This is a genomic window from Actinacidiphila guanduensis, assembly GCF_900103985.1.
Classification (GTDB): domain Bacteria; phylum Actinomycetota; class Actinomycetes; order Streptomycetales; family Streptomycetaceae; genus Actinacidiphila; species Actinacidiphila guanduensis.
The window spans coordinates 1-57,671 of record NZ_FNIE01000007.1 but is presented as its reverse complement, the minus strand read 5'-3'; the positions used below and the strand labels follow the sequence as shown (position 1 = coordinate 57,671).

40 protein-coding genes, 2 rRNA genes and 1 other RNA gene (1 of these 43 running past the window's edge) are annotated in these 57,671 nt (G+C 73.0%); 10 read left to right on the top strand and 33 right to left on the bottom strand.

The window, feature by feature from the left end:
- From BLR33_RS16565 to BLR33_RS16550, 4 genes are all read right to left on the bottom strand, one after another.
- On the bottom strand, positions 1-286 hold the beginning of the coding sequence (locus tag BLR33_RS16565) for a beta-N-acetylhexosaminidase (protein ID WP_245771461.1). It extends 1,385 nt beyond the left edge of the window; the window shows 286 of its 1,671 coding nt (coding positions 1-286); its start codon is at positions 284-286; its stop codon lies off the left edge, out of view.
- Positions 287-645: 359 nt separating this feature from the next.
- Entirely contained in the window at positions 646-1,836 is a 1,191-nt protein-coding gene (locus tag BLR33_RS16560; RefSeq protein WP_093785262.1) for a tetratricopeptide repeat protein, read from the bottom strand.
- A 58-nt stretch (positions 1,837-1,894) separates the two neighbouring features.
- A complete protein-coding gene (locus tag BLR33_RS16555; protein WP_093785261.1) occupies positions 1,895-2,197 on the bottom strand; it encodes a DUF3039 domain-containing protein in 303 nt (100 codons plus the stop codon).
- Positions 2,198-2,224: 27 nt separating this feature from the next.
- The gene (locus tag BLR33_RS16550; RefSeq protein ID WP_093785541.1) at positions 2,225-2,809 is read right to left on the bottom strand and encodes a YqgE/AlgH family protein; all 585 of its coding nucleotides are present in this window, start codon (positions 2,807-2,809) and stop codon (positions 2,225-2,227) included.
- Between the two features lie 155 nt (positions 2,810-2,964).
- Here BLR33_RS16550 and murA point away from each other — a divergent pair, with 155 nt between their 5' ends.
- Positions 2,965-4,341: a UDP-N-acetylglucosamine 1-carboxyvinyltransferase gene (gene murA / locus BLR33_RS16545; RefSeq protein WP_093785260.1), complete on the top strand. Its 1,377-nt coding sequence runs from the start codon at positions 2,965-2,967 to the stop codon at positions 4,339-4,341.
- A 198-nt stretch (positions 4,342-4,539) separates the two neighbouring features.
- On the opposite strand, the gene BLR33_RS16540 is transcribed toward murA, so the two are convergent.
- The 10 genes from BLR33_RS16540 to ftsE all read right to left on the bottom strand — a co-directional run bounded on the left by BLR33_RS16540 (position 4,540) and on the right by ftsE (position 16,870).
- Complete coding sequence (locus BLR33_RS16540) at positions 4,540-4,821, bottom strand: HU family DNA-binding protein (protein ID WP_093785259.1); 282 nt, start codon at positions 4,819-4,821, stop codon at positions 4,540-4,542.
- Positions 4,822-5,035: 214 nt separating this feature from the next.
- The gene (locus BLR33_RS16535; RefSeq protein ID WP_093785258.1) at positions 5,036-6,478 is read right to left on the bottom strand and encodes an NAD-dependent malic enzyme; all 1,443 of its coding nucleotides are present in this window, start codon (positions 6,476-6,478) and stop codon (positions 5,036-5,038) included.
- Between the two features lie 367 nt (positions 6,479-6,845).
- Positions 6,846-9,116, bottom strand: a complete 2,271-nt coding sequence (locus tag BLR33_RS16530) for a HelD family protein (RefSeq protein ID WP_093785257.1) — start codon at positions 9,114-9,116, stop codon at positions 6,846-6,848.
- A gap of 538 nt (positions 9,117-9,654) precedes the next feature.
- Positions 9,655-10,821, bottom strand: coding sequence for a uroporphyrinogen-III synthase (locus BLR33_RS16525; protein ID WP_093785256.1), 1,167 nt, complete (start codon positions 10,819-10,821; stop codon positions 9,655-9,657).
- 245 nt (positions 10,822-11,066) lie between these two features.
- Positions 11,067-12,419: a nitrate/nitrite transporter gene (locus tag BLR33_RS16520; protein WP_093785255.1), complete on the bottom strand. Its 1,353-nt coding sequence runs from the start codon at positions 12,417-12,419 to the stop codon at positions 11,067-11,069.
- 390 nt (positions 12,420-12,809) lie between these two features.
- Positions 12,810-13,196, bottom strand: a transfer-messenger RNA (tmRNA) gene (gene ssrA, locus BLR33_RS16515).
- A 128-nt stretch (positions 13,197-13,324) separates the two neighbouring features.
- Positions 13,325-13,804, bottom strand: coding sequence for an SsrA-binding protein SmpB (smpB, locus tag BLR33_RS16510; RefSeq protein ID WP_093785254.1), 480 nt, complete (start codon positions 13,802-13,804; stop codon positions 13,325-13,327).
- Between the two features lie 18 nt (positions 13,805-13,822).
- A complete protein-coding gene (locus BLR33_RS16505) occupies positions 13,823-15,061 on the bottom strand; it encodes a S41 family peptidase (RefSeq protein WP_093785253.1) in 1,239 nt (412 codons plus the stop codon).
- Between the two features lie 150 nt (positions 15,062-15,211).
- Positions 15,212-16,129, bottom strand: a complete 918-nt coding sequence (gene ftsX / locus BLR33_RS16500; protein WP_093785252.1) for a permease-like cell division protein FtsX — start codon at positions 16,127-16,129, stop codon at positions 15,212-15,214.
- Positions 16,130-16,180: 51 nt separating this feature from the next.
- Positions 16,181-16,870 (bottom strand): cell division ATP-binding protein FtsE, encoded by a 690-nt coding sequence (gene ftsE / locus BLR33_RS16495; RefSeq protein WP_093785251.1) that lies wholly within the window; start codon positions 16,868-16,870, stop codon positions 16,181-16,183.
- 378 nt (positions 16,871-17,248) lie between these two features.
- Between ftsE and BLR33_RS16490 the strand changes: the two genes are divergently transcribed.
- Positions 17,249-17,440, top strand: a complete 192-nt coding sequence (locus BLR33_RS16490) for a hypothetical protein (protein ID WP_093785540.1) — start codon at positions 17,249-17,251, stop codon at positions 17,438-17,440.
- A 122-nt stretch (positions 17,441-17,562) separates the two neighbouring features.
- Here BLR33_RS16490 and BLR33_RS16485 read toward each other — a convergent pair whose 3' ends face one another.
- From BLR33_RS16485 to BLR33_RS16460, 6 genes are all read right to left on the bottom strand, one after another.
- A complete protein-coding gene (locus tag BLR33_RS16485; RefSeq protein ID WP_093785250.1) occupies positions 17,563-18,030 on the bottom strand; it encodes a hypothetical protein in 468 nt (155 codons plus the stop codon).
- Positions 18,027-19,799 carry a hypothetical protein gene (locus tag BLR33_RS16480; RefSeq protein WP_093785249.1) on the bottom strand — a complete coding sequence of 591 codons (1,773 nt, stop codon included), beginning with the start codon at positions 19,797-19,799 and terminating at the stop codon, positions 18,027-18,029. The genes BLR33_RS16485 and BLR33_RS16480 overlap by 4 nt, the downstream gene beginning before the upstream one ends.
- A gap of 226 nt (positions 19,800-20,025) precedes the next feature.
- Positions 20,026-20,907 (bottom strand): hypothetical protein, encoded by an 882-nt coding sequence (locus BLR33_RS16475; protein ID WP_093785248.1) that lies wholly within the window; start codon positions 20,905-20,907, stop codon positions 20,026-20,028.
- 274 nt (positions 20,908-21,181) lie between these two features.
- On the bottom strand, positions 21,182-22,297 hold the full coding sequence (prfB, locus tag BLR33_RS16470) for a peptide chain release factor 2 (protein ID WP_093785247.1): 1,116 nt from the start codon (positions 22,295-22,297) through the stop codon (positions 21,182-21,184).
- A gap of 170 nt (positions 22,298-22,467) precedes the next feature.
- Entirely contained in the window at positions 22,468-24,711 is a 2,244-nt protein-coding gene (locus tag BLR33_RS37150; protein WP_093785246.1) for a protein kinase domain-containing protein, read from the bottom strand.
- 269 nt (positions 24,712-24,980) lie between these two features.
- Positions 24,981-26,666: a serine/threonine-protein kinase gene (locus BLR33_RS16460; protein WP_093785539.1), complete on the bottom strand. Its 1,686-nt coding sequence runs from the start codon at positions 26,664-26,666 to the stop codon at positions 24,981-24,983.
- 656 nt (positions 26,667-27,322) lie between these two features.
- Between BLR33_RS16460 and BLR33_RS16455 the strand changes: the two genes are divergently transcribed.
- From BLR33_RS16455 to BLR33_RS16440, 4 genes are all read left to right on the top strand, one after another.
- Positions 27,323-30,505, top strand: a complete 3,183-nt coding sequence (locus BLR33_RS16455; RefSeq protein ID WP_093785245.1) for an FtsK/SpoIIIE domain-containing protein — start codon at positions 27,323-27,325, stop codon at positions 30,503-30,505.
- A 307-nt stretch (positions 30,506-30,812) separates the two neighbouring features.
- Positions 30,813-32,219 (top strand): ABC transporter substrate-binding protein, encoded by a 1,407-nt coding sequence (locus BLR33_RS16450; RefSeq protein ID WP_093785244.1) that lies wholly within the window; start codon positions 30,813-30,815, stop codon positions 32,217-32,219.
- A 225-nt stretch (positions 32,220-32,444) separates the two neighbouring features.
- Entirely contained in the window at positions 32,445-33,692 is a 1,248-nt protein-coding gene (locus BLR33_RS16445) for a carbohydrate ABC transporter permease (protein WP_245771480.1), read from the top strand.
- The gene (locus BLR33_RS16440; RefSeq protein WP_093785242.1) at positions 33,689-34,618 is read left to right on the top strand and encodes a carbohydrate ABC transporter permease; all 930 of its coding nucleotides are present in this window, start codon (positions 33,689-33,691) and stop codon (positions 34,616-34,618) included. The genes BLR33_RS16445 and BLR33_RS16440 overlap by 4 nt, the downstream gene beginning before the upstream one ends.
- Before the next feature lie 141 nt (positions 34,619-34,759).
- Here BLR33_RS16440 and BLR33_RS16435 read toward each other — a convergent pair whose 3' ends face one another.
- From BLR33_RS16435 to BLR33_RS16425, 3 genes are all read right to left on the bottom strand, one after another.
- Positions 34,760-39,757, bottom strand: coding sequence for an NAD-glutamate dehydrogenase (locus BLR33_RS16435; protein ID WP_093785241.1), 4,998 nt, complete (start codon positions 39,755-39,757; stop codon positions 34,760-34,762).
- A gap of 267 nt (positions 39,758-40,024) precedes the next feature.
- Positions 40,025-40,678, bottom strand: a complete 654-nt coding sequence (locus BLR33_RS16430) for an HAD family hydrolase (protein WP_176930288.1) — start codon at positions 40,676-40,678, stop codon at positions 40,025-40,027.
- Positions 40,679-40,743: 65 nt separating this feature from the next.
- Positions 40,744-41,250 carry a DUF6912 family protein gene (locus BLR33_RS16425; protein WP_093785537.1) on the bottom strand — a complete coding sequence of 169 codons (507 nt, stop codon included), beginning with the start codon at positions 41,248-41,250 and terminating at the stop codon, positions 40,744-40,746.
- Positions 41,251-41,393: 143 nt separating this feature from the next.
- On the opposite strand from BLR33_RS16425, the gene BLR33_RS36745 reads away from it, so the two are divergent.
- A complete protein-coding gene (locus BLR33_RS36745; protein WP_093785240.1) occupies positions 41,394-42,107 on the top strand; it encodes an Rv3235 family protein in 714 nt (237 codons plus the stop codon).
- Between the two features lie 145 nt (positions 42,108-42,252).
- Here the strand turns inward: BLR33_RS36745 and secA are convergent, their stop codons facing one another.
- Entirely contained in the window at positions 42,253-45,060 is a 2,808-nt protein-coding gene (secA, locus tag BLR33_RS16415; RefSeq protein ID WP_093785239.1) for a preprotein translocase subunit SecA, read from the bottom strand.
- A 272-nt stretch (positions 45,061-45,332) separates the two neighbouring features.
- Between secA and BLR33_RS16410 the strand changes: the two genes are divergently transcribed.
- Positions 45,333-45,920: a GNAT family N-acetyltransferase gene (locus BLR33_RS16410; RefSeq protein ID WP_093785238.1), complete on the top strand. Its 588-nt coding sequence runs from the start codon at positions 45,333-45,335 to the stop codon at positions 45,918-45,920.
- Positions 45,921-45,984: 64 nt separating this feature from the next.
- Complete coding sequence (locus tag BLR33_RS16405; RefSeq protein ID WP_093785237.1) at positions 45,985-47,172, top strand: winged helix-turn-helix domain-containing protein; 1,188 nt, start codon at positions 45,985-45,987, stop codon at positions 47,170-47,172.
- Between the two features lie 97 nt (positions 47,173-47,269).
- On the opposite strand, the gene BLR33_RS16400 is transcribed toward BLR33_RS16405, so the two are convergent.
- The 7 genes from BLR33_RS16400 to mtnA form a co-directional block, all read right to left on the bottom strand.
- Positions 47,270-48,007 carry a response regulator gene (locus tag BLR33_RS16400; RefSeq protein WP_093785236.1) on the bottom strand — a complete coding sequence of 246 codons (738 nt, stop codon included), beginning with the start codon at positions 48,005-48,007 and terminating at the stop codon, positions 47,270-47,272.
- A 134-nt stretch (positions 48,008-48,141) separates the two neighbouring features.
- Positions 48,142-48,834: a ribosome hibernation-promoting factor, HPF/YfiA family gene (gene hpf, locus BLR33_RS16395; protein WP_407639688.1), complete on the bottom strand. Its 693-nt coding sequence runs from the start codon at positions 48,832-48,834 to the stop codon at positions 48,142-48,144.
- A 304-nt stretch (positions 48,835-49,138) separates the two neighbouring features.
- On the bottom strand, positions 49,139-49,909 hold the full coding sequence (locus BLR33_RS16390; protein WP_093785235.1) for a ComF family protein: 771 nt from the start codon (positions 49,907-49,909) through the stop codon (positions 49,139-49,141).
- A gap of 89 nt (positions 49,910-49,998) precedes the next feature.
- Complete coding sequence (locus tag BLR33_RS16385; RefSeq protein WP_245771458.1) at positions 49,999-51,786, bottom strand: LpqB family beta-propeller domain-containing protein; 1,788 nt, start codon at positions 51,784-51,786, stop codon at positions 49,999-50,001.
- A gap of 62 nt (positions 51,787-51,848) precedes the next feature.
- Positions 51,849-53,813 (bottom strand): MtrAB system histidine kinase MtrB, encoded by a 1,965-nt coding sequence (mtrB, locus tag BLR33_RS16380; protein WP_093785234.1) that lies wholly within the window; start codon positions 53,811-53,813, stop codon positions 51,849-51,851.
- 1 nt (position 53,814) lies between these two features.
- Positions 53,815-54,504, bottom strand: coding sequence for an MtrAB system response regulator MtrA (mtrA, locus tag BLR33_RS16375; protein WP_218136667.1), 690 nt, complete (start codon positions 54,502-54,504; stop codon positions 53,815-53,817).
- Between the two features lie 272 nt (positions 54,505-54,776).
- On the bottom strand, positions 54,777-55,826 hold the full coding sequence (gene mtnA / locus BLR33_RS16370) for an S-methyl-5-thioribose-1-phosphate isomerase (protein ID WP_093785232.1): 1,050 nt from the start codon (positions 55,824-55,826) through the stop codon (positions 54,777-54,779).
- Positions 55,827-56,233: 407 nt separating this feature from the next.
- Here mtnA and BLR33_RS16365 point away from each other — a divergent pair, with 407 nt between their 5' ends.
- Positions 56,234-57,241 (top strand): hypothetical protein, encoded by a 1,008-nt coding sequence (locus BLR33_RS16365; protein WP_245771457.1) that lies wholly within the window; start codon positions 56,234-56,236, stop codon positions 57,239-57,241.
- Between the two features lie 104 nt (positions 57,242-57,345).
- On the opposite strand, the gene rrf is transcribed toward BLR33_RS16365, so the two are convergent.
- A 5S ribosomal RNA gene (gene rrf / locus BLR33_RS16360) occupies positions 57,346-57,462 on the bottom strand.
- 98 nt (positions 57,463-57,560) lie between these two features.
- Positions 57,561-57,671, bottom strand: a 23S ribosomal RNA gene (locus tag BLR33_RS16355); the annotation flags it as partial.

Genomic DNA, 57,671 nt, shown 5'->3' with positions numbered 1-57,671 from the left:
AGGCGGGATCGACAGTGAGGCGGTAGCCCTCCGGGCCGCCGCTGACCGTCTCGTCCACGGCGAGCCGCACCGTGCCGCCCGCGGCGCGCTCGGGGGCGCCCGCGCCTTTCGTACTCGGGGGACTCGGCGGGAAGGGCAGCCCCGTGGCGGCGCCGAGGTACGTGCGCAGCCAGCGCTCGGCACGCGCGGTGCCGGGCCCGGCGTCCAGGGCGGTCGCCTCGGTGAGCGTGAAGCTCGCTTCCGCGGAGTACGGGGCGGTGTGGCTCGGGGTGGGGATGAGGTCCATGGGGTTCATCTTCTCCCGCGCGGCGCAATTGGCATAGACCAATACGGCCGCATTCTACGGGGGCAACCCGCCGCCGGGGTTCGCCGCCGTTGCCGCCTGCGGCCCGCAGGATGGCTGGTCGCGCAGTTCCTCCCCCAGAGCTCCGCCTGGCAGGTGCCCCCAGCGCCCCTTGGTTGTACGGCCTCGCCGTGCGCGCGAAGGGCAAGGTTTTCAGGGGCGCGGGGAACTGCGCGACAAGCCACATTCGAGCGGCAGGCGGCGGCGTACGGGAACCCCCGCGGCGAGAAGCCGCCCCGTAGCCGAATCGCCGCGGCAGGCGGCGACGAGACAGGAACCCCAACGGCGAGTAGCCGCCCCGTTCAAAGAGCGCGGCGGCGGTGGGACTGGAGGCGCGCGGAGAGCGCGGTGGCGGCGAGCCAGCCGCCGACGGTCCAGGTGAGGTGCGCCGCGGCGACCGACGCCCATGTGTCGGTCGTCGTCGCCCGCCCCCGCACGGCCAGCGCCAGCGTCGTGCCGACCAGCAGCCCCACCGCGGTGAGCTGGATCCGGAACAGCCCCCCGTAGCGGGCGATCCGGCGGGCGAACATCCCGCCGTACCACCACGGCACCGCCAGGACGATCGCGCAGACGCCGGCCAGGGCGAGCCCGGCCATCAGCGCCGCCGCCCACAGCGGCCACGGGTGGCCGTGCCAGGCGCGCGCGGCGATCAACCCGGTGGTCACCAGCACCGGCAGCGGCATCACCGCGGCCACGTGCACCGCGGCGATCCGCCACAGCCACTCGTCGCCCACCATCTCGGTGCGGGTGGTGGCGCGGATGCCGCGCAGCCGGCTGCGGGCGCTGATGCCGGTGCGCCGGGCGCTGATGTTGACCAAGGTGGCCACGAGCGCGAAGGTCGCGGCCAGGACCACCCCGCCGGCCAGCAGCTCCCAGGTGCCACCGGTCTCGATGCGGTAGAGCTGCACGCCGAGGAAGAGCACGAACCCCATGCCGCCCAGCAGCGCCCCGCCGCGGGGGGCTACGAGCTGCCCGGGCACGGCGCCGAGCGCGAGCGCGCGCTCGACGGCGGCGCGGTGCTCGGCCCGGTGGGCGCGCGGTATGCGGCCCAGCGGGCTGCGGCCCGCCGACAGCGAGCGGGCGAGGGCGACCTGCGCCTCCGGCTCGTCGGGCGCGAGGGCCGCGGCCCTGCGGGCGGCGGCCACGGCGTCGGGCACCCGGCCGAGCCGCCGGTAGACGTCGGACAGGAGCACGGAGGGCTCCCAGCCGTCGGGGTCGGCGCCGGTGGCCCGCAGCGCCACCGTCAGCGCGGCATGGGCCTCGTCCAGCGACAGCAGGACCACACCGGCGAGCACGAAGACGTCGCCCGCCTCACCGGGTCCGGCGATCGCCAGCGCCCAGTCGACCGCGTCGCGCGCCTCGGCCGGGCGCTGCTCCTGGGCGAGCACCCAGGCCCGCAGCAGGTAGCCGGCGCTGCCGTTGCGCTCCACGAAGGCGTCGCTGACCACGGCGTGCGCCTCGGCGAACCGGCCCTGCCCGACCAGCGCGTGCACGCGCTCGCCGCTGTCGGCGTCGTCGTCCGGCGCGTCCGGCGGGCCGAACGCGTCGCCCTCAGCCGTTGCCGCCCCTTCCGGAGGACCCGGAACCGGAGCGGTCGCCGCCGCCGGCCGGCATGCCGTCGTAGATCTCCTTGCACATCGGGCAGACCGGGTACTTCTTCGGGTCCCGTCCCGGTACCCAGACCTTCCCGCACAGTGCGACGACGGGCGTGCCCTCCAGCGCGCTCGCCATGATCTTGTCCTTCTGGACGTAGTGCGCGTAGCGCTCGTGGTCGCCGTCACCGTGGGAGACCTGAGGAGTCGGCTCGACCAGGGTGCCGGTGCCCGTCCCGCGCTCGGGCTCAAGAGTGCTCATGCCGTCCAGCGTAGTTGAGGAGCCGACCTAATTGAGAGTCGGATCGTCGGGATACGTGGCGACCATCGCCAGCTCGCTGCGCTGGCGGCGCAGTACCGCCCGCCACAGCTTCTCCGGATCGGGCGCCGAGACGTCGCCGGGCTCGGACTCCACCACGTACCAGGCGCCGTCCACCAGTTCCTTCTCCAGCTGCCCCGGGCCCCAGCCGGAGTAGCCGGCGAAGATCCGCAGGGCGCCCAGCTCCGCGGCCAGCAGCTCCGGCGGCGCCTCCAGGTCGACCAGGCCGATGGCGCCGTGCACCCGCCGCCAGCCCAGCAGCTCGGCGCCGCCGTCGGCGGGCTCACCGGGTATGACGGCCAGGCCCAGCGCGGAGTCCAGCGAGACCGGGCCGCCCTGGAAGACCACCTGGGGCGGGACCGCGAGCGCGGCCCAGGGCTCCAGCACATCCCCGACACCCACCGGTGTGGGCCGGTTGAGGACGACGCCGAGCGACCCCTCCGCGTCGTGGTCCAGGAGGAGCACCACCGCCCGGTCGAAGTTGGGGTCCGCGAGCTTCGGCGTGGCCACCAGCAGTCGCCCGGTGAGCGAGGACACCTCGGTCATGGTCCACATGATCCCCCAACCGGCGGCCGCGCGGAGGGTCAACGGCTGGGCCGGAGCGGGCAGCAGGCGCATTACCATCTCTTCTTGGTTCCCGCGCGGCCGCGTCAACCCGGCGGCCGCGCGACGCGCCTGCCCGAATGAACCCTGCGACGATCGCGAGATCCATGACCGACATCGCCGATGTGCTGCTCGTCCACGGTGGGACCCCTCTGGAAGGCGAGATCCGGGTAAGAGGTGCGAAGAACCTCGTGCCGAAGGCCATGGTGGCCGCGCTGCTGGGCAGCGGCCCCAGCCGGCTGCGCAACGTGCCGGAGATCCGCGACGTGCGGGTGGTGCGCGGCCTGCTGCAGCTGCACGGGGTCACGGTGGAGAGCGGGGACGAGCCCGGCGAGCTGGTGCTCGACCCCACCAAGGTGGAGAGCGCCAACGTCGCCGACATCGACGCGCACGCCGGCTCCTCGCGGATCCCGATCCTCTTCTGCGGCCCGCTGCTGCACCGGCTGGGCCACGCCTTCATCCCGGGCCTGGGCGGCTGCGACATCGGCGGCCGGCCGATCGACTTCCACTTCGACGTGCTGCGCAAGTTCGGCGCCACGATCGACAAGCGGGCCGACGGCCAGTACCTGGAGGCGCCGCAGCGGCTGCGTGGCTGCAAGATCCGGCTGCCCTACCCGTCGGTGGGCTCCACCGAGCAGGTGCTGCTGACCGCGGTGCTCGCCGAGGGCGTGACGGAACTCACCAACGCCGCGGTGGAGCCGGAGATCGAGGACCTCATCTGCGTGCTGCAGAAAATGGGCGCGATCATCTCCATGGACACCGACCGCACCATCCGGATCACCGGCGTGGACCGCCTCGACGGCTACACCCACCGGGCGCTGCCCGACCGCCTGGAGGCGGCCTCGTGGGCGAGCGCGGCGCTGGCCACCGAGGGGAACATCTACGTCCGCGGGGCGCAGCAGCGCTCGATGATGACGTTCCTGAACACCTTCCGCCGGGTCGGCGGCGCCTTCGAGATCGACGACGACGGCATCCGCTTCTTCCACCCGGGCGGCCCGCTGAAGGCCATCGCGCTGGAGACGGACGTGCATCCGGGCTTCCAGACCGACTGGCAGCAGCCGCTGGTGGTCGCGCTCACCCAGGCGTCGGGGCTGTCCATCGTCCACGAGACGGTCTACGAGTCGCGGCTGGGCTTCACCGAGGCGCTCAACCAGATGGGCGCCCACATCCAGCTCTACCGCGAGTGCCTGGGCGGCAGCGCCTGCCGGTTCGGGCAGCGCAACTTCCTGCACTCGGCGGTGGTGTCGGGCCCGACCAAGCTGCAGGGCGCCGACCTGGTCATCCCCGACCTGCGCGGCGGCTTCTCGTACCTGATCGCGGCGCTGGCCGCGCAGGGCACCTCGCGGGTGCACGGCATCAGCCTGATCAACCGCGGCTACGAGAACTTCCTCACCAAGCTGACCGACCTCGGCGGCGACATCGAGCTGCCCAAGCCCGCGCTGGGCGCCCAGGGCGGCCCCGGCCACACCACCGCGGTGGCCTGAGGCCCCTGGGGGCGCCGAGGGCGCTCCCCGTGCGACCGCGGCCTCCAAGGGCGCCGAGGACGCCGAGGACAGCGCCTACCGCGTGCAGAGGGCGGCCGCCCCACCCGTCAGGGTCGGGGCGGCCGCCCTCTGCTGTACTGCTGCTGTGGTGCTGCCGAGATGCTGCGCGGCCGGCGCGGTGGCGCGGCCGCGCGGGGCTCACTTGCCCTTGGCCGCTTCCTTCAGCTTGGAGCCGGCCGAGACCTTCACGCTGTAGCCGGCCGGGATCTCGATCGGCTCGCCGGTCTGCGGGTTGCGGGCGGTGCGCGCCTGGCGGTGGGTGCGCTCGAAGGTCAGGAAGCCGGGGATGGTGACCTTCTCGTCACCCTTGGCCACGATCTCACCGACGGTCTCGGCGAACGCGGCCAGCACGGCGTCGGCGTCCTTGCGGGTCACCTCGGCGCGGTCGGCCAGGGCGGCCACCAGCTCACTGCGGTTCATATCTGTACTCCCGTGTTCTTTCTGCCAGGGGGCGCGAGCTCGAAGCTGTTGCTGTGTGCCTCACCGCCCAGGTCTGCATCCTGCCCCCATATATGGGGGGAAAGCCAATCGCCTGTCCGCGCGAGTCGCGGAAAAACCGCTGCAAGAGGCCGTGCGGGGGCCGCCGGACCCCCGTTCCGGCGGCGGCGCGGGCCCGGCGGCGGCCCGGCGGGCGTCAGGCGCCCTGCGCCGGGAAGGGGGCCTGGCGGGCCGGGTCCTGGGCCTGGGCGGCCTCCCGGACGGCGCCGGCGACGGCGCCCGCGACGCGGTCGTTGAAGACGCTGGGCACGATGTAGTTGGGGTTCAGCTCGTCGTCGCCGACCACGCTCGCCAGCGCCCGCGCGGCCGCCAGCATCATCTCGGTGTTCACCGTGCGGGACTGGGCGTCCAGCAGGCCGCGGAAGACTCCCGGGAAGACCAGCACGTTGTTGATCTGGTTGGGGAAGTCGCTGCGGCCGGTCGCGACCACCGCGGCACTCTCGCGGGCCGCGGCCGGGTCCACCTCCGGGTCGGGGTTGGCCAGCGCGAAGACGATGGCGCCGTCGGCCATCCGGGCGATGTCGGAGCCGTCCAGCACGTTGGGCGCCGAGACGCCGATGAAGACGTCGGCGCCGACCACGGCCTCCTTCAGCGTGCCCGTGACGTTCTCCGGGTTGGTGTTGTCGGCGATCCAGCGCAGCGCGGAGCCGGGGTCGCCGTCCACCAGGTCGGAGCGCCCGGCGTGCACCACGCCCTGGATGTCGGCGACCACCGCGTGCTTGACGCCCGCGGCCAGCAGCAGCTTCAGGATCGCGGTGCCGGCCGCGCCCGCGCCCGACATCACCACCCGCAGGTCGCCGATCTCCTTGCCGACGCAGCGCAGCGCGTTGGTGAGCGCGGCCAGCACCACGATCGCGGTGCCGTGCTGGTCGTCGTGGAAGACGGGGATGTCCAGCGCCTCGCGCAGCCGCGCCTCGATCTCGAAGCAGCGCGGGGCGGAGATGTCCTCCAGGTTGATGCCGGCGAAGCCGGGGGCGATCGCCTTCACGATCGCCACGATCTCGTCGGTGTCCTGGGTGTCCAGGCACAGCGGCCAGGCGTCGATCCCGGCGAACCGCTTGAACAGCGCGGCCTTGCCCTCCATCACCGGCAGGGCGGCCTTCGGCCCGATGTTGCCCAGGCCCAGCACCGCCGAGCCGTCGGTGACCACGGCCACCGAGTTGCGCTTGATGGTCAGCCGGCGGGCGTCCTCGGGGTTCTCCGCGATCGCCATGCACACCCGCGCCACGCCCGGCGTGTAGACCATCGACAGGTCGTCGCGGTTGCGGATCGGGTGCTTGGAGGCCATCTCGATCTTGCCGCCCAGGTGCATCAGGAACGTACGGTCGGAGACCTTCCCGATGACGACGCCCTCGATGGAGCGCAGCTTGCTGACGATCTCGTCGGCGTGCGCGGTCGAGGTGGCGGCGATCGTGACGTCGATGCGCAGCCGCTCGTGGCCGGAGGCGGTGACGTCAAGACCGGTGACGGAGCCGCCCGACGACTCGACCGCGGTGGTGAGCCGCCCGACCGCGCCCCCGCTGGCGGGGACCTCCAGCCGTACGGTGATCGAGTACGAGACGCTCGGCGCCGTTGCCATGACGACCTTCTTCCACGTTCCTGTCGGGCCCTGCGGTGCGATCGTTCCACCTACCTGTGAGTAAGCGTGAACGGGGGTCGCGCCGCCGCCACCGGAAGGCTTGCGGGGGAACGCGCGCACAACAGAAGAAAAACACAGCAGAACACAGAAGAACACAGAAGAACGGGGCCCCCTCACTCGGAGGGGACCCCGTCCACGCTGCGACACCGACCCGCCATGCTCGCCTCGCGGCAAGTGGGCGCTCGAAGCGCCTAAGGTTGGGCCCGGGGGCTTGGATCGGGCCGGTGCCTCACCTAGGCTAACAAACCCTGCCCCCGGACACTTCCCGCCGATCGTAAATTTCCGCCGAACGCCCCGCGCGGGTCCCTCAGTCGGCCTTCAGCAGGTCCGGGACGCCGTGCTCGTCGGGCAGGTCGCGGGAGGTGGAGAGCACCGAGAGGCGCTGGGTCGCCCGGGTGAGCGCCACATAGAGGACGCGCAGGCCGGCCGGCGACTCCTCGGCGATCTCCGCCGGGGAGACCACGAGCGTGGCGTCGTATTCCAGGCCCTTGGCCTCAAGGCTGCCCAGCGCGACGACGCGGTCGCCGAGCCCTTCGAGCCAGCCGCGCGCCTCGGCCCTGCGGTGCATCGCCGTGACGACGCCGACCGTGCCGTCCACCTCGGCGAGCAGCCGCTGGGCCGCGGCCCGGACATCGGCGGCCAGATCGTCGCCCGCGGCGTCGTAGCGCGGCTGGACACCGGTGGAGCGCACCGCGCTGGGCGGGCGGGTGCCCGGCATGGCAAGGCGCAGGACCACGTTGGCGGCCTCGGCGATCTCGGCGGGGTTGCGGTAGTTGACGGTGAGGGTGAAGCGGCGGCGCGGGCGGGTGCCCAGCGCCTCGTCGCGGGCCCGGTCGGCCTCCTCGACGTCCGTCCAGGAACTCTGCGCGGGGTCGCCGACGATCGTCCAGGTGGCGGTGCGCCCGCGCCGGCCGACCATCCGCCACTGCATCGGCGTGAGGTCCTGCGCCTCGTCGACGATCACATGCGCGTACTCGGTGCGCTCCCTGGCCAGCCGCTCGGCCCGCTCCCGCTCGCTCTCCTCGCGGGCCTGCGGCATCAGCTCGTCCAGGCCGGTGAGCTGGTCCAGCGGGTCGATCTCGCGCTTGCGCTCGCGCGGCGGGGCGCCCAGCAGCATGTCCAGCTCGTCCAGCAGCGCCACGTCGTGCACCGAGGTGCCCTCCCGGCGCAGCGAGCGGGCCACCCGGCGCACCTCGGCCCCGGTGAGCACCCGGCGGGCCCAGCGGGACAGCTGCCGGTCGTCGGCGAGCGCGGCCAGCACCCGGCGCGGCTGCAGCACCGGCCACCAGGCGTCCAGGAAGGCGGTGAACTCCGGCTCGGTGCTGACGTCCTCGTCGAAGCCCTGCCGCTCCTCGGCGGCGAGTTCGGCGTCGTCGAAGCGGCGCCCGGTCCTGCGCCACAGCGCGTCCAGCAGCAGCCGGCGGGCCCGCGGGCGCAGCACGTTCACCGGGGCGGTGCCGCTCAGCGCCTGGCGGCGGACCTCGGCGAGCTCCTCCCCGGAGAGTTCCAGGCGGCGGCCGAAGGCGACCACCCGCAGCCGGGTGGGCACGCCCGGCCCGCCGGGTTCGGGCAGCTCCAGGCAGCCGCGGGCGGCGTTGCGCAGCACCTTCTGCATCCGCAGCGAGCCCTTGACCCGGGCCGTGGCGGGCTCGTCGTAGAGGTCGGCGGTCACGCCCTCGACCAGCGAGCCGACCGCGCGGATCGCCACCTGGCCCTCCTCGCCGAGCGAGGGCAGCACGCCCTCGGTGTAGGCGACGAGCAGCGGGGTGGGGCTCACGCACAGGATGCCGCCGGCGTAGCGGCGCCGGTCCTGGTAGAGCAGGTAGGCCGCCCGGTGCAGGGCGACGGCGGTCTTGCCCGTGCCGGGGCCGCCGGTGACCTCGGTCACGGAGGCGGCGGGCGCGCGGATCACCATGTCCTGCTCGGCCTGGATGCTGGCCACGATGTCGCGCATGGAGTGCGTGCGGGCCTGGCCGAGCGCGGCCATCAGGGCGCCGTCGCCGACCACCGGCAGGCCGGTGTCCAGCTCGGGGCGGAGCAGGTCGTCCTCGATGCCGAGCACCCGGCGCCCCTTGGAGCGGATCACCCGGCGGCGCACGACCCGGCCGGGGGCGACGGGAGTGGAGCGGTAGAACGGTGCCGCGGCCGGCGCGCGCCAGTCGATCACCAGGGGGGCGTAGTCCGCGTCGAGGACGCCGATCCGGCCGATGTGCAAGGTCTCGGCGATCCGGGCGGTGGCGTCGGGGCCGATCGCGTCGTCGGCGGGCTCCACGGAGGTGTAGGCGCCGTCCGGGCCCTTCTTGCCGTCCTTGCCGCGCAGCAGGTCGATCCGGCCGAAGAGGAAGTCCTCGTACTCGTTGTTGAGCCGGTTCAGGTGGATGCCCGCGCGGAAGACCTGGGCGTCGCGCTCGGCGAGCGCCCCCGGAGTGCCCACGTGCCCCCGCTGGGCGGCGTCGCTCACCAGGAACTCCGCCTCGTGGATCTTCTCCTCCAAACGGCGGTACACCAGGTCCAGGTGCGCCTGCTCGGCGGCGATCTCCTGGTCCCTGACCCCGGTTGCTGCGGTCTGCGCGGCCACGCAGAACCCCCTTCTGCCATTCCTCGCCCCGACCGACGGAGCAGCCTGCAACCGTACGCGACACCCCCACCCCCTGCCCACCCGAACACCCCCTGCCCGGCCTGCGCCCGGGACCGGCGCGCGAGGGGCAGACGGGAACCCGAGGGGCGCTGGGGGAGGAACCGCGCGCAACAAGGGGCCGGCCGGCGGCCGGAAACGGCGGGGACGGGGCAGACGCGTACCCAAAAGGGGCGCTGGGGGTACCTCCCAGCCGAAGCCCTGGGGGAGGAACTGCGCGAGAAGAGGCCACCAGCCTTCGGCCGGGAACCGACAGGCAGGGGCAGAAGGGTTGCCGCTCTTGGGGGCGCGGGGAACTGCGCGCACAAGCAAGGACCGGCCTGCGGCCGGGAACGGCGGGAACCCCTACGGCGGGCAGCCGTACCACCCACCGGCCTGCGGCCGGGAACGGCGGGAACCCCTGCGGCGGGCAGCCGCACCCCCGTACCCCCACCGGCCTGCGGCCGGGAACGGCGAGGAGCCCAACGGCGAATAGCCCCCGTCAAATAGAGGCGGCGTACTTGGACTCCGCGTGCGGGTCCAGCGACAGCCGGTACCCCCGCTTCACCACCGTCTGCACCAGCTTCGGTGCCCCCAGGGCGCTCCTCAGCCGCGCCATCGCCGTCTCGACGGCGTGCTCGTCCCGCCCCGCCCCCGGCAGGGCCCGCAGCAGGTCGGCCCGGGCCACCACCCAGCCGGGCCGCCGCGCGAGCGCCCGCAGCAGCGCCATCCCGGCCGGCGGCACCGGCCGCAGCTCCCCGTCCACGACGACCGCCTGCCCGCGGATCTCCAGCCGGTGACCGGCCACCGGCAGCGGCCGCACCCGCCCGGGCAGCTCGCGAGCGATCAGCTGCACCAGCGGCCCGAGCCGGAACCGCTCGGGCTGCACCGTCGGCACGTCCCTGGCCTGCAGCGGCAGCGCGGTGAAGGGCCCGACGCACGCGGCGAGCACACCGCCGCGGAAGGCGTCGAGCAGCTCGTCGAGCCGGCCGCGCTCCTCGGCGCGGGAGAGCAGCGAGGCGGCGGCGGGCGCGGAGGTGAAGCTCACGGCGTCGAGCGCGCCGGCGGAGACGGCGTCGAGCAGCCGGTCCATCGGGGCCACGTCCTCCGGCGGCATCCACCGGTACACCGGCACGGCGACCACCCGCGCGCCGGCCACCCGCAGCGCCTCGCTGAAGCCGGGCAGCGGCTCGCCGTGCAGCTGCACGGCCACGCACCGCCCCTCGACGCCCTCCTCCAGCAGCCGTTCCAGCACCTCGGCTATCGACTCCGAGGCCGGCGACCAGGTCTCCTTGAGCCCGGCCGCGCGCAGGGCGCCGGTCACCTTGGGCCCGCGGGCGAGCAGTTCGGCCTCGCCGAGGCGGCGCAGCAGTTCCTCACCCAGGCCCCAGCCGTCGGCGGCCTCGATCCAGCCGCGGAAGCCGATCGCGGTGGTGGCGACCACCACGTCCGGCGGCCGGTGGAGCAGCTGCTCGGTCGTGGCGAGCAGCTCGGCGTCGTCGGAGAGGGGCACGATCCGCAGCGAGGGGGCCCGCAGCACGCTCGCGCCCCGCCGCTCCAGCAGGGCCGCCAGCTCGTCGGCCCGCCGTGCGGCGGTCACCCCCACGGTGAACCCGGCGAGCGGGGGCACGCCGTCGTACGCCGTCCTGCCGGGAAATTCCGCTGCCATCGCCCAGTCCCGCCTCGTTGCCGTACCGCCGTACCTGCCGAACCCCGCCGAACCCGCCGGAGCGGCGCGCCCGCCGTCATGCCCCTGCCCACCGTCGAACCGGCCGTACGCCGGGCCGCCGGGGCGCTCCCGTACGCCGCCGTACCACCCGCCGGAGACCGCCCCCGACCGGCTCACCTTCCCAAGCGGCCGTGTCGGGTGCGGTTCGTCCGCATGTCCCGGGTGTTACGCGCGCCGGGCCCGGCTCAGACCTCCGCGTAGGCGGTAGCCGCCGTGGTGGCGGCCATCCCCGTCGCGGCCGCCGTCCGTACGGCGGGCCGCAGGTATACGGCCCAGGTGACCGCGAAGCACACCGCGTAGAAGGCGAGGAAGGCGACGAACGCGGGGGTGCCGCTGCCGCCGTGCAGGAACGCCTCGCGGAAGGCGAGGTTGATCGCGACGCCGCCGAGCGCCCCGACCGCGCCGATCAGCCCCATGGACGCGCCCGACAGCCGCCGCCCGTGGGCCGCGGCGGCCTCGCCGGTCAGCCCCCGCGCCTCGGCCTTGCGCTGGAAGATGCCGGGGATCATCTTGTACGACGACCCGTTGCCGAGCCCGCTCAGCGCGAACAGCGCGATGAAGCCGACGAGGAAGGCGGCCAGCGACTTCGCCTGCGAGGCCGCGACGACCACGCCGGTGGCCGCCGCCATCGCCAGGAAGTTCCACCAGGTGATCCGGCCGCCGCCGAACCGGTCGGCCAGCCGCCCGCCGACCGGGCGGGCCATCGAGCCGAGCAGCGGCCCGATGAAGGTCAGGTCGGCGGCCTGCAGCGGGGTGCGGCCGAACTGGTTCTGCAGCACCAGCCCGAAGGCGAAGCTGTAGCCGATGAACGAGCCGAAGGTGCCGACGTACAGCAGCGCCATGATCCAGGTGTGCGGGTCGCGCGCGGCGTCCACGGCGGCCCCGGTGTCGTTGCGCACCGGGGCGAGGTTGTCCATGAACAGCGCGGCGAGCACGGCGGCCACCACGATCAGGGGGATGTAGACGGCGAGCACCAGCCGCGGGTGGGCGGCGCCCGCGGTGCCGATGACCAGCAGGCCGACGAGCTGGATCGCGGCCACCCCGACGTTGCCGCCGCCGGCGTTCAGGCCCAGCGCCCAGCCCTTCTCGCGCAGCGGGTAGAAGGCGTTGATGTTCGTCATCGAGGAGGCGAAGTTGCCGCCGCCGACGCCGGTGAGCGCGGCGACCACCATCAACTCCCCGTAGGAGACGCCCGGTTTGACGACGAAGGCGGCGGTGACGGTGGGCACCAGGAGCAGCAGCGCGCTGACCACGGTCCAGTTGCGGCCGCCGAAGAGGGCGACGGCGAAGGTGTAGGGGACCCGGAGCAGGCCGCCGACCAGGGTCGGCATGGCGACGAGGAAGAACTTGTCAGCCGCGTCGAGCCCGTAGGCCGGGCCCATGAACAGCACCATCACCGACCACAGGCTCCACACCGAGAAGCCGATGTGCTCGCTCAGCACGGAGAAGGCGAGGTTGCGGGCCGCGACCCGGCGCCCGCCGCCCTCGTTCCAGAAGCTCTCGTCCTCGGGTTCCCACCGCTCGATCCACCGGCCCATCGCGTCCGCCTCCTGGCTCCGCCCGACATCGGACCCGAACCTAGGAAGCTTTCATTTCGCCGCGGGACCCCCACCCGTGAACCAAGCGCAACCCTTCACTCACGAGCGCGGCTTCTCTCCTGTGAGGGCGGCTCCCCGCCGCAGGGGTCCACCCCGGCACCCTCCACAAGCGCACCACAGCACGGGAACAGCACCGTGCCCCAGCGCTCAAGGGCACCCTTGTACAGGCCAGCACCGTGCCCGCCCGCAGAAGGGTGCCCTTGAGCGGGGAGGGTTGTGCCGGGGGGTGCGGGTGGGCGGGAGCCCCCCGCCCAGCGCGGCGCAGCCGCGCAAAAAACGACGAAGGCGAGGCGGCCCACGCAGTCCGTGGGCACACCTCGCCTATCGCATTCGTGGAGATGGCGGGAATCGAACCCGCGTCCTGTGGTGCGGAACCAGGGCTTCTCCGAGCGCAGTCCGCTGTGCTTTTCTCGGCCCCGGCGGTCACGCGGACAAGCCGCCGACGGGCCCAGCCACTGTGAGGTTTCCCGCTGCGCCCCGTGGCCGGGCGCGGCGGTTGAGTTCCCTAGCTGATGCCAGGATCCGGGTCGGGAACAGCCCCGGGCTGACACTCCGCGGAGTCTTCGCTAGCTGCTAATCAGGCAGCGAGAGCGAAGGCGGAGGAATCGCGCTTGGAATTGGCGATTATTGGTTTCGGCATATGGTTAACGAGATCATTGCCGCTTCCTCGGCTCGCTTCCCCTGCTTCGACATCCCCAGTCGAAACCGATCATCCCCATGTGGTGTTTTCAAGGTGCACGCCGGGCGAACCCGCGGTGCTGTGACCATCGTAAGGGATCAGCGCCCGCGGGGGCCACCGTATTCCCGCCGGGTGCGGCGGGCGGAGCGGCGCCCGCGCGGGCGGCTCAGCCGCGCTGCTTGCGGCGGGCGGCGGACATGGCGCGGTCGGCCTCGCGCCGGTCCTGCTTCTCCCGCAGCGTCTGCCGCTTGTCGTACTCCTTCTTGCCCTTGGCCAGCGCGATCTCGACCTTCACCCGGCCGTCCTTGAAGTACAGCGCGAGCGGGACCACGGTGTGGCCGCTCTCCTGGGACTTCTGGTCCAGCTTGTCGATCTCGGCCCGGTGCAGCAGCAGCTTGCGCTTGCGGCGGGCCGCGTGGTTGGTCCAGGTGCCCTGGGTGTACTCGGGGATGTGGATGTTGTGGAGGTACGCCTCCCCGCCGTCGAGCTGGGCGAAGCCGTCGACGAGCGACGCGCGGCCCAGGCGCAGCGACTTCACCTCGGTGCCGGTCAGCACCAGCCCCGCCTCGTAGGTGTCGAGGATGTGGTAATCGTGCCGCGCCTTCTTGTTCTGCGCGATCATCTTGCGACCCGTGTCTTTAGCCATAGCCGATCCATTGTTCCACTAGGAAGGGGCGCCGAGGCCGGCGAAGACCTCGCGGCTGTCGGCGACCGGGTCGTGGCCGGCGGGGACCAGGACGTCGGGGGTCAGGCCCACGCCGTCGAGGCTGCGGCCGTCCGGCAGCCGGTAGTGGCCGACGGTCAGCTCGGCGACCGATCCGTCTGCCAGCGTGCTGGGCATCTGGACCGAGCCCTTGCCGAAGGTGCGCGACCCCATGATCAGCGCCCGGCCGCGGTCCTGCAGCGCTCCCGACAGCATCTCGGCCGCGCTCATCGTGCCTCCGTCGACCAGCACCACCAGCGGCACCTCGGTGTTCCCGCCGGGCCGTGCGTACAGCGCCTGCTGCCGGCCGTGCACGTCGTAGGTGGCCACGAGCCCGCCGTCGAGGAAGACCGAGGCGGTGGCCACGGCCTCGGCGACCAGGCCGCCGGAGTTGCCCCGCAGGTCCAGCAGCACCCCGTGCGGCGAGCCGGCCGCGGCCGCGCGGACCTGGTCGGCGACCCCCTTGGTGAAGGCGTCGACCGCTATCACCGTCGGGGCGCCCCGGTGCCGGGTGACGGTCACCGACTCCGTCGGCAGCGTGGCCCGGTGCAGGCCGACCGTCCAGCTCTTCGTACCGCGCTCCACACCGAGGGTGACAGGGCTGCCGGGTACGCCCGGGCCGCGCAGGCCGGCGACGACCTGGGTGACTGCCAGGCCCGTGCACCGGGTGCGGCCGATCGTTGCCAGGATGTCGCCGCTGCGCAGTCCGGCCGCGGCGGCGGGGCTGCCGGGCTGGACCCGGGCCACCTGGATGCGGCCGTCGTCGATACGGCGCACGGACAGGCCGGTGCCGACGTACGTGCCGTCGAGTGCCTGCTTCAGGCCGGCGTACTCCTGGGCGGTGTAGAAGGACGACCAGCGGTCGCCGCTGCGGCTGACCAGGCGCTGCACGGCCTGCGGGCCCACCGTGCCCTGCTCGATCTCGCGGGCGATGCGCCCGGTGTCGATGGCCCTGGAGGAGGGGGGCGCGGGCGTCCTCGCGGCCGCGGTGCCGTCCTTGGGCGCCGGGGCGCCCGCCGGGCCCTCGCGCGCGTCCCCGACCGGCGCGGCCTCGATGCGGCCGCCCTTGCGGGTCTGCGCGGCGGGTTCGGTGAGGCTGCCTGCCGCCGCGCCGCTGGCCAGTACGGCGCTGAACACCAACGTCAAAGTCGCCCCGCGGCGCAGGCGGCGGGGCATCCCGAACATCGACGGGCCGGACATGGCCGGAAGTCTAGGACACAAAGGTGATCCGTACGGGGTGATGCCGGCGGCCCACCCGCGCGGCCGCCCGGTGACGCGGCCGCGACCTGCGGCTGACACCCCTGCGACCGCCGGATGACGCGGATCTGATCCCCCGTCGGTCCGCCGCGGTCAGACCTTCAGGTAGCGGCGCAGGGCGACGAAGGCGGCCAGCGCCGGCATGGCCACGCCGATGAGCAGCACCAGCGGCAGCACCTGGATCACCGGGCCCCAGCCGAGGAAGGACACCAGCGGGATCTTCTCCTGCAGGTCCAGGCCGTTGTCGATGAGGAAGTAGCGGCCGCCGAGCAGCATGATGCAGGCGAGCCCGGCGCCGACCAGGCCGGCGAAGGCGGCCTCCATGATGAACGGCATCTGGATGTAGAAGCTGGAGGCGCCCACCAGCCGCATGATGCCGGTCTCGCGGCGGCGGCTGAACGCCGAGACGCGGACGGTGTTGACGATCAGCAGCATGGCGACGGTCAGCATGAAGGCGAGCACCACGTACGCGACCCTGGTCATGCCGTTGAGCAGGTCGAAGAGGTTCTGCAGCACCTTGCGCTGGTCCACCACGGACTGCACCCCCGGGCGCCCGTTGAAGGCGCTGGCCACGACCGCGAACTTGGTGGGGTCCTTCAGCTTGACCCGGTAGTTCTGCTCCATCTGGTCCGGGGTGATGGAGTTGACCAGCGGGGTGCCCTTGAACTGCTCCTTGTAGTTCTTGTACGCGCCCTGCTCGGACTCGTAGTAGACCTTCTTCACGACCGGCAGCTTCTTCAGGTCGGAGAGGATCTGGGCCTTCTGGTCGGCGGTCACCGCGCCCTTGGCGCAGTTCGGCGTGGTCGCCGCGTCCGCCTTGTTGCACATGTAGATGGTGACCTCGACCTTGTCGTACCAGTAGCCCTTCATCGAGCTGACCTGCTTGTTTGCCAACAGGGCGCCACCGGTGAGGGCGAGCGAGAGAGCCACGGAGATGACCACGGCGAAGGTCATGGTGAGGTTGCGCCGGAGGCCGACGCCGATCTCCGACAGGACGAACTGGACACGCATGGGGGTCGGGGTTCCTTCCGGAGGGGCAGTGCGTGCGTGCGGACCCGGCTGCTAGTGCTGGTAGCCGTAGACGCCGCGGGACTGGTCGCGGACCAGCCGCCCCTTCTCGAGTTCGATGACGCGCTTGCGCATCTGGTCGACGATGTTCTGGTCGTGGGTGGCCATCACGACGGTGGTGCCGGTGCGGTTGATGCGGTCCAGCAGCCGCATGATGCCCACGGAGGTCTGGGGGTCGAGGTTTCCGGTCGGCTCGTCGGCGATCAGCAGCATCGGCCGGTTGACGAAGGCCCGCGCGATGGCGACGCGCTGCTGCTCGCCACCGGACAGCTCGCCCGGCATGCGGTCCTCCTTGCCGGCCAGGCCGACCAGGTCGAGCACCTCGGGGACCGTCTTGCGGATCGTGCCGCGGGGCTTGCCGATCACCTCGAGCGCGAAGGCCACGTTCTCGGCGACGGTCTTGTTGGGGAGCAGCCGGAAGTCCTGGAAGACGGTGCCGAGTTGGCGCCGCATGTGGGGGACCTTCCAGTTGGACAGCCGGCTGAGGTCCTTGCCCAGCACGTGCACCATGCCGGTGTCGGTGCGCTCCTCGCGCAGGATCAGCCGCAGGAAGGTCGACTTCCCTGAGCCCGACGAGCCCACCAGGAAGACGAACTCCCCCTTCTCGATCTCCAGCGAGACGTCCCGCAGGGCGGGGCGGTTCTGCTTGGGATAGGTCTTGGTGACGCTGTCGAATCGGATCACGTTGGCACCAGGGTCTGGGGGTGAGCGGAGGTTTGCGGATGGGCCGGATAGGGGATGTGGGGGCGACACTACGCGAACGGGCGGCGGGTGCGCAGTCGCCGTCCGGGGTTGGTGGCCCGGGCCACAGGGCACATGCGGGCAAACCCGTCACTGGCCTCTCCCGTACCATGACGACGGCCGGTACGCAGCGCGATGGCGTGAAGACGCCGGGCCGCGGGCTCCGTTTCGCGGCCCGGGGCGCTCTTCAGGCCAGAACCTGGCACAGTGGAAGGAACGGGATCGGTGCGAGCCCGTGGGCCGGGCGGGGAGTACGCCCAGCGGCCCGAGGGAACGATTCCGTCACCGGGGGCGTTTCACCGGACGGAGGAGGAGAGCGCGATGACGTTCGACCGACTGGTGTGTGCGCAGTGTGCCGGCCCCGTGAGCGAGGGCCGCTGCCCGACGTGCCGCGCCACCCGCGCGCGCATGGAGCAGGAGGGCGGCTGGTCCGGGATATCGCCCGCGACCCTGATAGCCGCTCTGGTGGCTCTTCTCGCCGTCATCCTCGTCGTGGAGCACGCGACGGCCTGACCGGCCCGTATCCGCCCCGCAGACACACGAACGAACGCCCGCACCCCGCGTGTACGCGCCGGGTGCGGGCGTTCGTCGTGTCGTGACCGCCGGCGCCCTTCCTCACCGCCGGTGCGCGCCCCTCACTGGCCGATGACGGCCCGCACGGTCTCCTCCGCCGAGCGCACCAGGCCCAGCAGCGCGGTGGCGCCGGAGACGAAGGCGCCCAGCCGCCGCAGCCGCCCGGTCAGGCGCTGCCCGGCGGCCGCCGGGTCGTCGCCCGGCTCGGCCCGCAGCTCCTGCTCGATGGCGTCCGCCTCGGCCATGGCCTCCGTGCGCTGCTCGGGCGTGACGGGGGCGCCCTCGTCCGCCATCGCGTCCAGGTGCCGCCGCACCTCGGCGAGCATGGCCCGCACGGCCTCGGCGTAGAGCGGCTCGGCCACCTGCCGGGCGTCCAGCCGGGCGGAGGCGCCCCGGCCAGCCGCCACCGCGGAGTGCTCGATCCGGCCCCCGGTGACGATGATGCCCTCGTTGACGTGCGGGTTCGGCCCCACCGGGCGGGCACCCCGCCCGCCCGGCTGCCCGCTGTCGTCCGCGTCCCCGCCGCTCACGCGCCGCCTCCCGCGCCGGGCTGCGCCGGCTTCTGCGTGCTCGTGGCCCCGCCGGAGCCGCCGATCGTGGCCGAGGCGCCGGTGCCGGCGGCGATGCTGCCGGTCATCACCCCGCCGGTCATCATGATGCCGTGGTTCAGGATGACCTCCCGGTGCTGGTTCAACTCGCCCAGGTCCAGGCCGTGTTCGGCGAGGAATTCGGCGAGGGTGTGCAGCACCTGGAGCTCGATCTGCTTGCCGAGGCGGGTGACGTCGGTGCGCTGGAAGAGGTTGCGGTAGGCATGCGAGGAGGCGAGTTCGCGCAGGCTGAGGCTCGCGCCGAAGTCGTAGCGGCGATCGTTGGCGATGGCCCGCCGCTGCTTGCGCTCGCGGCTGCGGATGCGGCTGTCGGTGCGCAGCTCGGAGATCGCCCCGGCGGGGGCGGTGAGCAGCACCCCGCGGCTGCGGATGAGGGCGTCGGCCCAGGCCTGGACCACGTCCTCCTCGCTGCGGGCGCGGGCGATCGAGTCGCCGAGCCGGTAGGCCTCCCGCACCGGGGTGAGCACGAGGGTGTTCGCCTGCACGTACAGCGTGGAGCCGGTCACCGTGACCTGGACGAAGACCGACAGCACCAGGTCGGAGCCCCAGCTGCGGATCTGCGCGCACAGGCAGTGCCGCACCGGGCCGTCGGCCAGGCCCCGGGCCCTGACCACCTGCTCGCGCGGCAGCGTGTCGGCGGGGCGGGACTCGGCGGGCAGCGGGCTGGAGTGGCCGGGCCAGAACGTCCCCTTGCCGTAGAGGGGGTTGTTCTGCAGATCGGAGCCGTTGATGAACACCCGCTCGGTGACGACGAGTCCGGGCAGGCGGTCGGCGACGGGCGAGGACTCGTTGCGCAGCCCGTCAAGGTCGGACGCCAGCCGCTCCACCAGCTCCGGCAGCCCGAAGGGCAGCGGCGGGGTGTCCGCGGCCTGGCCCGGCTGCTGGCCCTTGGGGCGCAGCCGCATGGCGAAGTTCCAGGAGGTGACCTCGTCGCCCGCGCCCACGAACGGGTTGTAGCCGCTGTAGACGATGAGGTTGGCGTCGCCGCCGACCGCCGACTGCGGCAGCCCGGCCGGCGGCGTCGCCGGCCGGCGGGTGTCCGCGGCGAAGGCGGCCGGGGTGAGCTGCTCGCGCAGCACCTGCCAGGCGGCGTCCAGTTGCTGCATCGTGGCCAGCCAGGGCGCGCCCACCAGCAGGAGCAGGCCGAGCAGGAACTGGCCCACGAAGCCCAGGCCGAGCCAGTCCAGGACGTGCGAGCCGATCAGGCAGGCCACCACCAGCACCACGACCTGGATCACCAGGTTGCGGGCGAGCACCAGGAAGGACGGCTCTTTGCGGCCGGCGACCACTGCCGCGCTGTCCGCCGACAGCCGCGAGCGCAGCGTGGCGGCGGTGCCGGTCTGCGCGCCGCCGCGCAGCAGGAAGAGCCCGGCCACCCAGTAGACGGCCGTGCCCACCGGCAGCAGCAACAGCGAGGCCAGCAGCGCCGCGGCCACCGGCAGGTCGCGCCGGCGCAGCTGGTGCACCGCCTGCTCGGCGTGGCCGAGCACCCGGCCCAGGTCCACGCCGTAGGAGGGCGCGGTGGCGCGGAACCGCTCCTGACGCAGTTCCCGCACCACGGTGCGGGCGAAGTTCTCGTCCAGCCGCGCGCCCGCGCACAGGTAGCGGGTGGCGGCGTCCTTGTCGTGCGGGCCGGCCGGCTCCGCGGCGCCGGTTGCGGTCTGGTGCGGTACGTCCTGAGATGCAGTCATGCGTCCCCCCGGTCGAACGTGGGCTACACAGCATGGGTGGGGGACGCCGGAAGCGGAAGGCGGGGGACGGGCGCTCCCGGTGTGCGAAGGGGCGCACGGGAGCACAGGGGGCGCGAACTGACGTGCGTGGCAAGGGACTTGGCGGCCTCGCGCCCTCAACAGGCGGGCGGGCCCGGCACGTTGTGTGCCGGGCCCGCCCGTCGAACCGCCGGATGCGCTGCCTGGATCAGGCCGCCGCGCCGCCGTTGCCGCCGCCGCGGCCGACCAGGCGCGGGGTCAGCCGGAAGCCGATGCCGCCCGCGATCAGGGTGGCCGCACCGATGATCATGAAGGTGGTGCCGCTGGAACCGGTCTCGGCCAGCTGCGAGGTGGTGGCGCCCTGCTGGACCGGCTGGGTGTTGTCGGTGCTGGCGTTGTTGCCGCAGTCGACGCTCTCGCCGGTCAGGGTGCAGGTGTTGTCGTTCCCGCCCGAGGTTGACGAGGAGCCGCCGGTGCTGGACGAGCCGCCCGTGCTGGACGAACCGCCGCTGTTGCCACCGGAGTTGGCGCCGCCGTTGCCGTTGCCGCCGCTGTTGCTGCTGCTGCCGCCGGTGCCGGTGCCGCCGCCGTTCTGGTTCCCGCCGGTGGTCGTGGTGGCGCCCGTGGTGGACGTGTCGCCCGTGGTCGAGGTGTCACCGGTTGTGGAGGTGTCACCCGTGGTCGACGTGTCACCCGTCGTGGAGGTGTCACCCGTCGTGGACGTGTCACCGGTCGTGGAGGTGTCACCCGTGGTCGACGTGTCGCCCGTCGTGGAGGTGTCACCCGTGGTCGAGGTGTCACCGGTCGTGGACGTGTCGCCCGTGGTCGAGGTGTCACCGGTGGTCGAGGTGTCGCCCGTCGTGGACGTGTCGCCCGTGGTGCCGCCGGAGATCAGGGTGCCGCCGGTGATCAGGCCGTCGTCACCGGTGTCACCCGTGGTGTCGCCGGTGTCGTTGGCGGAGACGGTCTTGACGGTCTGCGGATTGCTGGCCGCCTGGGCCACGCCCACCGCCGTCATCGAGGCGCCGGCCGCGATCACCGCGGCCGCGGCTATGCGGGTCACGCGCAGCCTCGTGTTGCGCTTGCTCATGGTGTCGAGTACCCCCAGTTGATGTCTGTTGGGGCTGCGCAGCCACGGAGTGCGGATTACCGCGCGACCGGGGAACTCTTCGGTCACCCCGTGCGCCGACGACTCGTTACGTGCGCATGCCGCGCCTTACCCTTACGGCTTTACCAGGGGCCGTCAAGGTCATTAAGCACGCTATGGGTGAATTACCCGGCTGTGCCCGGCACTTCTGCACAGCACTGTGACACAGCGGGCAGCCGGTGCGGCCGTCCCCGGAGCAGCCGCCCCGGAGCAACCGTCAGGCGGTGGCCTTCTCACGGGACTTGCGCCAGCGGATGCCCGCCTCGATGAAGCCGTCGATGTCGCCGTCGAGCACCGCCTGCGGGTTGCCGACCTCGAACTCGGTGCGCAGGTCCTTGACCATCTGGTAAGGGTGCAGCACGTACGAACGCATCTGGTTGCCCCAGGAGTTGCCGCCGTCGCCCTTGAGGGAGTCCATCAGCGCCTGCTCCTCCTGGCGGCGCCGCTCCAGCAGCTTCGCCTGCAGCACGTTCATCGCGCTGGCCTTGTTCTGGATCTGCGAGCGCTCGTTCTGGCAGGAGACCACGATGCCGGTGGGCAGGTGGGTGATGCGGACCGCGGAGTCGGTGGTGTTGACGCCCTGGCCGCCGGGGCCGGAGGCGCGGTAGACATCCACCCGCAGCTCGGACTCGTCGATCTCCACGTGATCGGACTGCTCCACGACGGGCAGCACCTCGACACCGGCGAACGAGGTCTGCCGGCGGCCCTGGTTGTCGAAGGGCGAGATGCGCACCATGCGGTGCGTGCCCTGCTCGACGGAGAGCGTGCCGTAGGCGTAGGGCGCCTTCACGGTGAAGGTGGTCGACTTGATGCCGGCCTCCTCCGCGTAGGAGGTGTCGTAGACCTCCGTGGCATACCCGTGCCGCTCGGCCCAGCGCAGGTACATCCGCTGGAGCTGCTCGGCGAAGTCGGCCGCGTCCACCCCGCCGGCCTCGGCGCGGATGTTGACCAGGGCCTCGCGGGCGTCGTACTCGCCGGACAGGAGGGTGCGGACCTCCATCTCGTCCAGCGCCTTGCGGACCGCTTCCAGCTCGGACTCGGCCTCGGCCCGGGTGTCCGCGTCGTCCTCCGCCTCGGCGAGCTCGAAGAGCACCGCGAGGTCGTCGATCCGGCCGCGCAGGGTCTCGACCTTGCGCAGCTCCGCCTGCAGGTGGGAGAGCCGGCTGGTCACCTTCTGCGCGTGGTCCGGGTCGTCCCACAGGGAGGGTGCCGCGGCCTGCTCCTCGAGCGCGGCAATGTCGCCCCTCATCCGGTCCAGGTCGAGCACGGCCTCGATGGAGCCCATGGTCGAGGAGAGGGACTTCAGTTCTTCGGAAACGTCGACGATCGCCACGGTGCAAGCCTACCGGCTGGTCGGGTGAAGGGCGGTTTTCGGTCGGATGCGGCGGCGGCGCGGCAGGTGCGCGGCGCGGCGGGCCGCCCCCGCGCCCCGCCGAGGCCCAGCGGCCCGTGCTCCTCCCGCTGCCCCCGCCGTCTCCGCCGTCTCCGCCACCTTCGGGCCCGTCATACCGCGGCCGTCGCCCGGGCGAGCCGTCCGTCGCCGGTCACCGCGTAGACCTGCAGGGTGCCGCCGGAGGCCGCCGCGCCCAGGGGCCCGGCGCCCGCGGGCAGCGGCATCGCCTCGGGCGGGCCGGCCGGGGCGGTCTGGGCACCGGCCGCGAAGACGTAGAACCGGTCGCCCTGGGGCAGCACCTCGGGCCGGGCGGCCGCGTCCAGCCCCGCCACCACGCTGGAGGGGCGCCAGGCGCCGGCCTGGAACGGCAGCCGCAGCACGGCGCCGTCCGCCTTGCGGACCACGAAGGCGTCCAGGGTGCCGCGGCCCCGCGAGACCAGGGCGGGGGCGGCCGTGATCCGCCCGGCGGTGGGCACCAGCGCCCAGGCGTTCCAGCGGCCGTCCACCAGCGAGGCCGTCACCAGGTCACCGCCGACCCGCCCGACCAGGTCGATCCGGCCCGGCTCGGAGGAGGCGGCGGCGGGCGCGGCGTCGAAGTGGGTGCGCTCGTCCACCTGGATCCACTGCTTCCAGTAGCCGCCCTCCAGGGTCCGGCGGTAGAGCAGGCCGTCGGTGCCGAGTGCGAACAGGTCGATCCGCCCGGGCTCCGCCGAGACCGGCGCCGGGTCGCCACTGACGTTTATGCCGGTCAGCCGGTGCCAGGGGCCGTAGCCGGAGGCGTCGCGCACCACGTACCAGACCGCCTTGTCGGCGCCGCGCGCGAAGACGTAGGTGTAGCCGCCGACGACCAGCGCGCGCGGGCCGCCGGTCAGCGCCACCCCGGCCGCGGGCGCGTCGCGGAAGGCGGACCACTGCGGCAGCTCGACGGCCGCGCCGGTGCTGCCCTGCGGCGAGGCGGCGCCCGCGGTGGGCGCCTGCGGGGTGGTGCCCGTACCCGCGCCCCGGCCCTGCGAGGAGGGAGGTGCCTGGTCGTCGCGCGAGGTGCCGCCGGGGTCGGTGCCGTGGCTGTCGTGCCCGGAGGAGCCCGCGGCGGCGATGCCCCAGCTGCCCAGGCCCGCCACGGCGAGCGCGGCGGCGGCCGCGGCCGCGATCTTCAGCCGGCGCTGGCGCACCACGTCCGCGACCGCCCGGTGCCGGGGGCTCGCCGGGCGGTCGGGCGCCGACGCCCGGGCCCTGCCGCCGCGCCCGGCGGGATCGGCGGCGGCACTCGCCGCGGCCGCCGCCCCGTATCCGGCCAGTTCCTCGGCGGTGGGCAGCTTGATGCTGGTGTGGGTGTCGCGGCTGGAGTCCGGGGCGGTGCCGCGCACCAGCGGGACGGCGCCGCGCCTGCGGTCGCCCGCCGGGGCCGGCTCGACCGGGGGCGCGGCGAAGGGCTCGTCCCGCTCCAGGGGGGCGTCGCCGTAGCCGCCCGCCTCGGGCGCGCGCTCGCCGTTCGGGCCGCCGGGGGCGGCGGCCTCCAGGGGCGGCAGCCCGGCGAGGGAGGGCAGCAGTTCCCGCAGCCGCCCGCCCAGCTCGCCGGCCTTCAGCCGGGAGGCCGGCGCCTTGGCCAGGCACTGGGCGAGCACCTGCCACAGCTCCGCGGGCACCCCGGGCAGCACCTGCACGGTCTCGGTGACGTGCCGGCGCAGCACGGCGCCGGGGTGGCCGCCGCCGAAGGGCGTGAAGCCCGCGAGCAGCTCGTAGAGGACCGTGGCCAGGGCGTAGATGTCCACCGAGGCGCGCGGCGGCAGGCCCTCGATGATCTCCGGGGCCAGGTAGTCCGGGGTGCCGATGATCCGGGTGGCGCGGGTACGGCGCGGGGTGTCGACCAGGCGGGCGATGCCGAAGTCGGTGAGCAGCGCGGGCGGGGCGCCGCCGGGGCCGGGCACGGCGGCGGAGTCGAGCAGCACGTTCTCCGGCTTGACGTCGCGGTGGACGACGCCGGCGGCGTGGGCGGCGGCCAGCCCGTCGGCCACGTCGGCCGCGATCGACACCGCGGCCTCGGGCGCCAGCCGGCGGTCGCGTTCCAGGCGGGAGCGCAGGTCGGTGCCGCGGACCAGGTCCATCACCAGGGCGAGGTCGGTGCCGTCCACGACGAGGTCGCGGATGCCGACGATGTGCGGGTGGTCCAGGGAGAGCAGGGCGGTGCGCTCCTGGACGAACCGGCCGACGAGGTCCTGGTCGGAGGCGAGGTCCTCGCGCAGCAGTTTGATGGCCACCGGGCCCTCCGGGCCCTCGCCGAGCCACACGGTGCCGGCGGACCCCCGCCCGAGCACCTGGTGGGCGGTGTAGCGGCTGCCGATCTTCCTGGCCAACTCTGCTCCGACTCCTCCGGCGGTCCGGCGTCCCGCCGCGCTCCGCGCAGCGCGGCGTCGCAAGGTGTTGGCGACAAAGCTACGCGGCTCGGGGGCCGTTCGGGGCACAGGCGGCCGGTCACGAGGGGATCTGCCGGAGAAATCACCCTCCGGAAGTCGATAAATCCCCAACCCGGGGGCAGGGGCGGGCGGTTGGGGGCGGCCAGGGGCCCGTACGGGCGCCGCCGGGGAGCGCGCGGCGGCGTGGGAGCGCCCCCCGCCGCCGGGCGTCAGTTGTTGCCGCCGCCCGAGTCGCCGGTGATCGCCGAGATCTTGTCCCAGGCGGAGTGCACCCAGTGCGAGGAGGCGTCCCACAGGTTGCGGGTGCTGTCCACCCAGTCCGGCAGCGGGGTGGTGTACCAGACCACGACGAAGATCACGACGAGCACCAGGATCACCATCAGGCAGCCCTTGAGGCAGCCGAGCCCCGGGATCCTCATCGGGTTCGCCGAACGGCGCGGCTCGCGCGGGGCCCGGCCGCGGGACGGCTCGGGGGGCGCGGCCGGCGGGCGCTGCGGCTCGTAGCGGGGCTCGTAGCGCGGCTCGTAGCCCTGCGGGGGCTGCTGGTGGCGGGGTTGCTGCTGGGGCCGGTGCTGCTGGGGCTGCTGGGGGTAGCCGTAGGCCTGCCCGCTCTGGCCGCCGCCGTACGGCCCGCCCTGCTGCGGGCCCTGGCCGTAGCCCTGGGGAGGCTGCTGCTGCGGGCGGCGGACCGGGCGGCGGTGGAGCGGGTCGAGCTCCGGCGGCACCTGCTGGACCTCGGTCTGCTCGTTGCGCTGCCGGGCGGCGCTGAGCTGGGACTCCCAGGGGTGCGGGCCCTGCGCCTGCGGGGGCGTGCGCTCGTCGGCGGGCAGTACGCGGGTGGCGTCGGTGCGGTCATCGGCCGGCCCGCCCGGGCGGTCGCCCGGCAGGACGCTGGTGACCGCGTTCGGGTCGTAGGCCGAGCTGCCCGAGGGCAGGACCTGGGTCGGGTCCGCCGACGAGCCCGCGCCGGCGGCACCGGTCCCCGGCACCGGCGCCGGGTCGGCGTCCGGGCCGAGCAGGCCGCCGACCGCGAAGGCGGCCTCGGCGGCGTCGGGGCTCGCATGGACACCGATGCCGGCGGCGACCACCCGCAGGGCGCGCGCCAGGTTCTCCGCGCTGGGCCGCTGCCCGGGGTCCTTGCGCAGGCAGCGCTCGATCACCGTCCACAGCGGGTCGGGGACGGTGGAGGGGCGGCGCGGCTCGTCGTTGAGGTGGTGGTGCAGCACCTCGATCGCGCTCTCGCCGCCGAACGGGGGCCGGCCGGTGACCAGCTCGTAGAGCAGGATGCCGGCGCCGTAGATGTCGACCGCGGAGGTCTGCGGGCGGCCCTGCGCGGACTCCGGCGCCACGTACGCCGGGGTGCCGACGAACTCGTGGGTCCGGGTGACGCCCGGGGAGTCGGCGAGCCGCGCGATGCCGAAGTCGGTGAGCATCGGGTGCATGCTCTCGGTGCCGTCCTGCGCCGTGGCGGTGGCGAGCAGCACGTTCGCGGGCTTCAGGTCGCGGTGGACGACGCCGTCGGCGTGGCTGGCGGCCAGCGCGTCCGCGACGCCCGCGGTGAGGAGGGCGGCGGCGACCGGGCTGAAGGGGCCGTTCTCACGCAGGTAGCGGTGCAGGTCGGGGCCGTCGACCAGGTCCATCACCAGGGCGAGCAGGTCGCCCTCGACGACCAGGTCGCGCACCCGGACGATGTTCGGGTGGCGCAGCCGCAGCAGCACGGAGCGCTCCCGCAGGAAGCGCATCACGACGTCGGGGTCGCCCGCGAGCTCCTCCTTGAGCACCTTCACCGCGACCGGGACCCCGTCGCCGTCCCGGACGCGGCCGCGCCACACGGTGCCGGTGGCGCCGCGTCCCAGCGGCTCCTCCAGGAGGTATTTGCTGCCTACCGGCCGCACGGTCATGGGCTCCTTGCGTCGTCTTCTTCTCGCGGGTCCTTACGGGGTTCCGCCCCAGCGTAGGCCCTGCGGCTCGCTGCGCGGGGCTGCCATACCCTGCGGGCGGCCAGGCGGGACAGTCACGGCTCCCCCTACCGCCGCAGGGCCCTCGCTTACGGGACGCGGCTCCCCGCCGCGAGGGTTCCCTCACAGGTGCCGGGTGCCTGCCGGCGGTCACGGGAACGGCAACCCGCCGTAGGGGCTTCCCCGGGTTCCCGGCCGCAGGCCGGTTCTGGGCTGGTGGGGGTGCCCCCTCTGGGGGAGCAGTTCCCCGCGCCCCTGGGTTGTACGGAGCTCGCTGTGCGCGCAAGGGCAAGCTGAATAGGGGCGCTGGGGGTACCTCCCAGGCGAAGCTCTGGGGGAGGAACGGCGCGCCCAGCAGGCCACCGGGTGGCAGGCGGCGACGAAACAGGAACCCAAGCGGCGAGAAGCCGCCCCATAGCCCCAAGGGCGAACAGGCGCCCTCAGGGGTGGGAGGATGCAACCGTACGGCAGTCCCGTGGTGCCGATGGGCCCCAGGGGTACGGCCGTTGTCTGTCACAGCAGGCGCCCGCGCGCGACCGGGGAGGGCTCCCGGACGTGTCCCTGGGCCCGGGGAGAAAGGGACCGCGGACGAGATGCAGATCCGGCTGACCGTCCTCGGGCCGCGCAGCGGCCGGGCAGCACGCGGCTGTGACGTACTCGTCACGGCACCCGCGGGCACCACGTTGGGGGCGGTCGCCGGCGCGCTGGCCAGTGCCGCGGGCGCGGCCCAGCCGGGCGGCCGCGCCTCGGCCTCCTCGGTGGCCCTCTACGCCGGCACCGGCCGCCTCGCCCCGACCGCGGTGCTGGGCGTACCGCCCCTCGTGGACGGCGCGCTGCTCTCGCTGCACGCCCCCGCCGAGCAGCCGGGCGACCACGGGCAGTACGGCCGCTTCGGCCACTACGGCCGCCCCCCTGCCGACCTCGCCACCCTGCATGTGGTGGGCGGGCCCGACGCGGGCGGGGTGCACCTGCTGCAGGGCGGGCAGGCCGACGTCGGGCGCTCGGCGGACGCCGACGTGCCGCTGGACGACCCGGACGTCTCGCGCGTGCACTGCAGGATCGCCGTGGGCCCGGACGGCGAGGTGACCGTCGCCGACCTCGGGTCGACCAACGGCACCGTGCTCGCCGGCCGCCCGGTCGGCGAGGACTCCGTGCCCTTCCCGCCCGGCGCCCTGCTGCGGATCGGCGAGAGCTCGCTGCGGCTGAGCCCGCCCCGCCCGGCGACCGCCCCGCCGCTTTCCACCACGGCCGACAACGACGGCCACCTGCGGGTCTGGCCGCGCGGCAGCGAGCCGGCCCCGGCGGGCGGCGCCCCGGACTCCCCCTGGCAGCCCGCCCCCACCGCGCCGATCGCGCCCGATCTGCCCGCCCAGCGCGGCCCGACGGCCGCGGAGTCCTACCCGCGGGACCGCAGCGAGGAGGCCGAGTGGGCGGGCGGTCCGGGCTCCGCGGAGGCGGAACCGTACGCGTACGGCACCGGCCCCGACACCACCGACGCCTCCGCGGAGACGTACGGCCACGGCATCGCCGCCCCCGGCGACGGCGTGGCCGGCAGCGGGCGGCGGGCGACCGGCGAGCAGCCCCGGCGCGCGCTCGGCGAGCCGGAGGCGCGCGGCGGGGTGGTGGGTGCCATAGGGGCCTGGGCACGACGGCTGGCGGTCGGCCGCCCGGTCGCCGGCTCGTCCGGGCACGGCGGCGCGGGGCCCGAGGAGGACGGCGGCGCGGAGGCCGAGGCGCTGCGCGAGCGCTGGCCCGACCCGGCCGCGGTGCTGCTCACCGCGCTCGGCCCGGGCCGGCGGCTGTGGGAGCGCGGCCCCGGCCACCCGGACGCCCTGACCGTACGGCTGGGCACCGCCGCCCTGCCCTCGGTGGACGGCTCGCGGGTGCTGCCCGCCGTGCCGTACACCGTGGACCTGCGCGTGCCCGCGACCGCGGCGCTCACCCTGACCGGGCCGCGGCCGCGGCTGTCCGGCCTGGCCAGGGCCGTACTCGCCCAGCTGTGCGCCCTGCACTCCCCCGCCACCTTGGAGGTCGTGCTGCTCTCGGCGGACCGCACCCGCGGTGCCGACGAGCGGACCGAGGAGTGGTCCTGGCTCAACTGGGTGCCGCACCTGCGGCCCGCGCACGGCCAGGACTGCCGCCTGCTGCTCGCCTTCGACCGCGACCAGGCCGAGGCGCGCGCCGCCGAGCTGGTGCGGCGGCTGGAGGCCGGGCCGCTGGGCCCGGGCTGGGCCGCCGCGTCGCAGGCGTCGGTCGCCGCCGCGGCCGCCGCGCACGAGGGCCCCTTCACGCTGCTGGTCGTCGACGGCGACCCGGGGTCGGCCGGGTTGCGCGAGGTGGTGGCCCGGATAGCGGCCACCGGCCCCTCGGCGGGCATCCATGTGCTGTGCCTGGCCGACCCTGGTGAGCCGCCCGCGATACGGCACGGCGCGGTGGCTGAGGTCTGCGGCGACGTGGCCACGACGCTGCGGGTCGGGCCGGCCGACCCGGCCGCCGCCGACGCGGCCGCGTTCACCCCGCTGCCGCACGGCGAGATCGTGCTGGACGCGGTCTCCGCCGCCTGGGCCGAGCACTTCGCCCGGGCGCTGGCGCCCCTGCGCGAGGCGGACGCCGGGTCCGTCGACGTCGTCTCGCGGCACGCCCTGCCCGGCACGGTGCGGCTGCTGGACGAGCTGGACCTGGCGCTGGCCACCCCCGCCCGGATCGCCTCGCGCTGGGGCGAGGCGGCGGGCGCGAGGGCGGGCGCGGCGGGGGCCACCGCCGTGCTCGGGCTCGGCGCGGCCGGGCGGGTGGCGGTGGACCTGGTCGCCGAGGGGCCGCACGCGATGGTGGGCGGCGCGCCCGGCTCGGGCAAGACCGAGCTGCTGCGCTCGCTGGCCGCCGCGCTCGCCGCGGCCGAGCGGCCGGACCGCCTCGCGCTGGTGCTGGTGGACGGCGCCGGGCTGGAGCGCGGCGAGGGCTTGGCCGCCTGCGCGGACCTGCCGCACGTCTCCACCCACCTGGTGGCCTCCGACCCGGTGCGGATGCGGGAGTTCGCGCAGGCGCTGTCGGCCGAGCTGAAGCGGCGGGCGCAGGTGCTCGGCGAGGAGGACTTCGCCACCTGGCACGCCCGCCGCTCGGCGGCCACCGTGCCGCACCAGGGCGGCGTGCGGACGGCGCTGCCCGCATTGCCGCGCCTGGTCGTCGTCGTGGACGACTTCGACGCCCTGGTCGCGCCCGGCCTCGGCAGCACCGGACGGCCCGCGGCCGGCAGCGTGGTGCGGGCGCTGGAGGCGGTGGCCCGGGAGGGCGAGCGGCTCGGGGTGCACCTGTTCGCCTCGACCGGCCGGCCGGAGCGCACCGCAGGCACGGACGCCGACGAACGCGCCCGGCTGCGGATCGCGCTGCGGATGCCGGACCCGGAGTCGGCCGCGCTGCTGGTGCACGTGGAGGACCCGGCCGGGCTGGACGACGCGCTGCCCGGGCGCGGCTACCTGCGGCGCCCCGGCGGCGCGGTGACGGTGTTCCAGACCGCGCGGGTCAGCGCCCGCATCCCGCGTACGGCGACGCTGCGGCCCACCGTCGTCCCCCTGGAGTGGGAGCGGATGGGCGATCCGCCGGCCCGCCGGCAGGTGCGCGAGCTGGGCAACGGGCCGACGGACCTGGCGCTACTGGCCAGCGCGCTGCAGCGGGCCGCGGAGACGGCACCGGAGGAGACGGGCGGGCCGGAGCGGGCCGCGGTGCGGGGCGAGGACGCGGCCGCGGCGGCGGGCGCGCTGGGCCGGCCGCTCATCTGACCATCGGTCCGGCCATCGCCCTGCTGGATGGTCGGACCGCTGCCTCGACGGCGAGGCCGGTCACCGTCCGGGGGACCACCGGCGCCACCTGGGACCGAACGCGTCGCCCGGACCGACCGGCACCGCCCGGGGCCGATCGGCAGCCCGCTGACGACCGATCACCAGCCGAGCTGACCGCTCGTCAGATCGGAGGTTTCGGCACAGGTCACGGCCCGGTCACGATGACCCCTGACGCAGTGCGCACGCCCTTGCGAGCTCCGTGACGACGGGCGTAGGACAGTCGCCACGGGACTGAGGGGATGGCTACATGCGTACCTTGAAGCGCACACGCACCGCGCACGCACACCGTGGAACGACCCGTATCGCGCTCGCCGTCGTCGCCGCCTCGGCGCTGGCCCTGACCACCGCGGCCTGCGGCGGGGGCGGCGGCAAGGGGAACAAGGACGACGCGAAGTCCTCGCCGTCGGCGAGCGCCCCGTCCTCGGACGGTCTGCAACTCCCCGATCTGCACGGCCAGAAGCTCGAGGTCGCGGCGGTGTGGACCGGCCCGGAGCAGAAGGCGTTCCAGAAGGTCCTCGACGCGTTCGACAAGCGCACCGGCGCCAAGTCCACGTTCGTGCCGACCGGCGACAGCCAGTCCACGTTCCTCGGCACCAAGATCGAGGGCGGCGCCCCGCCGGACGTGGCGTTCCTCGCCCAGAACGGCGTGCTGCACCAGTTCGCCGACAAGGGCTGGCTCAAACCGCTCGGCCCGGCCGCCCAGGCCCAGTTGACCAAGAACTTCTCCAAGGGCTGGCAGAACCTGGGCGCGTGGAAGGGCAAGCAGTACGGCATCTACGCCAAGGTCGCCAACAAGTCGCTGATCTGGTACAACGCCGCGGCCTTCGCCAACGCCGGGGCCACCGTGCCCAAGACGTGGGCGGACTTCCTGAAGACCGCCGAGACCGTCTTCGAGTCCGGCACCCCCGCGGTGTCGATCGGCGGCGCCGACGGCTGGACCCTGACCGACTGGTTCGAGAACATCTACCTCTCGCAGGCCGGCCCGCAGAAGTACGACGCCCTGGCCGCCCACACCATCAAGTGGACCGACCCGTCGGTGAAGACGGCGCTGACCACCCTGGCGCAACTGTTCGGCAACAAGGACCTGGTCGCGGGCGGCACCAGCGGGGCGCTGGCCGCCGACTTCCCCAAGTCGGTCACCCAGGTCTTCACCGGGAACCCGCCGAAGGCCGCGATGGTCTACGAGGCCGACTTCGTCGCCTCCTTCATCACCGCCAACACCAAGGCGAAGGTCGGCACGGACGCCAAGGTGTTCCCGTTCCCGGCGGTCGGCACCGGAAAGCCGCCGGTGGTCAGCGGCGGCGACGTGGCCGTCGCCCTCACCGACCGCCCCGCCACGCAGGCGCTGCTCACCTTCGTCGGCTCCACCGACGCCGCGAAGATCTGGGCGTCCAGCGGCGGCTACCTCTCGCCGAACAAGTCGCTGCCGTTCTCGGCCTACCCCGACGCGGTGCAGCGCAGCATCGCCCAGGCGCTGATCGCCTCCGGCGACGACTTCCGCTTCGACATGTCCGACCAGGCGCCGGCCGCCTTCGGCGGCACCAAGGGCCAGGGCGAGTGGAAGGACCTGCAGGACTTCCTCGCCAAACCCAAGGACGTCGCCGGCGCCCAGGCGAAGCTGGAGGCCGACGCGGCCAAGGCGTACGGGGGCTGATCGCCGATGGCTGACGCCTCTGTACCCGGGTCCGTACCCGGGGCGGGCGGTCCGGCAGCGGCAGGGGGCGGCACCTCCGGTGCGGCCCCCTCCGGCCCCTCCGGCCCCTCGGCCACCGTGCCGGGACCGCGCGCGGCCGGCCCGGGTCCGGGCGGGGCTTCCGGCAGGGGGCCGCGCGTGCTGCGCAGCGTCACCGGCACCCGGCCGTGGATCGCCGCGCTCTTCATGCTGCCCGCGCTGGTACTGCTCGGCGCGCTGGTGGCCTACCCCATCGGGTACACCGTCTACCGCAGCCTGTTCGACGCCGACGGCACCTCCTTCGTCGGCCTGAAGAACTTCGGCACCGTCTTCAGCGACCACGGCATCCTCACCGCGGTGCGCAACAACGCGATCTGGGTCCTGGTGGCGCCCACCGTGGCGACCGCCCTCGGCCTGGTCTTCGCGGTACTCACCGAACGGGTGCGCTGGGGAACGGCGTTCAAGCTCGTGGTCTTCATGCCGATGGCGATCTCGATGCTCGCCGCCGGCATCATCTTCCGGCTGGTCTACGAGCAGGACCCCTCGCGCGGCGTCGCCAACGCCGTGGTGGTGGCCGTGCACGACACCTTCACCAGCAACTCCGCCTATCCCGGGGCCCGGCCGCGCCCGAACAGCGACCTGAAGCCCACCGCGGGCGGCTCCTTCACCGCCGCCTCGACCGCGCGGACCGGCACCTCGGCGAACCTGCCGCTGGTCGGCATTCCGCAGAACAAGCTGCCCGCGGGCGCCGGGCAGGCCAGGCCCGCGCCGGCTGCGCCCGGCAAGGTCACCGGCACGGTCTGGCTGGACTTCCGGCCCGGCGGCACCGGGAAGCCCGACATCATCGACCCGGGGGAGAAAGCGCTGTCGGGGGTGAAGGTCGAGGCGGTCAAGGGCGGGAAGGTGGTCGCCTCGGCGAAGTCGGGCAAGGACGGCGTCTACACGCTGCCCGGCAGCGCCGCCGGCGCCCACCTGCGGCTGCCCGCCTCGAACTTCTCCGGGAAGTACAACGGCGTCAACTGGCTCGGCCCCGACCTCGTCACCCCCTCGATCATCGCCTCCTACATCTGGATGTGGGCCGGCTTCGCCATGGTGCTGATCGCCGCGGGCCTGGCCGGGGTGCCGCGCGAACTGCTGGAGCAGGCGCGGGTGGACGGCGCCGGCGAGTGGCAGGTCTTCCGGCGGATCACGGTGCCGCTGCTGGCACCGGTGCTGGTCGTGGTGATGGTCACCCTGATGATCAACGTGCTGAAGATCTTCGACCTCGTCTACATCATCGCGCCCGGCAACACCCAGTCCAACGCCAACGTCCTCGCCCTGCAGCTCTATCTGGAGTCCTTCGGCGGCGGGGACGACCTCGGCGTCGGCAGTGCGATCGGCGTCATCCTGCTGCTGCTCGTGGTGCCCGTCATGGTCTTCAACATCCGTCGGCTGCGAAGGGAGCGGCAGCGATGAGCGCGGACGCGACAGCCGCGGGGACGGCGCCGCCGGCCGCGCGGCAGGACCGGGCGCCCACCCGGCGGAGGCGCCGGGGAGGGCTTCCCGCCCGGCTGGCGGCGGCCGCGGGCGGCGGCGTTGTGCGGATCGTCCTGCTGGTGGTGGCGCTGTTCTGGCTGCTGCCGACGGTCGGGCTGCTCCTGTCCAGCCTGCGCACCCCGCAGGACATCGCGGTCAGCGGCTGGTGGAAGGTCTTCACCGCGCCCTCGCAGCTGACCGTGACCAACTACCGCAGCCTGCTGGACAACCACGCCATCACCGACTCCCTGTGGAACACGGTGCTGATCACGGTGCCGGCCACGCTGCTGGTGGTGGCGATCGGGTCGCTGGCCGGGTACGCCTTCGCCTGGATGGACTTCCCCGGCCGCGACTGGTGGTTCCTCGCCGTGGTGGCCATGCTGGTCGTGCCGGTGCAGGTCGCGCTGGTGCCGGTGGCCAAGCTGTTCGGGCAGATCGGGATCTTCGGTGACATCTCCGGGGTGGTGCTCTTCCACACCGCCTTCGGGCTGCCGTTCGCGATCTTCCTGCTGCGGAACTTCTTCGCCGAGATCCCGCGCGAACTGCTGGAGGCCGCCCGGCTGGACGGCGCGGGCGAACTGCGGCTGTTCGCCCGGGTGGTGCTGCCGCTGGGCGGGCCGGCCATCGCCTCGCTCGGCATCTTCCAGTTCCTGTGGGTCTGGAACGACATGCTGGTGGCGCTGATCTTCGCCAACAGCGACTCCCAGCCGATCACGGTGGCGCTGCAGCAGCAGGTGCGGCAGTTCAGCGACAACGTCGACATCCTGGCGCCGGGCGCCTTCTTGTCGATGGTGGTACCGCTGATCGTCTTCTTCGCCTTCCAGCGGCAGTTCGTCTCCGGCGTGATGGCGGGAGCGGTGAAGTAGCGGCGGACGCCGGGCAAAGACGGCGGTGGGCCGTCCACACGCAGCGCGTGCGTATGGACGGCCCACCGGTTCGGTCCGTTCGCCGGGCCCGGCTCGGTGGGTCCGGCCCGGTGGCGGCCGCGACTCAGCGGGCCGCGCTGATCAGCGGTGGGTGCGCAGGAGCGTGCGGAAGGTCCGCATCGCGACCGACAGGCTCGCCAGGTCGAACTCCTCCGAGCCCTGGATCTCCTCCAGCGTGGTGCGGGCCCGGGTGACCAGCCCGGAGTTGCGGTTCTCCCACGCCTGGTAGCGCTGCTCGGGGGTGGCCCCGGGCTCGCCCGCGCCCAGCACGTCGGCCGTGAGGGCGGCGTGTGCGGCGAAGAGGTCCTCGCGGATGGCGGCGCGGGCCATCGACTGCCAGCGGTCGTCACGCGGCAGCCGGGTGATGCGGTCCAGCAGCTGGGTGATGCCCAGCCGGTCGGCGAGGTCGAAGTAGATCTCGGCGACGTCCAGCGGCTCGCGGTCGGCCCGCCGCGCCACGTCCACGATGTCCAGGGCGGGGAACGCCGAGGAGAACCCGGCGACCCTCGTCGCCAGCTCGTCCGGCACCCCGGCCTCGACCAGTTCGTCGTGCAGCGACTCGTACCACTTCAGGTCGGCGCCGCGCAGCAGCTTGGGCAGGTGCGACCAGACCGCGGCCACGCCTTCGCCGAAGAAGTCGATGGTCTCGGCGATCTGCAGCGGCTGCAGGCGGTTGTTGAGCAGCCAGCGGGTGGCACGCTCGACCAGCCGTCGCGAGTGCAGCCGCACCCTGGTCTGCACGGCGGCCGGCACCGTGTTGTCCAGCGCTTCGACCGCGTCCCAGATCGGGCCGAGGTCGAAGATCGTCCGGGCGGCGGTGTGCGCGCGCACGATCTCCTCGGTGGTGGCGCCGATCTCCTCGCGGAAGCGGTGCAGGAAGGTGGTGCCGCCGGTGTTCACCGTGTCGTTGACCAGCACGGTGGTGACGATCTCGCGGTGCAGGGCGTGGTGGTCGATCTGGGCGGTGAAGCGCTCGCGCAGGGCGACGGGGAAGTACGCGTGCAGCAGCGACTTCAGGTACGGGTCGTCGGGCAGGTCGGTGCGGATCAGCTCCTCGGCGACGGTGATCTTGGCGTAGGCGAGGATCACCGCCATCTCGGGCTGGGTGAGGCCGGTGCCGGCCGCGAGCCGCTCGCGGATCTGCCGGTCGGTGGGCAGGAACTCCAGCGCCCGGTCGAGCTTGCCCTCCTTCTCCAGCCGGCGGATGAACCGCTGGTGGGCGTGGAGCAGGCTGGGCGCCTGGGCCATGCTGTTGGCCAGCGCCACGTTCTGCGCGTAGTTGTTGCGCAGCACCAGGTCGCCGACCTCGTGGGTCATCTCGGCGAGCAGAGCGTTGCGCTGCTTCACGGTGAGGTCGCCGTCGGTGACGCTGCGGTTGAGCAGGATCTTGATGTTGACCTCGTGGTCGGAGGCGTCCACGCCGGCGCTGTTGTCGATGGCGTCGGTGTTGATCCGGCCGCCGGAGCCGTCGGGGCCGCCGAACCGGGCGAACTCGATCCGGCCCAGCTGGGTGAAGCCCAGGTTGCCGCCCTCGCCGACCACCTTGACCCGCAGGTCCGTGCCGTCGATGCGGATCGCGTCGTTGGCCTTGTCGCCCACATCGGCGTGCGTCTCGGTGGACGCCTTGACGTAGGTGCCGATGCCACCGTTCCACAGCAGGTCCACCGGGGCCCGCAGGATCGCCTTCATCAGCTCGGCCGGGGTGAGCTTGGCCGCCTTGGACTCGATGCCCAGGGCCGCGCGCACGGCCGCCGAGATCGGGATCGCCTTGGCGGTGCGGGGGTAGACGCCGCCGCCCGCGGAGATCAGCGAGGTGTCGTAGTCGGCCCAGGAGGAGCGGGGCAGCTCGAACATCCGGCGCCGCTCGGCGTAGGAGGTGGCCGCGTCCGGGTTGGGGTCGAGGAAGATGTGCCGGTGGTCGAAGGCGGCCACCAGCCGGATGTGCTCCGAGAGCAGCATGCCGTTGCCGAAGACGTCGCCGGACATGTCGCCGATGCCGACGACCGTGAAGTCCTCTTCCTGGGTGTTGTGGCCGGTCTCGCGGAAGTGGCGCTTGACCGACTCCCAGGCGCCCGAGGAGGTGATGGCCATCTTCTTGTGGTCGTAGCCCACCGAGCCGCCGGAGGCGAAGGCGTCGCCCAGCCAGAAGCCGTAGGAGACCGCCACCTCGTTGGCGATGTCGGAGAAGGACGCGGTGCCCTTGTCCGCGGCCACCACCAGGTAGGTGTCGTCCCCGTCGTGTCGGACCACGTCGGCCGGCGGCACCACCTGGCCGCCGACCAGGTTGTCGGTGATGTCCAGCAGCCCGGAGATGAACGTCTTGTACGAGGCGATGCCCTCGGCCAGCCACGCGTCCCGGTCGGCCGCCGGGTCCGGCAGCCGCTTGCCGACGAACCCGCCCTTCGCGCCCACCGGCACGATCACGGTGTTCTTCACCATCTGCGCCTTGACCAGGCCCAGCACCTCGGTGCGGAAGTCCTCCCGGCGGTCGGACCAGCGCAGCCCGCCGCGGGCGACCTTGCCGAACCGCAGGTGCACGCCCTCCACCCGCGGGGAGTACACCCAGATCTCGTAGGCCGGCCGCGGTGCCGGCAGGTCGGGGATGGCCTGCGGGTCGAACTTGATCGACAGGTACGGGTGCGGCTGCCCGTCGGCCCCGCGCTGGAAGTAGTTGGTCCGCAGCGTGGCCTTGATCAAGGTGAGGAAGGAGCGCAGGATGCGGTCCTCGTCCAGGCTCGCGACCTGGTCCAAGGCGCCCTCCAGCTCCTCCAGGATGCCGTCGGTCAGCTCGCTGCCGGCCTTCTGGTGGTCGGGCGAGAGGCGGGCCTGGAAGAGGTTGACCAGCAGCCGGGTGGTGTGGACGTTCGTGCGGAGGGTGTCCTCCATGTAGTCCTGGCTGAAGGTGGAGCCGGCCTGCCGCAGGTACTTGGCGTAGGCGCGCAGCACCATCGCCTGCCGCCAGTCGAGTCCGGCCCGCAGCACCAGCGAGTTGAAGCCGTCGTTCTCCGCGCGGTCGGTCCAGGTGGCGGCGAACGCCTCCTGGAACCGCTCGCGCGCGTCGTCCCCGAGGTCGGCGAGCGTCGGGGCGTCGGGCCCGGCGGCCGCGGGCGGGTCCAGCCGCAGCCCGAAGTCGTAGACCCAGGCGCGGGTGTCGTCCGAGCGGCGAACCTCGTAGGGCCGCTCGTCCACCACCTCCACGCCGAGGCGCTGCAGCACCGGCAGCACCGCCGACAGCGAGACGGGCGCGCCCGTCCGGTAGATCTTGAAGCGGCGCTCGCCGGGCGCGGCCGACACCGGCTCGTACAGGCTCAGGGTGAAGTCGTCGGCGCCCAGGGTCTCGATGTGCTGCAGGTCGGCGACGGCCACCCGCGGCGCGAAGTCGGCGCGGTAGCCGTCGGGGAAGGCGTCGGCGTAGCGCCGGATCAGCTCGGCGGCCCGCTCCTCGCCGCACTCGGCGTTCAGCGCCTCGGCGAAGCCGTCGGCCCAGGACCGCGCGGCGGCCACCAGCCGGCCCTCGATCCGCTCGACATCGGCGTCGGTGAGTTCCGGCAGCGTCGTACCGGGGTCGACGCGGATCACGAAGTGCAGCCGGGAGAGCACCGACTCGGTGTTCCACGCGGTGAAGTCGACGCTGCGGCCGCCCAGTTCCTCCTGCAGGATGCGGGTCAGGCGCAGCCGGACCGCGGTGGTGTAGCGGTCCCGCGGCAGGTAGACCAGGGCGGAGAAGTACCGGCCGTACTCGTCCTGCCGCAGGTACAGCCGCAGTTGGCGGCGCTCCTGGAGGTAGAGCACGCTGGTGACGATGGAACGCAGTTCGTCCACACCGGTCTGGAAGAGCTCGTCACGCGGGTAGGTCTCCAGGATCTGCAGCAGGTCCCGGCCGTCGTGGCTGTCGGTCCGGTACCCCGAACCGGCCAGCACCTCCTCGACCTTGCGCCGCACCACCGGCACCCGCCGCACCGACTCGGTGTACGCGGAGGAGGAGAACAGCCCGAGGAAGCGGCGCTCGCCGACCACGTTCCCCTCGGCGTCGAACTTCTTGACGCCGATGTAGTCCAGGTACGACGGGCGGTGCACCGTCGAGCGGCTGTTGGCCTTGGTGAGCACCAGCAGCCGATGCTCGCGGGCCTTCTTGCGGGCGTCGGCCGGCAGCCGGCTGAAGGACGGCGAGCTGGGGTGGCCGGGGTGCCCGGGGTGGGTGCCGTCCGCGTGCGGGTGACGCGGGTCGGAGCGCAGGATGCCCAGGCCGGTGCCGGGCACGGCGACCAGCACGTCCTCGGCGGTGTCATCGGGGCCGGGGTCGGTGGTCAGCTCGTACTCGCGGTAGCCGAGGAAGGTGAAGTGGTCGTCGGCGAGCCAGCGCATCAACTCCCACGCCTCGCTGGCCTCCTGCTCGGGCAGCCCGGGCGGCGGGGTGGCGGCCAGCTCGTCGGCGATGGAGAGCGCGGCCTGGCGCATCTTCGTCCAGTCCTCGACGGACTCGCGCACGTCCGACAGCACCCGGCGCAGATCCGCGGTGATCTGCTTGAGGTCCTCGCGGTCGGTCTCGCGGTCGATCTCGACGTGGATCCAGGACTCCACCAGCACGTCGTGCGGCAGCACCTCGTCGGCGGAGCGGCCGCGCGCGGAGCCGATCACCTCCAGCAGCTTGCCCGTGACGTCACGGCGGACGTGGAACTGGGGGTGCACCACGACGTGGATGGCGCGGTTGGCCTGGGTGAGCGCGTTGGTGACCGAGTCGACGAGGAAGGGCATGTCGTCGGTGACGACCTCGACCACGGTGTGGCTGCACTGCCAGCCGTTCTGCTCCACGGTCGGGGTGTGGACCCGCACGTTCGCGGTGCCCTGCGGGCGGTTCTCCGCGAGGCGGTGGTGGGAGACGGCGGCCCCGTAGACGTCGACCGGGTCACGGTCGATGAGGTCCTCGGGTGCGCTGTGCAGGTAGTAACGCCGGAGGTACTCCGTCAGCGCCTCTGTGTCGAGGCCCTGGCCGGGTTGTCCCCCCGCGGGGCTGTTCTCACCTGCCCGGACTGCCTGCTCGAGCAGTTCGGCCTTGGCATCGTCCAGCTTGGTCTGCATGTCCTCTGACTCCTGTCGCGCGCCGTTGCGTGACGTCGGGTGGTGGCACGACGCCCTGCGACGCGGGGTTTCCGCTACGGGACGACGCTATGCCGGAGAAGGGGTGCGTCGCGCCCGTCTGCGCGGCGCGGGCCCCGGAGCGCGGATCACCAGTGATCACTCAGCAAGGCTATCGCTCCGGCGGGGGTGGCTGTCATGCGCCGTCTTCGTACAAGTGCACCGCTCGCGTTTGGCCCGATTGGACAGGACGGCGGGCTCCCGTCCAGGTCAGCGCGCTATTCGTGCGGCCTGCTCGACGGCTGCCGCGAGGCTGTCGACCACCGGCACCCCGGCGGTCTCCAGGGCGGCACGGCTGTGCGAACCGCCCGTGTAGAGCACCGCTTTCGCGCCCACGTGGGCGGCGGCGGCCGCGTCGTCCAGCGCGTCGCCGATGACGACGACGGGGCGGCCGTCGATGCCTTCGAGCGCCGCGAGGTGGCGGGCCATCTGCTCGGCCTTGCCGCGGTCGGAGGGGCCGGTGCGGCCGTCCACCCGCAGGAAGTGGGCGGTGATGCCGTGGGCGTCGACCATCGGGGCCAGCCGCTCGTGCGGGGCGAGCGAGCACAGCGACTGGGTGAGGCCGGCCGCCTGCTGCGCGGCGAGCAATTCGGCGGCGCCCTCGGCCAGTCCGCAGGTGTCGGCCAGCCGCCAGTAGTGCCGGTGGAAGGTGGCGTCCATCACGGCCCACTCGTCCTGGTCGGGCAGCCGGCCGAGCAGCCGCTCGTAGAACCGCGGGACGGGCACGCAGTACAGCTCGCGGTAGCGCTCCGCGGTGACGGGTGGCAGGCCCAGCTCGGCGAACGAGGCGTTCGTGGCCTCGATCACCGCGTCGATGTCGTGGAACAGGGTGCCGTTCCAGTCCCACACGAGATGCGCGTTCACACCCAGAACCGTACCCGCCGGACACGACAGCCCGTTTCCGGCCTGTGGACAACTTCCTGCGAACGTCAGCCGATCAGGTTGGGAATCTCCTGCGTTGCATACCACAGAAGTTCGTGATCCTCGGCACCGTCGACGGTGAACTGCGCATCGTCGTCGCCCGCGTCCGCGGCGCCCACCGCCGCGGCGGCCGCGGCGACGTCCCGCTCGGCGTCGGCGGCGTCCGCGTGGACGGCGGCGACCTCGATGAAAGGCACCGGCCGGGTCAGCCGCACCTCGCCCAGCGCCGCCGGGTCCAGGGCGCGGTCGGGGTCGTGCCGTACCGCGCCGTCGGCCACGTCCACCGCGACGACGAGGCGCCGGCGCGGCACGTCGGGGTGCAGCGCGAGCAGCCGCAGCGAGGCCTGGGCGGCCCGGGTGAGCGCCGCGTACTCGAGCTCCTCGATGTCGTCGGAGACGTACCACTCGCGCAGTCCGGGCGTCACGGCGAAGGCGTCCAGCGGCGCCGGGCCCAGTTCGCCGGCCTTGTACGACTCGGCCAGCCCGGCGAGGGTGGTGGGAATGTAGACGCGCATGGCGTGAAGCATACGTGTTGTCAACACCCTCAAAGGTGAATCCCGCCGGGCGCCCGAACGGCCCTGCCGGATCCTTGCCCGCGCTCTTCCCCGGGTCCTACAACCGCGCCTATCGACCGGCAGACGACCTTTGGGGACGCGACATGCACACCACTCCGGCCGCGGGCCAGACCCCCGCCCAGGCCACCGCCACCGCCGCCGCCAGCCGTCCGGCCAGTCCGGGCACTCCGGCTGGTCCGAGCAGTCCGAAGGCGACCCGCGGCCCCGGCACCGCCCCGGCCGCCCCCGGGAACCAGCCGCCCGGCGCCACTGCCGGAGCGCCCGACCGTCCCGCCGAAGCCACCGCCGGAGCCGCCGCCAACGCCCCTGGCCGGGGTCCCGCGGCCCCGAACCCGCGCCCGGGCTCCCGCGGCACCCTTGCCCGCCGAGCGGCCGTCCGCAGTGCCCCGCCGGGCCGGACGGACCCCCGCCGCCCGGCCGCCGGCGCACTCCGCGGGGGTTCGGGGCGGGCGCTGCCGCCGCACCTGTGGTTCGCCCAGCACCTGCTCGACGTGCTCACCGGGCGGCGCCCGCTGACCGCGCTGGCCGGCAGAGTCAGGGACGAGGCGTACCAGCGGCTGTGGCAGCTGCACGCCGACCGGGCCGACTGGCGCCTGCAGGCCCGCGGCCGCACCCCGAGCGTGCGCCGCTGCCGGGTCTTCCGCACCGAGAGCGGCGCCTTGGAGGTGACGGCGGTGGTCGTCCTGGACGAGGGAGTGGTGCGCGCCATCGCCTTCCGCCTGGAACCCGGGAACGCCGACTCGGGGCCCGGCTACGGTCGCGCCCGGTGGCACTGCACCGATGTGGCGGCGAGCTGAGCTGGGCACAGCGGCCCATTGGGCGGAGCATGCACCCGCCGATGACGGGTCCCGGTCCACACGCCGGCGGCCCGGTGCCTGACCATGAGGGTCAGGCACCGGGCCGCCGAGAGCATCCGGGCGCTTGCCCGGGTGCGCAGGTCCGCTACTTCTTGCGGCGCCGCCCGCCCTTGGCCGCGCGGCGGCGCTCGGCGCGGGTGGTGCCGACCTCCTCGTCGGCGGCGCCGCCCGAGCGGCCGGAGACGCCGGCCTCCTCGAACTCGCCCTCGACCACGCCGCCCTCGCCGTCGACCGAGGGCGCGGAGAAGTGCAGCCGGTCGGCGCGCTTGGGCGCCTCCAGGCCCTTGGCGCGGATCTCGGGCTGCTTGACGAGGGAGGGCACCGCGTCCTGCACCTCGGCGTCGGCCACGGGGACCTCCTCGACCTGCTGCTCGACCTGGACCTCCAGGTTGAACAGGTAGCCGACGGACTCCTCCTTGATGCCGTCCATCATGGCCGTGAACATGTCGAAGCCCTCGCGCTGGTACTCCACCAGCGGGTCGCGCTGCGCCATGGCACGCAGGCCGATGCCCTCCTGGAGGTAGTCCATCTCGTAGAGGTGCTCGCGCCACTTGCGGTCCAGCACCGACAGCACCACGCGCCGCTCCAGCTCGCGCATGATGTCCTCGGTGAGCTGCTTCTCGCGCTCGGCGTACTGCTCGTGGATGTCGTCCTTGACGGACTCGGCGATGAACTCGGCGGTGATACCGGCCCGGTCGCCGGCCGCCTCCTCCAGCTCCTCGATGGTGACCTTGATCGGGTAGAGCTGCCGGAAGGCGCCCCACAGCCGGTCCAGGTCCCAGTCCTCGGCGAAGCCCTCGCGGGTCTCGGCGTCGATGTAGGCGTCGATGGTGTCGTCCATGAAGTGCTGCACCTGCTCCTGCAGGTCCTCGCCCTCCAGGACGCGGCGGCGCTCGCCGTAGATGACCTCGCGCTGCCGGTTGAGCACCTCGTCGTACTTCAGGACGTTCTTGCGGATCTCGAAGTTCTGCTGCTCGACCTGCGACTGGGCGGAGGCGATGGCGCGGGTGACCATCTTGTTCTCGATCGGCACGTCGTCGGGGACGTTCGCCATGGACATCACGCGCTCGACCATCTGCGCCTTGAACAGCCGCATGAGGTCGTCGCCCAGGGAGAGGTAGAAGCGGGACTCGCCCGGGTCGCCCTGGCGGCCGGAGCGGCCGCGCAGCTGGTTGTCGATCCGGCGCGACTCGTGGCGCTCGGTGCCCAGGACGTAGAGGCCGCCGAGCTCCTTGACCTCCTCGAACTCGGCCTTGACCGCCGCCTCGGCGCGCTCCAGCGCCTCGGGCAGCGCGGCCGCCCACTCCTCGACGTGCTCGACCGGGTCCAGGCCGCGCTGGCGCAGCTCGGCCTCGGCGAGGTCGTCGGGGTTGCCGCCGAGCTTGATGTCAGTACCGCGGCCGGCCATGTTGGTGGCGACGGTGACGGCGCCCTTGCGGCCGGCCTGGGCGACGATCGACGCCTCACGGTCGTGCTGCTTGGCGTTGAGCACCTCGTGCGGGATGCCGCGCTTGGACAGCTGCGCCGACAGGTACTCCGACTTCTCCACCGAGACGGTGCCGACCAGCACCGGCTGGCCCTTCTCGTGCTTCTCCACGATGTCGTCCACCACGGCGGCGAACTTCGCCTCTTCGGTGCGGTAGATCAGGTCGGGCTTGTCCAGGCGCTGCATCGGCCGGTTCGTCGGGATCGGCACGACGCCCAGCTTGTAGATCTGGTGGAACTCGGCGGCCTCGGTCATCGCCGTACCGGTCATACCGGACAGCTTGTCGTACAGGCGGAAGAAGTTCTGGAGGGTGATCGTGGCGAGCGTCTGGTTCTCGTCCTTGATCTCCACCCCCTCCTTCGCCTCGATGGCCTGGTGCATGCCCTCGTTGTAGCGGCGGCCGGCGAGGATACGGCCGGTGTGCTCGTCGACGATCATGACCTCGCCGTCGATGACGACGTAGTCCTTGTCGTTCTTGTAGAGCTCCTTGGCCTTGATGGCGTTGTTCAGGTAGCCGACCAGGGGGGTGTTCACCGACTCGTAGAGGTTGTCGATGCCCAGCCAGTCCTCGACCTTGGTCACGCCGGACTCGTGGATGGCGACGGTGCGCTTCTTCTCGTCCACGTCGTAGTCGCCGGTCTCCTCCTTGCCCAGGCCGCCCGCCTCACCGCGGTTGAGGCGCGTGACCAGGCGGGCGAAGTCGCTGTACCACTTCGTGGCCTGGTCGGCGGGGCCGGAGATGATCAGCGGGGTGCGGGCCTCGTCCACGAGGATGGAGTCGACCTCGTCCACGATCGCGAAGTTGTGGCCGCGCTGCACCAGCTCGTCCTTCGACCAGGCCATGTTGTCGCGCAGGTAGTCGAAGCCGAACTCGTTGTTGGTGCCGTAGGTGATGTCGCGGGAGTACTGCTCGCGGCGCTCGGCCGGCGACATATTGGCCAGGATGCAGCCCACGGTCAGGCCGAGGAACTTGTGCACCCGGCCCATCCACTCCGAGTCGCGCTCGGCGAGGTAGTCGTTCACCGTGATCAGGTGCACGCCCTTGCCGGAGATCGCGTTCAGGTAGGCGGGCAGGGTGCCGACCAGGGTCTTGCCCTCGCCGGTGCGCATCTCGGCGACGTAGCCCAGGTGGAGCGCGGCGCCGCCCATGATCTGCACGTCGTAGTGGCGCTGGCCGAGCACGCGCTTGGCCGCCTCGCGGACGGTGGCGAACGCCTCGGGCATCAGGTCGTCGAGCGACTCGCCGTCCTCGTAGCGCTGCTTGAACTCGTCCGTGAGCGCCCGCAGCTCGGCATCGGAGAGGTCGACGAAGTCCTCTTCGATGGAATTGACCTGGTCCGCGATTTTGTGCAGCTTGCGCAGGATCTTGCCTTCACCTGCACGCATGATCTTGCTGATGACGGACACGTAGGCTGACTCCTTGCCGGTCGGGCCTGGCGCGCGGTTCCCGCGCGGGGCACAGCGCGGGTCCTGTCTGCCTGGCCCTGCTGCAACGGCCATCGTAAGCGAGGACGGCAGCGGGCCGGGAGGCCCAGCCGCGGCAAAACGGTTTTCCCCGGCCCCGCGGGCACCGCGATACTGCCCACCGGCCCCTTTCCTGGGTCCCGCCTGTGTCCCGCCCCGGTCTTCGCGGGGTCCCCGGCCCGTACGGCCGGAATCGCCAGAAAGGTGCGCCCGCCATGGAACCCGTCACCCTCACCACCCGGCGCCTGGTCCTGCGCCCCTTCGCGGCCGGTGATGTGGAGGCGGTGTACCAGGCGTGCCAGGACCCCGAGATCCCCCGCTGGACCGCGGTCCCCTCCCCCTACACCCGCGAGACGGCGGCCGACTTCATCGGCCGGATCTGCCCCGACGGCTGGCGCGAGGACACCCTCTACAACTTCGGCGTCTTCACCGTGGCCGAGGACGCGCTGGTCGGCTCGATAGGCCTGGTGCGGCTGCAGCAGCTGGCCCCGCCGCAGCGCCAGGCCGAACTCGGCTACTGGACGGCCGCCGACCAGCGCGGCCGCGGCTACACCAAGGAGGCCGGCCGCGAGGTGTGCCGCTGGGCCTTCGAGTCCCTGGGCGTGGAGCGCATCGAGTGGTACGCCGAGGCGGGCAACGAAGGGTCACGCGCCGTCGCGCTCGGCATCGGCTTCGTCCAGGAGGGGACACTGCGCTCCCGCCTGGTCCACGAGGGCACCCGGCGGGACTGCTGGGTGGGCTCCCTGCTCCCCTCGGACTGGCAGCTCCCCTCGGCAACGCCGTACCTCCCCGCTCCGAAGTAGAGGTCCGCCCGGTGAAAGCGCAGGTGGAAGCCGATTGTCGGTGCCCGGGCCTACGCTGGCCCGCATGACTGCGCTGCCGCCTCCCCAGCTCTCCCTGTCCGCAGACGAGGCCCGCAGGATCGCCCTGCGCGCCCAGGGCTTCATCGGGACCCCGGACCGGCGCGGCGGGGCCCGGGGGGTGCTGCGCGCCCTGGGAGCGGTCCAGCTCGACACGATCTCGGTGCTGGCCAGGTCGCACGAGCTGATCCCCTACGCCCGGCTCGGCGCCATCGGCCGGAAGGCGGTCGAGCGCGCCTACTGGTCGGACGGCCACGCCTTCGAGTACTGGTCGCACGCCGCCTGCATCCTGCCGATCGAGGAGTGGCCGCACTTCGCCTTCCGCCGACGGGCCCGCCGCGCCCGCGGCCACCGCTGGCACGTCCTCCAGGACGCCGAGCGCTCCATCGCCGCCGTCCTGGACCGGCTCAGGGCCGACGGCCCGCTGACCTCCACCCAGCTCGGCGGCGCCAAGAACGGCGGGCCGTGGTGGGACTGGTCCGAGACGAAGATCGCGGTGGAGTGGCTGCTGGACACCGGCGAGGTGGTCTGCACCCGGCGCAGCGGCTGGAAGCGTATCTACGACCTGTCCGAGCGCGCCGTCCCCGCCGACCTCCTCCACGACGATCTGGACGACACCGCGTGCATGCGCCGCCTGGTCGCCCAGGCCGGAACCGCGATGGGCGTGGCCACCCGCGCCGACCTGGCCGACTACCACCGCCTCAAGGGCGAGGACGTCGCCTCGGTGATCGCGGACACGGGCCTGGTGCCGGTGGAGGTCGAGGGCTGGGGCAAGCCCGCGTGGGCCGACCCGGCCGCGCTCGCCACCGAGCCGCGCGGCCGCCACCGTACGACCCTGCTCTCCCCCTTCGACTCCCTGATCTGGGACCGCCCCCGCACCGAGCGCATCTTCGGCTTCACCCACCGCCTGGAGGCCTACACCCCCAAGCCCAAGCGCGTGCACGGTTACTTCGCGATGCCGGTGCTGGCGGGCGGACGGCTGGTGGGCCGGGTGGATCCCGCCCGTGAGGGCCGCACCCTCGTCGCCCGGCAGGTCTCCCTGAACGGTCCGAAGGCCGTGCAGCCCACCGCGGACGCCATCGTGGAGGCCGCCGGCTGGGTCGGCTGCACGGACGCCCGGGTGGAGCGGGTGCTGCCGGAATCCCTGCGCGAGCCTCTCGCCGACGCCGTCAAGCGCAGCCACGACCGCCGCTAGGCCGTGTCCGACAAATCCTGCCCGGCCGGCCCGGGGGTAGGCGGGCCCTGGCACGCACGCTCGCCGCGTTGTCAGTCGTCGGCGCCGTCCGGCCGGGTCAGCGGATCTCCAGGATCTTCTCCCGCATCGCGTAGACCACGGCCTCCATCCTGGAGTGCAACTGGAGCTTCTCCAGGATGTTGCGCACGTGGTTCTTCACGGTGTTCTCGCTGATGAACAGCTGCTTGGCGATGTCGCGGTTGTTCAGCCCCGTCGCCACCAGCTTCAGAACCTCGATCTCGCGGTCGGTCAGCCGCGGCGCGGGGACCAGCCGCTTCTCGTCGGTGCGCTGGATCATCGACTTGAACTCGGTGAGCAGCTTGGACGCCATCGACGGGCTGATCTGCGACTGCCCGTCCGCGACGGCCCGGATCGCGGTGGCCACCTCGTCGGTGGAGATCTCCTTCAGGAGGTACCCGGTGGCGCCGGCCTTGATCGCCTCGTAGAGGTCGGCTTCCTCGTCGCTTATCGTCAACATGATGATCTTGGCGCTGGGGGCGACCTCCTTGATCGAGGTGCACGCCTCGATCCCGCCGCGCCGCGGCATCCGCACGTCCATCAGCACGATGTCCGGCAGCAGGTCGGCGGCCTTCTCCACCGCCTCGGTGCCGTCCCCGGCCTCACCGACGACCTGGATGTCCTCCTCCTGCGCGAGCACGATCTCCAGGCCCCGGCGGAAAAGCGCGTGGTCGTCGACGACCAGGACCCGGATCGGCTCGGCCGGGGCCGGAACGGAGGGTTCGCCGTAGGGAGGCCTGCCGCGTTCGCCGGACACCCCGTGGTCGAAATCCGGCATCAGTTCCTCCCCCTCAGAACAGAGTTGAGCACCGGCCCAGCATTTCACGTCCCGGCGCGACGGCGCCCCTGTGCGGATTCCAGGGGTGCCATCGCGCCAACTTGCCTAGTGATCCCCCGTGTTCGGCGCAGTGCTCACTCGCCGTGGTTCAGCGAGTCGCCGGCCTCGGTGGGCGAACCGCTTCCCGACGCGTCGGCGTTGAGGTGGATCACCCCGTAGTCGTAGCCGTGCCTGCGGTAGACGACGCTGGGCTGCTTGGTGTCGCTGTCGACGAAGAGGTAGAAGTCGTGCCCCACCAACTCCATCTCGTACAGCGCCTGGTCGAGCGCCATCGGCGTCGCCGCGTGGGTCTTCTCCCTGACCACCAGCGGCCCGTCGCCCCGCACCTCCAAGGGCCCGACCTTCTTGACGGGCACGTCCCCGTCTCCGCCCTCGTCCACCACGAGGGACCCGTCGCCGTTGATCTGCGCCACCCCGGGCACGTGTCCGGGAACCTCGGCGGCCGGGATGCGGCCGCTGCCCCTGCGGGTGTGGCGCTTGCTCGCGGCCTTGCGCAGCCGGGACTCCAGCTTCGTGACCGCGACGTCCAGCGCGGCGTACGGGTCCGCGGCAGCGGCCTCCGCCCGGATCACGGGACCACGGGTGTTCAGCGTGATCTCCACCCGGTCGGCCCGGCCCGCCTGCCGCGGGTTGAGCTCCTTGGACACCTCGACGTCGAGGCTGATCACCTTGCCGTCGAGCTTCTGGATCTTGTCCAGTTTCTCGGCCACGTGCTTGCGGAACCTCTCGGGCACCTCGGTCTTGCGGCCCTTGACGACGATGTCCACGCAGAACTCCGTTCCCGAACCGCCCCCGAGACCAGGGGCGATCCCTTTCCCTGGGCCGGGCCGGGCGCACGCCCCGTCCGGCACTGCGTCGGCTGCCGCTCCGCGCACCGGGGCATCCGGCGACCGCGAAGCTGCGGCTTTCACCTCCTTCTGCCCCACGGGGAAGATCAACACCCCACGGGTTCGCTTCCCTCTCCCCCGAACATAGTCCCGGAGTGTGGAACTCGGCATCCCCAGTGCCGCCATACCTCCGTATGGGTGATTCATACCCCCACTACCTGCAGCAATACGCATATCAACCGATCTACGGATCGTGTGGTCCGGCCACTACGGCCGCCCCCACGACCCGCCCGCCCACCGCGGCGACCGCCGCCGCGGAGGCCGCCAGCGACGCTCCCGTCGTCATGAGGTCGTCCACCAGCACGGCGGGGACGGCCGCCAGCAGCGGGACGGCGGAGCGCGCAGCCTCCACCGCACCGGACAGGTTCGCCAGCCGGCCCGGGCCGCCCAGCCCGGACTGGTCGGCGACCGGCCGCCGCTGCCGCAGCGCGGATGCCGCCCGGACCGGCACACCGCGCCTGCGCATCGCCCGGGCCGCGGACCGGGCGATGCGGGCAGTGGCGTCGTGTCCCCGCTGGGCGACCGCCCTGCGCGAGGACGGAACGGGGACCAGCAGCAGTGGACCGGAGCCGGTACGAAACCGCGGGCCGGGCCCTGACCCGCGAACCGCGCCGGCCGGCCCCGCGGCTGCTGCGGACCGGGCCCGATCCGCAGCAGCCGCGGCAACCACCCGCTCCACTGCCGCCGCCAGCGCCGCGCCCAGCGGACCGGCCAGTCCGAGGGCACCGCGCTCCTTGTGTGCGAGGACGATCGCGCGCACTTCGTCCCCGTACCGCCCTGCCGCGTAGACCGGCGGAAGTCCCCACGGCTCGGGCGACGGACGTACGCGCCGCACCGTGGCCGCCCCGCCCAGCAGCCATCGGCATCGCTCGCACAGATCCGTCCGCGGGTGGCCGCAGCCCGCGCAGTCCTCCGGGAGGACCAGCCCGGTGATCTCCTGCCACCAACCCCGCATGACTCCTACTGTGCGGCCTTGGTCAACCCCGCCACCAGTCACTCGTCCGTGTCTGTGGACAACTCCGGGGCCGCCCGGAACGCCGCTGGTCAGCCCGGGTAGACGGGGAACGTTCCCTGCGGGGAGACCTGCCGCCAGTTGGCGTCCGCGGGCAGTTCGTAGACCCGGCCCGCGTAGGAGGCCAGCAGCGGCAGCTTCTGGTTCTCCGAGGCCGCGACGGACGCCGCCTCGCTCACCCCCTGCAGCGCCGAGGCCGCCGACCCGTCGGTGTTGATGTACTCGATCTGCTGCACCCCGCCCGGCTCGGTGTCGAGCACCACCAGCCGACTCGCGCCCGCCCACGACACCGACGTGACGCTCTCCCCGGCCGGCGACAGCTTGCGCAGCCCCGTCACGGAGAACGCCGGCTCCCGCGAGGTCCCGGACCGTACGATCCGACCGATCTCCAGCCGCTTGACGCCGTCCTGCTCCACCACCAGCGCTATCCGCACCCCGTCCGAGGCCACCCGCAGCGAGAGCACCCGGCCGTCGAGGTCGGGCATCGGCACCTGGATCGGGGTGCCCGTTCCCCCGCGCAGCACCAGCAGCCGCGACGCGCCAGGATCGCGGTCGGCCACCCACAGGTCACCGAAACCGTCCCAACTGGGCGCGCTCAAGCCGTCCTTGACGTCGCTGGTGACGACCGCCTTGCCGAAGCTGCCGCCGTCCACCACCGAGTCGACCACCAGGTCCCGGCCGTCGGAGCGAACCCCGGCGGCCACCTGGCCGTCCCTGCGGATCGCCACCGCGCTCAGCTCCGCCTTGCTGCCACCGAACGGGCCGGGCACCGGCACCGCCTTCGGGGTCGGGCTCGTGTCGCCGGCCGACAGCTCGAGCAGCCGGTGCGGCGCGGCGGCCTCGATGTAGTAGGGCCCGGCCAGGGACGTCCCCACCAGGTTCTCCGGGCCGTACTGCTGGGCCTGGTCGCCGGGCAGCGAGCACGCGGTCGAGCCGTCCGCGTGCTCCACGTCCACCGACGCCAGCCGGGCCGACGCCTGCGCCTGCACCGTCGCGAAGAGCTGGGCGGCCAGGCCGGTGCAGCGCTCACCCCCCAGCCCGTCGGCCGCGCGGTTCAGCCGCACCCTTAGCTGCTGGGAGTCGTCCAGGGTGACGCCGTGGTCGGCCGCCTTCTCGTACAGCCGGGCACCCGCCGGATTGTCGGTGTCCACCACCTGCGAGAGCCAGTCGGTGGGCCCGTCGAGCAGCGTGGAGACCGTGGAGACCAGGGGGTCGGTCTGGTTGCGCAGGTAGACCGGGTCGGCCACGAGGGTGCGCACCGGGCCGTCGGTGCCGTGGGCGTCCGGGCCGAGGCGGGCGAAGTAGTACATGTTCGCGGAGTGGTAGATCCGCTGGAAGTCCGAGTCGGACAGCACCAGACCGGCCGGCAGCTCGTCGATCCGCCACTGGTTGTTCTCACGCGTCAGGTGGAAGGAGGTGCTGAAGGGCCCCGAGTCCGGCTGGTAGGCGTGCTTGGTGTCCACCACCGCCGCCTTGGTGGCCGTCAGGGTGACGGACGCGTACCCCTCCTTGCTCGTACCGCCCACCTCGCGGGAGCGCGGCTGGCCGGAGAAGACCGTGATCTTCGCCGACGGGTCCCAGTGGGCGTCCTTGGCCAGGTACTTCTTCGCGGTGGTGAAATCCGCCTCGCTGCTCGTGGTGGCCTCCATGAAGCCGCTCACGATCTCCGAGGGGTTCTCGCCCTTGCTCGGCGGGATGGCGCCCACCCGCACCTGCGCGTCGGCGTCGGCTCGCTGTGTGTCGCCGACCTTGCGCACCTCGCCGCTGCTCGGCATCGACGCGCAGCCGGCCAGCAGCAGCACCGCGCCGAGCGGCAGCACGCTCCGCCACAACCCGCGCCCCCGCCGTCCCTGTCGTCCCCGAGAACCCCCCATCGGCTCCATCAGACGTCGTCCTCCCGAACGGCTTCCCTGCGCTCCACCACCCGTGCCCCGCTGCCGGGCAGCGCCGCGGGGTCCGCGGTCGGCGGCCTCGGCGGCGCGGTCGGCATCTGCGATATCTGCGGAATCTGCGGCAGACCCGGGCCCCTGTCGGCGACCCGCCCGGCCGTCCTGCCGTCCGGGCCGCCCGCTCCGGCACGCGGCACCGGCACAGGCGCCGCGCTCCTCGCGGGCTGCCCGGATGCCTTCAGCCCGCGGTTGCGCCGCGAGTCCTCGGGCTCCAGCGGGATCGGCGAGCCGCGCAGGGCGTCGCCCGCGGTCCGCGGCAGCGTCATGCGGAACTGCGAGCCGCCGCCCGGCTCGCCCCACGCCTGCAGCCAGCCGCCGTGCAGCCGCGCGTCCTCCACGGCGATGGACAGTCCAAGGCCCGTGCCGCCGGTCGTACGGGCCCGCGCGGGGTCCGCCCGCCAGAAGCGGTTGAAGACCCGCGTGGCCTCGCCCGGCTTGAGCCCCACGCCGTAGTCGCGCACCGCGACCGCCACGGCGCCACCCGCCGTCGCCAGGCGCACCACCACGTCACGGCCCTCGCCGTGCTCGATGGCGTTGACCACGAGGTTGCGCAGCACGCGCTCCACCCGGCGGGGATCGGCCTCGGCTATCACCGGCTGCGCGTCACCTCGGATGACAACCCGGCTGCCCTTGCGCTCGGCCAGCGGCTCGGCGGCGTCCACCACCCGCCGTACGACGTCCCGCAGGTCTATCGGCTCGGCGGCCAGGTCGGCGGCGCCCGCGTCGAACCGGGAGATCTCCAGCAGGTCCGACAGCAGGGACTCGAAGCGATCGAGCTGGTTCTGCAGCAGCTCCGCCGAGCGGGCGGTCGCCGGGTCGAAGTCCGTACGGGCGTCGTGGATGACGTCGGCCGCCATCCGCACCGTCGTCAGCGGCGTGCGCAGCTCGTGCGAGACGTCGGAGACGAAGCGGCGCTGGATCCGGGACAGGTCCTCCAGCTGCTGGATCTTGACCTGGAGATTCTGCGCCATCTTGTTGAACGACTCACCGAGTCTGGCGATGTCGTCCTCACCCGAGACCTGCATGCGCTCCTGCAGCCGGCCGGCCGCCAGCCGCTCGGCGATGCCCGCCGCCATCCGCACGGGCGTGACGACCTGCCGCGTCACCAGCCAGGCGATCGCCCCCAGCAGCACGACGACGAATATCCCGGCAGTGGCCAGCGTGCCCTTGACCAGGCCGAGCGTCTTCTCCTCCTGGTCGAAGGGGAAGAGGTAGTACAGCTGATACGTGCCGCCGTTGATGTCCGTCAGCCGCTTGCCGACGGCCAGGGCGGGCCGCGGCGGGCTGCCGTCGTCGGTGTGGACGGTCGTGTACTGCTTCAGCGCCCCGGTGTGCGTCTCCACGGCGTGGATCAGCGACTGCGGGATGCTGCGGTCCGGCAGCACGCTGCCCGAGCTGCGCGGCCCGTGCGCGCTGTAGCTGCGCTCGCCGAAGATGCTCTCGTCGCTGCTGGCCGGGCTGAGCGCGACGATCCAGTACACGCCCTTCCCGCCGCTGGCGAACTGTTCGACCAGGTCCGTCAGCCACGTGCCCGAGTCGATCGGGCCCTGCGGGCTGCCCGAGCCCGTGCCGTCCTGGGACTGGGTGCCCTTGTTCGCCATGTCCTGGGCGATGGAGAAGCCACCCGTCGCCTGGTTCGTCGCCGCCTTCTCCTTCGCGTCGAGCAGGCCGTTCTGCACCTGCCCGATCACGACGAAGCCCAGCAGCAGCACCACACCGACGGACATCAGCAGCGTGTACGCCACCACCCGCAGCTGAAGGTTGCGCCGCCACAGCCGGGTCGCCGGCTGCAGCGGCCGCCTCGCCCAGCGCACGCACGAGCGGACGACCGGCAGCAGCCCCTGCATGGGGTCGGCCAGCCGGCTCTCCAGCCGCTCCCGCTCGTACGAGGCGCTCATGTCAGCCCGGTCCGGCCTTGTAGCCCACACCCCGGACCGTCACGACGATCTCCGGGCGCTCGGGGTCCTGCTCCACCTTCGACCGGAGCCGCTGCACGTGGACGTTGACCAGCCGCGTGTCGGCGGCGTGCCGGTAGCCCCAGACCTGCTCCAGCAGCACCTCGCGGGTGAACACCTGCCACGGCTTGCGGGCCAGCGCCACCAGCAGGTCGAACTCCAGCGGCGTCAGCGCGATCGGCTGACCGTCGCGCTTCACGGAGTGCCCCGCGACGTCGATCACCAGGTCGGCGATCGCCAGCTGCTCGGGCGTCGGCTCCTCGGCCCGCCGCAGCCGCGCCCGCACCCGGGCCACCAGCTCCTTCGGCTTGAACGGCTTGATCACGTAGTCGTCGGCACCGGACTCCAGGCCCACGACCACGTCGACGGTGTCGCTCTTCGCCGTCAGCATCACGATCGGCACGCCGGACTCGGCCCGGATCTGCCGGCACACGTCGATGCCGTCCCGCCCGGGCAGCATCAGGTCCAGCAGCACCAGATCGGGCTTGGTCTCGCGAAAAGCGGCCAGCGCCTTGTCACCGTCCGCGCAGAACGACGGCTCGAAACCCTCTCCGCGCAGCACGATGCCGAGCATCTCCGACAGCGCGGTGTCGTCGTCGACGACCAGGACACGTCCCTTCATACCGACCATCATCTCATTTGCATATCGGTTGCCGTGACCATCCGTGATCGAGGTCACGAGCTGGGCCAATGTCCACGCATGTCCATGGACGTCCGGCGGAGTCCGCTGCCCTCGATGTCAGCCGTGGGTGTCGGGGCTGCCGCCGGCCGCGACTCTGGATCATGTCGACAGTATGGCTTGGTCCCGCCGCCTCCGGCACCCGAACGGCCGCCGGACCGGCCTGGGCCCATCTTGTCAGCGATCGCCCCACCCGCGGGCGGAGCCTGTGGACAACCCAGCGCCCCCTACCGGCAGACGGCCGCCAGCGCCTGCGCCGTCACCGGGGAGACCACACCGTTCTCGGTCACGATCGCGGTGATCAGCTCGGGCGGTGTGACGTCGAAGGCCGGGTTGTACGCCTGAGTGCCCAACGGAGAGGGCGCCAGGTCCGTCACCTCGCTGCTCGCTCGCTGCTCCACCTCGATCGACGCCCCGTCCGGGGTCGCCAGATCGACGGTCGTCGTCGGGGCGACCACGATGAAGGGGACATGGTGGTAGCGGGCCACGACCGCCAGCGGGTACGTGCCAACCTTGTTCGCGGTCGCACCGTCGGCAGCGATACGGTCCGCCCCCACCAGCACCGCGTCCACCTCACCCGCCGTGAAGAGCGACCCGGCCGCGTTGTCCGCGAGCAGCGTGTAGGGCATCCCCGCGCGCGCCGCCTCGTACGCCGTCAGCCGCGATCCCTGCAACAGGGGCCGCGTCTCGTCCACCCACAGCCGGCGCAGCTCGCCCGCGCGGTGCAGGGAGGACACCACGCCGAACGCCGTGCCCTGGCCGCCCGACACCAAGGCGCCGGTGTTGCAGTGCGTCAGGACGCGGTAGCCGCCGCCGGGCACCAGTTCGGACAGCAGCCGCACGCCGTGCGCGGCCATCGCCTCGCTCGCCGACGCGTCCTGCGCGTGCAGCGTGCGGGCCTCGGCAAGAGCGGCAAGGGCGGCCTCTTCGGGCTCTGCCCGGCGGTACGCCGTCAACGCCCGCTGGACGCCGTACGCGAGGTTCACCGCTGTGGGACGGGCCCGTGCGAGGAGTTCCGCCGCCTCCTCCACGTCATAGCCGCGGGCCGCCGCCAGCGCCACACCGTAGGCCCCGGCCAGGCCGAGCAGCGGCGCGCCCCGTACGGCGAGGGAGCCGATCGCGGCCACGAGCGCCTGGACGTCCGTGCACACCAGCTCGACCTCTTCCAGGGGCAGTCTGGTCTGGTCGAGCACGACGAGCATGGGACCGTCCGGCGGCTCCTCCCATCGCAGCGCGGATATGGCGGCGTTCTCGGGACGCTTGACGTGATCACCCATTCCCTCAGTCTGCCCTGTCAGGCCCTCCTGGCGTCAGCCCGTGACACGATGGCGACTTGAACAGGCCGAGCAACACGAAGGGGCAGCCTCCCATGACCAACACTCCGGGCTGGGCATCGCCCGGATCATCCTCCGACTCACCCGAGCCGGAAGACGGCGACAGCCCCGGCCACTCCCCCGCGCGGAACGCACAGCCGGCAGCCCCGGAGCAGCAGGAAGCGGCCGCCAAGCCGTCTCAACCCGCGCAGGGAGCCGACGCTCCCGCGTCTGCCGAGCCCGGACCTGCCGCTCAGACGTCCTGGTCGCAGCGGCAGCCGCCCCCGGCCGCCGGGTGGGGACAGTGGGCGCCGCCGCCCGGCCCCCGTGTTCCGCCGCCCGAGCGGGGCGGTCCCCGCTGGGGTCCTCAGGTGCAGCCGACCGCTTGGCAGCCTCACGGCTCCTGGGGCACGGCTCCGGCGCCCGCCCCCAAGCCCGGGGTCATTCCGCTACGGCCGCTCGGCGCCGGCGAGATCATCGACGGGGCGATCGCCACGCTGCGTCGCCACTGGCGAGCGGTCGTCGGCATCACCTTCGCCATCGCCCTGGTCACGCAAGCGATCGCGGTGGTCGTCGAGGGCCTGTTCATCGACGACAGCAGGATCGACGAGCTCGACACCAAGTCCAACCCGAGCGTCCACGACCTGCTGCGGGCGTTCCGCGACGTGTACGCGGGTCTCGGGCTGACGATCCTCGTCACCGCGCTGGGCGTCCTCGTCGCCTCGGCCATCCTGACGGTGGTGGTCAGCCGCGCGGTCCTCGGCCGCGGGGTGACGGCCGGCGAGGCGTGGCGCGATGCACGGCCCAGGCTGCTCCAACTCAACGGTCTTGCGCTGCTGCTGACCGTGGGTTACGTGGCCGTCGTGGCGGTGGGTGCGCTTCCCGGGGGCCTGATCGCGGTCGCCGGAGCGAAGACGCTCGGCGCTTCGCTGGCCGTCCTCGGTATGACCGCGGGGCTGGTGGTGGCGGTACGGCTGTGGATTCTCTTCGTCCTCGCCCCACCTGCGCTGATGCTGGAACGGCAGAGCATCGTGGGTGCGCTCAAGCGGTCCGCGAAGCTGGTGCGCGGGTCCTGGTGGCGAGTCCTCGGGGTCCAGTTGCTCACCATTGTGCTGGTCTACATCGTCTCGACGCTGATCCAAATGCCGTTCGCGCTCATCGCTTCGGCCGTCACCAATCACGACTTCTCGTCGTTCGTCGGCTCCTCGTCGGAGAACCCCAGCTGGACGTATCTGGTCCTGGGCGGCATCGGCGGTGTGGTGGCGGCGACGATCACGCTGCCGGTCAGCTCCGGCGTGACCACCCTGCTCTACATGGACCAGCGCATTCGCCGCGAGTCGCTGGACATCGAGCTGGCGCGGGCGGCCGAGAAGCACTGAGGCGAGGCCGCGCAGGAACGCCGCGAACGGGGGAACGCGGCGGGACGCGGGAACGAAAAAAGCTCCGGCCCCCGGTTTTCACCGGGGGCCGGAGCTGAATGTTTGTTCGGCGGTGTCCTACTCTCCCACAGGGTCCCCCCTGCAGTACCATCGGCGCTGAAAGGCTTAGCTTCCGGGTTCGGAATGTAACCGGGCGTTTCCCTCACGCTATGACCACCGAAACACTACGAAACACACCAACCCACACCCGATACCTCGTTCCCGAGGGTCGGGTGGGATGCTGGTTGCTTCAGAACCACACAGTGGACGCGTAACATATATGGACAAGCCCTCGGCCTATTAGTACCGGTCAGCTCCACCCCTCACAAGGCTTCCACATCCGGCCTATCAACCCAGTCGTCTACTGGGAGCCTTACCCCATCACGTAGGT

What these genes read in the sequence shown, in the direction of transcription:
- BLR33_RS16475 (WP_093785248.1), bottom strand. Translation starts at nt 20,907, where the DNA reads ATGAGCAAGCGCAACACGAGGCTGCGCGTGACCCGCATAGCCGCGGCC.
- BLR33_RS16525 (WP_093785256.1), bottom strand. Translation starts at nt 10,821, where the DNA reads ATGGCAGCGGAATTTCCCGGCAGGACGGCGTACGACGGCGTGCCCCCG.
- BLR33_RS16450 (WP_093785244.1), top strand. Translation starts at nt 30,813, where the DNA reads ATGCGTACCTTGAAGCGCACACGCACCGCGCACGCACACCGTGGAACG.
- BLR33_RS16490 (WP_093785540.1), top strand. Translation starts at nt 17,249, where the DNA reads ATGACGTTCGACCGACTGGTGTGTGCGCAGTGTGCCGGCCCCGTGAGC.
- smpB (WP_093785254.1), bottom strand. Translation starts at nt 13,804, where the DNA reads ATGGCTAAAGACACGGGTCGCAAGATGATCGCGCAGAACAAGAAGGCG.
- BLR33_RS16535 (WP_093785258.1), bottom strand. Translation starts at nt 6,478, where the DNA reads ATGGCAACGGCGCCGAGCGTCTCGTACTCGATCACCGTACGGCTGGAG.
- BLR33_RS16445 (WP_245771480.1), top strand. Translation starts at nt 32,445, where the DNA reads ATGCTGCCCGCGCTGGTACTGCTCGGCGCGCTGGTGGCCTACCCCATC.
- BLR33_RS16550 (WP_093785541.1), bottom strand. Translation starts at nt 2,809, where the DNA reads ATGTGGACCATGACCGAGGTGTCCTCGCTCACCGGGCGACTGCTGGTG.
- BLR33_RS16480 (WP_093785249.1), bottom strand. Translation starts at nt 19,799, where the DNA reads ATGACTGCATCTCAGGACGTACCGCACCAGACCGCAACCGGCGCCGCG.
- murA (WP_093785260.1), top strand. Translation starts at nt 2,965, where the DNA reads ATGACCGACATCGCCGATGTGCTGCTCGTCCACGGTGGGACCCCTCTG.
- BLR33_RS16405 (WP_093785237.1), top strand. Translation starts at nt 45,985, where the DNA reads ATGACTGCGCTGCCGCCTCCCCAGCTCTCCCTGTCCGCAGACGAGGCC.
- BLR33_RS16520 (WP_093785255.1), bottom strand. Translation starts at nt 12,419, where the DNA reads ATGGGCCGGTGGATCGAGCGGTGGGAACCCGAGGACGAGAGCTTCTGG.
- BLR33_RS36745 (WP_093785240.1), top strand. Translation starts at nt 41,394, where the DNA reads ATGCACACCACTCCGGCCGCGGGCCAGACCCCCGCCCAGGCCACCGCC.
- BLR33_RS16540 (WP_093785259.1), bottom strand. Translation starts at nt 4,821, where the DNA reads ATGAACCGCAGTGAGCTGGTGGCCGCCCTGGCCGACCGCGCCGAGGTG.
- BLR33_RS16400 (WP_093785236.1), bottom strand. Translation starts at nt 48,007, where the DNA reads ATGCCGGATTTCGACCACGGGGTGTCCGGCGAACGCGGCAGGCCTCCC.
- BLR33_RS16555 (WP_093785261.1), bottom strand. Translation starts at nt 2,197, where the DNA reads ATGAGCACTCTTGAGCCCGAGCGCGGGACGGGCACCGGCACCCTGGTC.
- BLR33_RS16425 (WP_093785537.1), bottom strand. Translation starts at nt 41,250, where the DNA reads ATGCGCGTCTACATTCCCACCACCCTCGCCGGGCTGGCCGAGTCGTAC.
- BLR33_RS16455 (WP_093785245.1), top strand. Translation starts at nt 27,323, where the DNA reads ATGCAGATCCGGCTGACCGTCCTCGGGCCGCGCAGCGGCCGGGCAGCA.
- BLR33_RS16410 (WP_093785238.1), top strand. Translation starts at nt 45,333, where the DNA reads ATGGAACCCGTCACCCTCACCACCCGGCGCCTGGTCCTGCGCCCCTTC.
- mtrB (WP_093785234.1), bottom strand. Translation starts at nt 53,813, where the DNA reads ATGAGCGCCTCGTACGAGCGGGAGCGGCTGGAGAGCCGGCTGGCCGAC.
- mtnA (WP_093785232.1), bottom strand. Translation starts at nt 55,826, where the DNA reads ATGGGTGATCACGTCAAGCGTCCCGAGAACGCCGCCATATCCGCGCTG.
- BLR33_RS16505 (WP_093785253.1), bottom strand. Translation starts at nt 15,061, where the DNA reads ATGTCCGGCCCGTCGATGTTCGGGATGCCCCGCCGCCTGCGCCGCGGG.
- BLR33_RS16435 (WP_093785241.1), bottom strand. Translation starts at nt 39,757, where the DNA reads ATGCAGACCAAGCTGGACGATGCCAAGGCCGAACTGCTCGAGCAGGCA.
- BLR33_RS16440 (WP_093785242.1), top strand. Translation starts at nt 33,689, where the DNA reads ATGAGCGCGGACGCGACAGCCGCGGGGACGGCGCCGCCGGCCGCGCGG.
- BLR33_RS16390 (WP_093785235.1), bottom strand. Translation starts at nt 49,909, where the DNA reads ATGCGGGGTTGGTGGCAGGAGATCACCGGGCTGGTCCTCCCGGAGGAC.
- ftsX (WP_093785252.1), bottom strand. Translation starts at nt 16,129, where the DNA reads ATGCGTGTCCAGTTCGTCCTGTCGGAGATCGGCGTCGGCCTCCGGCGC.
- mtrA (WP_218136667.1), bottom strand. Translation starts at nt 54,504, where the DNA reads ATGATGGTCGGTATGAAGGGACGTGTCCTGGTCGTCGACGACGACACC.